This window comes from Pseudomonas sp. SHLD1, from assembly GCF_028640935.1.
GTDB classification, from domain to species: Bacteria; Pseudomonadota; Gammaproteobacteria; order Pseudomonadales; family Pseudomonadaceae; genus Chryseomonas; species Chryseomonas aestiva.
The window spans coordinates 3,028-46,340 of the sequence record NZ_JAQZAD010000033.1 but is presented as its reverse complement, the minus strand read 5'-3'; the positions used below and the strand labels follow the sequence as shown (position 1 = coordinate 46,340).

45 protein-coding genes and 1 rRNA gene are annotated in these 43,313 nt (G+C 66.7%); 19 read left to right on the top strand and 27 right to left on the bottom strand.

Annotated elements, in window-relative coordinates; genetic code table 11:
• The 3 genes from PVZ77_RS23240 to PVZ77_RS23230 all read left to right on the top strand — a co-directional run.
• Positions 1-1,287, top strand: a 1,287-nt coding sequence (locus tag PVZ77_RS23240; RefSeq protein ID WP_273829824.1) for a methyl-accepting chemotaxis protein, incomplete at its 5' end; no start/stop codon positions are given.
• Between the two features lie 84 nt (positions 1,288-1,371).
• Entirely contained in the window at positions 1,372-2,175 is an 804-nt protein-coding gene (locus tag PVZ77_RS23235; protein WP_187978527.1) for an SDR family oxidoreductase, read from the top strand.
• Positions 2,168-3,997, top strand: coding sequence for a glycoside hydrolase family 15 protein (locus PVZ77_RS23230; RefSeq protein WP_273809712.1), 1,830 nt, complete (start codon positions 2,168-2,170; stop codon positions 3,995-3,997). Before PVZ77_RS23235 ends, PVZ77_RS23230 begins: the two co-directional genes overlap by 8 nt.
• Before the next feature lie 448 nt (positions 3,998-4,445).
• Here PVZ77_RS23230 and PVZ77_RS23225 read toward each other — a convergent pair whose 3' ends face one another.
• The gene (locus PVZ77_RS23225) at positions 4,446-4,850 is read right to left on the bottom strand and encodes a response regulator (RefSeq protein ID WP_273809710.1); all 405 of its coding nucleotides are present in this window, start codon (positions 4,848-4,850) and stop codon (positions 4,446-4,448) included.
• 247 nt (positions 4,851-5,097) lie between these two features.
• Here PVZ77_RS23225 and betT point away from each other — a divergent pair, with 247 nt between their 5' ends.
• The gene (betT, locus tag PVZ77_RS23220; RefSeq protein WP_273809723.1) at positions 5,098-7,062 is read left to right on the top strand and encodes a choline BCCT transporter BetT; all 1,965 of its coding nucleotides are present in this window, start codon (positions 5,098-5,100) and stop codon (positions 7,060-7,062) included.
• A gap of 129 nt (positions 7,063-7,191) precedes the next feature.
• On the top strand, positions 7,192-8,262 hold the full coding sequence (locus tag PVZ77_RS23215; RefSeq protein ID WP_405046223.1) for an AbrB family transcriptional regulator: 1,071 nt from the start codon (positions 7,192-7,194) through the stop codon (positions 8,260-8,262).
• A gap of 21 nt (positions 8,263-8,283) precedes the next feature.
• On the opposite strand, the gene PVZ77_RS23210 is transcribed toward PVZ77_RS23215, so the two are convergent.
• On the bottom strand, positions 8,284-8,544 hold the full coding sequence (locus PVZ77_RS23210) for a hypothetical protein (RefSeq protein WP_133862885.1): 261 nt from the start codon (positions 8,542-8,544) through the stop codon (positions 8,284-8,286).
• Between the two features lie 205 nt (positions 8,545-8,749).
• On the opposite strand from PVZ77_RS23210, the gene PVZ77_RS23205 reads away from it, so the two are divergent.
• Positions 8,750-10,288, top strand: coding sequence for a GGDEF domain-containing protein (locus PVZ77_RS23205; RefSeq protein WP_273809708.1), 1,539 nt, complete (start codon positions 8,750-8,752; stop codon positions 10,286-10,288).
• A 28-nt stretch (positions 10,289-10,316) separates the two neighbouring features.
• Here the strand turns inward: PVZ77_RS23205 and PVZ77_RS23200 are convergent, their stop codons facing one another.
• Positions 10,317-11,336 carry a GGDEF domain-containing protein gene (locus tag PVZ77_RS23200; RefSeq protein WP_273809706.1) on the bottom strand — a complete coding sequence of 340 codons (1,020 nt, stop codon included), beginning with the start codon at positions 11,334-11,336 and terminating at the stop codon, positions 10,317-10,319.
• 340 nt (positions 11,337-11,676) lie between these two features.
• On the opposite strand from PVZ77_RS23200, the gene PVZ77_RS23195 reads away from it, so the two are divergent.
• Together PVZ77_RS23195 and PVZ77_RS23190 are read left to right on the top strand one after the other, a co-directional pair.
• A complete protein-coding gene (locus PVZ77_RS23195; RefSeq protein WP_273809718.1) occupies positions 11,677-12,489 on the top strand; it encodes an HDOD domain-containing protein in 813 nt (270 codons plus the stop codon).
• 124 nt (positions 12,490-12,613) lie between these two features.
• The gene (locus PVZ77_RS23190) at positions 12,614-12,886 is read left to right on the top strand and encodes a hypothetical protein (RefSeq protein ID WP_133862881.1); all 273 of its coding nucleotides are present in this window, start codon (positions 12,614-12,616) and stop codon (positions 12,884-12,886) included.
• Positions 12,887-12,952: 66 nt separating this feature from the next.
• On the opposite strand, the gene PVZ77_RS23185 is transcribed toward PVZ77_RS23190, so the two are convergent.
• On the bottom strand, positions 12,953-13,207 hold the full coding sequence (locus PVZ77_RS23185; RefSeq protein WP_273809705.1) for a hypothetical protein: 255 nt from the start codon (positions 13,205-13,207) through the stop codon (positions 12,953-12,955).
• 152 nt (positions 13,208-13,359) lie between these two features.
• Between PVZ77_RS23185 and PVZ77_RS23180 the strand changes: the two genes are divergently transcribed.
• Entirely contained in the window at positions 13,360-14,127 is a 768-nt protein-coding gene (locus PVZ77_RS23180) for a hypothetical protein (RefSeq protein WP_273809704.1), read from the top strand.
• A gap of 4 nt (positions 14,128-14,131) precedes the next feature.
• Here the strand turns inward: PVZ77_RS23180 and PVZ77_RS23175 are convergent, their stop codons facing one another.
• Positions 14,132-14,905 (bottom strand): SIR2 family NAD-dependent protein deacylase, encoded by a 774-nt coding sequence (locus tag PVZ77_RS23175; protein ID WP_273809702.1) that lies wholly within the window; start codon positions 14,903-14,905, stop codon positions 14,132-14,134.
• A 196-nt stretch (positions 14,906-15,101) separates the two neighbouring features.
• Here PVZ77_RS23175 and PVZ77_RS23170 point away from each other — a divergent pair, with 196 nt between their 5' ends.
• A complete protein-coding gene (locus PVZ77_RS23170; protein ID WP_273809699.1) occupies positions 15,102-17,030 on the top strand; it encodes an AAA family ATPase in 1,929 nt (642 codons plus the stop codon).
• A 71-nt stretch (positions 17,031-17,101) separates the two neighbouring features.
• Here PVZ77_RS23170 and PVZ77_RS23165 read toward each other — a convergent pair whose 3' ends face one another.
• Both PVZ77_RS23165 and PVZ77_RS23160 read right to left on the bottom strand, forming a co-directional pair.
• Positions 17,102-18,400 (bottom strand): flavohemoglobin expression-modulating QEGLA motif protein, encoded by a 1,299-nt coding sequence (locus PVZ77_RS23165; protein WP_273809697.1) that lies wholly within the window; start codon positions 18,398-18,400, stop codon positions 17,102-17,104.
• A gap of 90 nt (positions 18,401-18,490) precedes the next feature.
• On the bottom strand, positions 18,491-18,916 hold the full coding sequence (locus PVZ77_RS23160; RefSeq protein ID WP_133862875.1) for a VOC family protein: 426 nt from the start codon (positions 18,914-18,916) through the stop codon (positions 18,491-18,493).
• A 138-nt stretch (positions 18,917-19,054) separates the two neighbouring features.
• On the opposite strand from PVZ77_RS23160, the gene PVZ77_RS23155 reads away from it, so the two are divergent.
• Complete coding sequence (locus PVZ77_RS23155) at positions 19,055-19,921, top strand: LysR family transcriptional regulator (protein ID WP_273809693.1); 867 nt, start codon at positions 19,055-19,057, stop codon at positions 19,919-19,921.
• A 128-nt stretch (positions 19,922-20,049) separates the two neighbouring features.
• On the opposite strand, the gene PVZ77_RS23150 is transcribed toward PVZ77_RS23155, so the two are convergent.
• Positions 20,050-21,660: an inorganic phosphate transporter gene (locus tag PVZ77_RS23150; protein WP_273809691.1), complete on the bottom strand. Its 1,611-nt coding sequence runs from the start codon at positions 21,658-21,660 to the stop codon at positions 20,050-20,052.
• Between the two features lie 153 nt (positions 21,661-21,813).
• Here PVZ77_RS23150 and PVZ77_RS23145 point away from each other — a divergent pair, with 153 nt between their 5' ends.
• Positions 21,814-22,458, top strand: a complete 645-nt coding sequence (locus tag PVZ77_RS23145) for a hypothetical protein (protein ID WP_273809689.1) — start codon at positions 21,814-21,816, stop codon at positions 22,456-22,458.
• On the opposite strand, the gene zapE is transcribed toward PVZ77_RS23145, so the two are convergent.
• The 3 genes from zapE to PVZ77_RS23130 form a co-directional block, all read right to left on the bottom strand.
• The gene (zapE, locus tag PVZ77_RS23140) at positions 22,455-23,504 is read right to left on the bottom strand and encodes a cell division protein ZapE (RefSeq protein WP_273809687.1); all 1,050 of its coding nucleotides are present in this window, start codon (positions 23,502-23,504) and stop codon (positions 22,455-22,457) included. The genes PVZ77_RS23145 and zapE overlap by 4 nt on opposite strands.
• A gap of 86 nt (positions 23,505-23,590) precedes the next feature.
• A complete protein-coding gene (locus PVZ77_RS23135; RefSeq protein ID WP_273809686.1) occupies positions 23,591-23,977 on the bottom strand; it encodes an MAPEG family protein in 387 nt (128 codons plus the stop codon).
• Positions 23,978-24,045: 68 nt separating this feature from the next.
• Positions 24,046-25,218 (bottom strand): multidrug effflux MFS transporter, encoded by a 1,173-nt coding sequence (locus PVZ77_RS23130; protein WP_273809685.1) that lies wholly within the window; start codon positions 25,216-25,218, stop codon positions 24,046-24,048.
• A 112-nt stretch (positions 25,219-25,330) separates the two neighbouring features.
• Here PVZ77_RS23130 and PVZ77_RS23125 point away from each other — a divergent pair, with 112 nt between their 5' ends.
• Positions 25,331-25,960 (top strand): TetR family transcriptional regulator, encoded by a 630-nt coding sequence (locus tag PVZ77_RS23125; RefSeq protein ID WP_273809684.1) that lies wholly within the window; start codon positions 25,331-25,333, stop codon positions 25,958-25,960.
• Here PVZ77_RS23125 and PVZ77_RS23120 read toward each other — a convergent pair.
• Positions 25,942-26,136, bottom strand: coding sequence for a cation transporter (locus PVZ77_RS23120; protein ID WP_273809683.1), 195 nt, complete (start codon positions 26,134-26,136; stop codon positions 25,942-25,944). The two genes, PVZ77_RS23125 and PVZ77_RS23120, sit on opposite strands and share 19 nt — an antisense overlap.
• A 111-nt stretch (positions 26,137-26,247) precedes the next feature.
• Between PVZ77_RS23120 and PVZ77_RS23115 the strand changes: the two genes are divergently transcribed.
• The 4 genes from PVZ77_RS23115 to PVZ77_RS23100 all read left to right on the top strand — a co-directional run bounded on the left by PVZ77_RS23115 (position 26,248) and on the right by PVZ77_RS23100 (position 30,575).
• On the top strand, positions 26,248-28,632 hold the full coding sequence (locus PVZ77_RS23115) for a heavy metal translocating P-type ATPase (RefSeq protein WP_273809682.1): 2,385 nt from the start codon (positions 26,248-26,250) through the stop codon (positions 28,630-28,632).
• Entirely contained in the window at positions 28,629-29,015 is a 387-nt protein-coding gene (cueR, locus tag PVZ77_RS23110; protein ID WP_271654026.1) for a Cu(I)-responsive transcriptional regulator, read from the top strand. The genes PVZ77_RS23115 and cueR overlap by 4 nt, the downstream gene beginning before the upstream one ends.
• A gap of 59 nt (positions 29,016-29,074) precedes the next feature.
• Complete coding sequence (locus tag PVZ77_RS23105) at positions 29,075-29,314, top strand: hypothetical protein (RefSeq protein WP_273809680.1); 240 nt, start codon at positions 29,075-29,077, stop codon at positions 29,312-29,314.
• Between the two features lie 67 nt (positions 29,315-29,381).
• The gene (locus PVZ77_RS23100; RefSeq protein ID WP_273809679.1) at positions 29,382-30,575 is read left to right on the top strand and encodes a class I SAM-dependent rRNA methyltransferase; all 1,194 of its coding nucleotides are present in this window, start codon (positions 29,382-29,384) and stop codon (positions 30,573-30,575) included.
• Between the two features lie 54 nt (positions 30,576-30,629).
• Here the strand turns inward: PVZ77_RS23100 and PVZ77_RS23095 are convergent, their stop codons facing one another.
• From PVZ77_RS23095 to PVZ77_RS23055, 9 genes are all read right to left on the bottom strand, one after another.
• On the bottom strand, positions 30,630-31,031 hold the full coding sequence (locus tag PVZ77_RS23095) for a Rho termination factor N-terminal domain-containing protein (protein ID WP_273809678.1): 402 nt from the start codon (positions 31,029-31,031) through the stop codon (positions 30,630-30,632).
• 13 nt (positions 31,032-31,044) lie between these two features.
• A complete protein-coding gene (locus PVZ77_RS23090; RefSeq protein WP_042138265.1) occupies positions 31,045-31,266 on the bottom strand; it encodes a YgdI/YgdR family lipoprotein in 222 nt (73 codons plus the stop codon).
• Positions 31,263-31,499, bottom strand: a complete 237-nt coding sequence (locus PVZ77_RS23085; protein WP_133862860.1) for a hypothetical protein — start codon at positions 31,497-31,499, stop codon at positions 31,263-31,265. Before PVZ77_RS23085 ends, PVZ77_RS23090 begins: the two co-directional genes overlap by 4 nt.
• Positions 31,500-31,637: 138 nt before the next feature.
• Complete coding sequence (locus tag PVZ77_RS23080; protein WP_273809673.1) at positions 31,638-33,686, bottom strand: AsmA family protein; 2,049 nt, start codon at positions 33,684-33,686, stop codon at positions 31,638-31,640.
• Between the two features lie 67 nt (positions 33,687-33,753).
• Positions 33,754-34,887, bottom strand: coding sequence for an MFS transporter (locus PVZ77_RS23075; RefSeq protein ID WP_273809671.1), 1,134 nt, complete (start codon positions 34,885-34,887; stop codon positions 33,754-33,756).
• Entirely contained in the window at positions 34,884-35,684 is an 801-nt protein-coding gene (locus tag PVZ77_RS23070) for a DeoR/GlpR family DNA-binding transcription regulator (RefSeq protein ID WP_273809669.1), read from the bottom strand. The genes PVZ77_RS23075 and PVZ77_RS23070 overlap by 4 nt, the downstream gene beginning before the upstream one ends.
• A gap of 56 nt (positions 35,685-35,740) precedes the next feature.
• A complete protein-coding gene (locus tag PVZ77_RS23065; RefSeq protein ID WP_273809667.1) occupies positions 35,741-36,631 on the bottom strand; it encodes an EamA family transporter in 891 nt (296 codons plus the stop codon).
• Between the two features lie 143 nt (positions 36,632-36,774).
• Positions 36,775-37,161 carry a DUF3140 domain-containing protein gene (locus tag PVZ77_RS23060; protein WP_273809665.1) on the bottom strand — a complete coding sequence of 129 codons (387 nt, stop codon included), beginning with the start codon at positions 37,159-37,161 and terminating at the stop codon, positions 36,775-36,777.
• Entirely contained in the window at positions 37,158-37,676 is a 519-nt protein-coding gene (locus PVZ77_RS23055; RefSeq protein WP_273809663.1) for a hypothetical protein, read from the bottom strand. Before PVZ77_RS23055 ends, PVZ77_RS23060 begins: the two co-directional genes overlap by 4 nt.
• 123 nt (positions 37,677-37,799) lie before the next feature.
• On the opposite strand from PVZ77_RS23055, the gene PVZ77_RS23050 reads away from it, so the two are divergent.
• Together PVZ77_RS23050 and PVZ77_RS23045 are read left to right on the top strand one after the other, a co-directional pair.
• On the top strand, positions 37,800-38,735 hold the full coding sequence (locus PVZ77_RS23050; RefSeq protein ID WP_273809662.1) for an alpha/beta hydrolase: 936 nt from the start codon (positions 37,800-37,802) through the stop codon (positions 38,733-38,735).
• Between the two features lie 120 nt (positions 38,736-38,855).
• Positions 38,856-39,320 (top strand): hypothetical protein, encoded by a 465-nt coding sequence (locus PVZ77_RS23045; protein WP_273809660.1) that lies wholly within the window; start codon positions 38,856-38,858, stop codon positions 39,318-39,320.
• Positions 39,321-39,362: 42 nt separating this feature from the next.
• Here PVZ77_RS23045 and PVZ77_RS23040 read toward each other — a convergent pair whose 3' ends face one another.
• The 6 genes from PVZ77_RS23040 to rrf form a co-directional block, all read right to left on the bottom strand.
• Positions 39,363-40,655, bottom strand: a complete 1,293-nt coding sequence (locus PVZ77_RS23040) for an MFS transporter (protein ID WP_273809659.1) — start codon at positions 40,653-40,655, stop codon at positions 39,363-39,365.
• A 98-nt stretch (positions 40,656-40,753) separates the two neighbouring features.
• Complete coding sequence (locus PVZ77_RS23035) at positions 40,754-41,212, bottom strand: DUF3301 domain-containing protein (protein WP_273809658.1); 459 nt, start codon at positions 41,210-41,212, stop codon at positions 40,754-40,756.
• Positions 41,213-41,240: 28 nt separating this feature from the next.
• On the bottom strand, positions 41,241-41,420 hold the full coding sequence (locus PVZ77_RS23030) for a hypothetical protein (RefSeq protein ID WP_037006863.1): 180 nt from the start codon (positions 41,418-41,420) through the stop codon (positions 41,241-41,243).
• Entirely contained in the window at positions 41,417-42,169 is a 753-nt protein-coding gene (locus tag PVZ77_RS23025; RefSeq protein WP_273809655.1) for a type III pantothenate kinase, read from the bottom strand. Before PVZ77_RS23025 ends, PVZ77_RS23030 begins: the two co-directional genes overlap by 4 nt.
• Positions 42,159-43,103 (bottom strand): bifunctional biotin--[acetyl-CoA-carboxylase] ligase/biotin operon repressor BirA, encoded by a 945-nt coding sequence (gene birA, locus PVZ77_RS23020; protein WP_273809654.1) that lies wholly within the window; start codon positions 43,101-43,103, stop codon positions 42,159-42,161. Before birA ends, PVZ77_RS23025 begins: the two co-directional genes overlap by 11 nt.
• Before the next feature lie 83 nt (positions 43,104-43,186).
• A 5S ribosomal RNA gene (rrf, locus tag PVZ77_RS23015) occupies positions 43,187-43,302 on the bottom strand.
• Between the last annotated feature and the right edge of the window lie 11 nt (positions 43,303-43,313).

Sequence of the window (43,313 nt, the reverse complement as noted above, 5' to 3'; positions counted from 1 at the left end):
ATCAAGGACATCGAAGGCACCGCCCTGCCGCTGACCGATCGCCTGCTGCAACTGCGCCAGGCCGGTGATCTGGAAGGCGCCCGGGTGTTCCTGCTGGAGCGCGTCTCGCCGGCCTATGTCGAGTGGCTCAAGCGCATCAATGCGCTCATCGATCACGAGGAAGCCATCGCCAGCGGCCATCTGGCCGAGGTCCGCGGCATCGCCGGAGGCTTCCGCTGGCTGATGCTGGTGACCTGCGCCCTCGCCCTGCTGCTGAGCGTGACCGTCTCCATCCTGATCATCCGCCAGATGGGCGCGACCCTGGGCGGCGAACCCCACGCCGTGGCCGCCGCCATCCGCCGCCTGGCCGAGGGCCGGCTGGACGAACGCCCCGCCACCCGTCATCCGGACAGCGTGATGGGCACCCTGGGCAGCGCCACCGCGCACCTGGGCGAGACCATCGTCCAGGTACGCCATACCGCCAGCTCGGTCGCGGCGGCAGCAGCCCAGCTGCAAGGTACCGCCCAGACCAACCAGCGCCACACCGATGTGCAGTCCAACCAGGCCCAGCACATGGCGGCGGCCGTCACCGAACTGGCCGCCACCATTGGCGAGGTCGCCGGTTACGCGGCCCAGGCCGCCCAGGCCACCGGCAATGCCAGTGCCCAGGTGGACACCGGCAACCGGCTGGTCGCCAGCTCCGGCCAGGCCATCGGTCAGCTGGTACAGGCCCTGGAGCAGGCCAGCGTCACCGTGCAGCAGGTCTCCAGCGACAGCGCCAGCATCGAGAACATCGTCGCCGTCATCAACGGCATCGCCGAGCAGACCAACCTGCTGGCGCTGAATGCCGCCATCGAGGCCGCCCGCGCCGGAGAGCAGGGCCGCGGTTTCGCCGTGGTGGCCGATGAGGTCCGCAACCTGGCGACCCGTACCCAGGAATCGACCCGCGAGATCCGCGGCATGATCGCCACCCTGCAGGAAGGCGCTGGACGCGCCGCGGCGCAGATGGAAGAGAGTCGCGGCCAGGCCCACGAGACCGCCGAGCTGACCCAGCGCGCCGTCGCGGCCCTGGCAGCCATCCAGGCGGACGTCGGCTCGGTGAACGCCATGAATGCGCAGATCGCCACCGCCGCGGCGCAACAGACCGCCGTGGCCGAAGAGGTCAACGAAAACATCAATCGCATCCACGCGGCCACCCTGGAAACCGCCAGTGGGTCGCAGCAGATCGCCGGGGCCAGTCGTCAGCTGGCGGAGCTGGCCGAAGACCTGGAACGACGCATGAGCCTGTTCCGCACCACCCGTGCCTGAACATCCGGCAACGCTCGCGGGCTGAACCTAGACGCGAGCGCAACGGTCAGCAGTCAGACACCTTTTCCGCGCAGGAGTCTGGACATGCAGCTATCCCTCAACGGCCAGGTCGCCCTGGTCACCGGCGGCAGCTCCGGGATCGGCGCCGCCGTCGCCGAAGCCCTGGGCAAGGCCGGTGCCGCCGTCGCCATCAACTACCATTCCCACGCCGAACCTGCCGAAGAACTGGCCAGGCGCATCCAGGACGCCGGAGGCCGCGCCATCGCCGTGGGCGGTGACGTCGGCGACGAGGACGCGGTCAAGGCCCTGTTCGAGCGTACCCTGGAAGCCTTCGGCCGACTGGACATCCTGGTCGCCAACTCCGGTCTGCAAAAGGACGCGGCGGTGGCCGACATGTCGCTCAAGGACTGGAACACGGTGATCAACACCAACCTCACCGGCCAGTTTCTCTGCGCCCAGGCGGCGATCCGCCAGTTCCGCAAGCAGGGCCGCGACGAGAACATCTCGCGCGCCCTGGGCAAGATCATCCACATGAGCTCGGTGCACGAGGTCATTCCCTGGGCCGGGCACGTCAACTACGCCGCGTCCAAGGGTGGGGTCAATCTGCTGATGCGCAGCCTGGCCCAGGAGGTCGCCGCCGAAGGCATCCGTGTCAACAGCATCGCCCCGGGCGCCATCGCTACCGCCATCAACGAAGAGGTGACCGGTGACGAGGCCAAGGCCCGCGAATTGCTCAGGCTGATCCCCTACAAGCGCGTCGGCCATGTCGACGACGTGGGCAACGCGGCGGTCTTTCTCGCCAGCGACCTGGCCGACTACATCGTCGGCACCACCCTGTTCGTCGACGGCGGCATGTGCCTCTATCCGGGATTCGAAGACAATGGCTGATTCCTCCTCCGTGCACGCCCGCCGCAGTATCGGCGCCCACGGTGTCATCGGCGACCTGCGCACCTGCGCCCTGGTCGCCACCGACGGCACCATCGATCACTTCTGCTGGCCGAACCTGGACAGCCCCTCGGTGTTCGCCGCCCTGCTCGATTCGGAAAAGGCCGGCTACTTCAGCCTGGCCCCGGTCTGGGAAGACGCCCGCGAGCAGCAGCTCTACCTGCCGGACACCAACATCCTGCAGACCCGCTGGCTGTCGGCGGAAGGGGTCGCCGAGGTCACCGACCTGATGCCGGTGTGCAGCAGCGAGGACACCCAGCCACGTATCGTCCGCCGCGTGCAGGTGGTGGCCGGCCGCTGCCGCTTCCGCCTGGTCTGCGCGCCGGCCCACGACTACGCCCGGGCCGAGACCCGCGCCCGCCTGGTGGACGGCGGCGCCCTGTTCGAGGCCGCTGGCCAGCCGACCCTGCGCCTGGCGTCAAGCGTCACCCTGCGGGTGGACGGCAACGCGGCATCGGCCGAGTTCGAACTGGAACAGGGTGAGCAACTGGATTTCGTCTTTGGCTGCAAGGAAGACGACAAGGTCGTCGCCGGCCAGAGCGATCTCTGCTTCGAGGACACCCTCTCCTACTGGACCTCCTGGGCCGCCAAGAGTCATTACCAGGGGCGCTGGCGCGAGATGGTCACCCGCTCGGCCCTGGCGCTGAAGCTGCTGACCTCCTGCAAGCACGGCTCCATCGCCGCGGCCGCCACCTTCAGCCTGCCGGAAGCCCTGGGCGGCGAGCGCAACTGGGACTATCGCGCCTCCTGGATCCGCGACGCCTCCTTTACCGTCTACGCCTTCATGCGCCTGGGCTACACCCAGGAAGCCAAGGATTTCACCCACTGGGTGGGCCAGTGCGTGGAAAACAGCCACAACGCCCCGGAAAAGCTGCAGATCATGTATCGCCTGGACGGCGGCCTGGACCTGCCCGAGGAAACCCTCGACCACCTTGCAGGCTATGCGAACTCCAGTCCGGTGCGCATCGGCAACGAGGCCTACAAGCAGGTCCAGCTGGACATCTACGGCGAGCTGATGGACGCCATCTACCTGTCCAACAAGTATGGCGAAGCCATCTCCCACCATGGCTGGAAGGACGTGGTGCGGATGATCGACCACGTCTGCGAGCACTGGAACCAGCCCGATGCCGGCATCTGGGAGATGCGCGGCGATCCCGAGCACTTCCTGCACTCACGGCTGATGTGCTGGGTGGCCATCGACCGTGCCATGCGGCTGTCGGTCAAGCGCTCGCTGCCGATGCCCTATGAACGCTGGTACGCCGCTCGTGCCGCCATCCAGGAAGACATCTGGGACAACTTCTGGAACGCCGAGCTGGGTCACTTCACCTCGACCCGCCACGGCAAGAGCCTGGACGCCGCCCTGCTGCTGATGCCGCTGGTGCGCTTCGTCAGCGCCACCGACCCCATGTGGCTATCCACGCTCGACGCCATCAAGGCCAACCTGGCCTACGACGGCATGATCCGCCGCTACAACCCGGTCGACACCCCGGCGGACAACCTCAAGGGTGAAGAAGGCGCCTTTGTCGCCTGCTCCTTCTGGTACGTCGAATGCCTGGCCCGCGCCGGTCGCGTCGACGAAGCCCACCTGGAGTTCGAAAAGCTGCTGGGCTACGCCAACCCCTTGGGCCTCTATGCCGAGGAACTGGACAAGCGCGGCTATCCCCTCGGCAACCTGCCCCAGGCCCTGTCGCACCTGGCTCTGATCAGCACCGCCTTCTTCCTGGATCGCAAGCTGAGCGGCAAGGACCCGCAGTGGCAGCCGTAGGGCGAACCGATGCGGCCATGGCGGTCCTCGATGCGGCCGCCCCTGCGGGGGCCAGCCCGATAGCTGATCGCGATCTTGCTGGAGCTGATGAAGCTGGCACAGCCCCTTTGCCCTCTGGGAGAGGGTTGGGTGAGGGCACAGCGCGGTACGTAGCTACCAGTGGAAAAGGCTGCGCTGTTTTCCACGCTACGGTGCCACCCGTGACGAGACGCGCCAGTGAGCGTGACGTTGGATTACGGACTTGCCGGAAGGAATGGAGTCGAGCCCTGCTCGTAGAGCCCCCTCTCCCCTTGGGTGAGGGTTGGGGTGAGGGACCGCAGCCGCAAGGTCACCATTGAGTCATTCAGGGTTTACACCGAGCAGTCTGCATGGCTGCAATCGCGGCCATGGGCCGCTCCTACACGGCAACCTAGACCAGTGATGGCGACGCCGCCGGGCAGCAAGCCCTTCACGCCACCCGACTCTGCCCCAGCACCTCGTTGACGCAATTGGCCATGTCGTCGATATGCCAGGGCTTGGGCATGAAGCGGGTGCGGCCGGCACCGCGGGGGACTGTCAGGCGATCGCCGGAGGTGAGAATCACCGGGATGTGCGGCCAGCGCTGAGCGACCAATTGGGCCAGGGCCTCGCCATCCAGGCGTCCCGGCATGCGTACGTCGGTGAAGAGCACGTCGATGCAGGCACCGTTCTGTTCCAGATAGCTCAGCGCCGCATCGGCGGTCGACACGGCCACCACCTGGAGGTCCACCAGAGATTCCAGGGCCTCGGTGGCCAATTCCCGCAGCAAGGGTTCGTCCTCTACCAGAAGCAGTAGTGGACGATAGGAGCCGTAGGGAGAAGATGCCTGAGTCATACCCAACAGACTTTGCCAAGAGGTCACGGTTCTGACCATTCGGCCCCGGCTCGACCAAAGTCGACCATCGGCATAAGCAAGCCCTCTAAGCGGCAACTTTCAACGCCTCGCTGACTCGAAGCGTTCACCTCGGGGGCCTCCTGTGGTATTCTTTTTTAATCGAACGATCAATTAAAAAAGCATTCTTCCCTTTGGCAGTTCGCAAGGAGTCCTCATGAGTGCGACGCCCTCATCCGGCACCGTAAAGCTGAATCCCCCCGCCTTCTATTGCGCGGCCGCAGTGATCCTGCTGTTTTCCGTGGTGGTCATCGGCCGTCCCGAGCAGGCCGGCGCCTGGCTGCTGCAGGCCCAGACCTGGGCCGCCAATACGGTCGGCTGGTACTACCTGCTGGCCATGTCGCTCTATCTGGTGTTCGTGGTGGTCACCGCGCTGTCCGGCTACGGCAAGATCAAGCTCGGTGCCGACCACGACCAACCCGAGTTCAGCTATCTGTCCTGGGCCGGCATGCTGTTCGCCGCGGGCATCAGCATCACCCTGTTCTTCTTCTGCGTATCCGAACCCCTGACCCACTTCGCCCAGCCGCCGGCCGGCGAAGGCGGCAATCCGGCGGCCGCGCGCCAGGCCATGCAGATCCTCTTCCTGCACTGGGGCCTGCACGGCTGGGGCGTGTTCGCCCTGGTGGCCATGGCCCTGGCCTATTTCGCCTATCGCCACAACCTGCCGCTGGCGCTGCGTTCGGCGCTCTATCCGCTGATCGGCAAGCGCATCAACGGACCTATCGGCCACGCCGTGGACGCCTTCGGCATCATCGCCACCATCTTCGGCCTCGGCGCCGACCTGGGCTTCGGGGTGCTGCACCTCAATGCCGGTCTCGACTACCTGTTCGGCATCAGCCACAGCCACTGGGTGCAACTGATCCTCATCGTGCTGATGATGGGCGCGGCGATCGCCGTGGCCGTCTCCGGCGTCGACAAGGGCGTGCGCATCATGTCCGACATCAACATGGTGCTGGCCGTCGCCCTGCTGCTGTTCGTGCTGTTCGCCGGTCCGACCCAGCACCTGCTCAACACCCTGATCCAGAACATCGGCGACTATCTCGCCGCGTTGCCGGGCAAGAGCTTCGATCTCTATGCCTATGACGAGCCGTCCGACTGGCTGGGCGGCTGGACGGTGTTCTACTGGGCCTGGTGGATCGCCTGGGCTCCCTTCGTCGGGCTGTTCATCGCGCGCATCTCGCGCGGTCGCACCATCCGCGAATTCGTCTTCGGCGTGCTGTTCATCCCGCTGGGCTTCACCCTGGCCTGGCTGTCGATCTTCGGCAACAGCGCCCTGGAGCTGGTCCTCGGCCAGGGCATGACCGGACTGGCGCAGACCGCGCTCACCGATCCGGCCATGGTCTTCTATCAGGTGCTGGAAACCTATCCGGCCAGCCGCGTGGTGATCAGCGTCGCCGTGCTGGTGAGCTTCGTGTTCTTCGTCACCTCGGCCGATTCCGGCACCGTGGTGCTCTCGACCCTGTCGTCCACCGGCGGCGAGGCCGACGAAGACGGGCCCAAGTGGTTGCGGGTGTTCTGGGGCGCGGCAGTGGCGCTGGTCACGGGCGGCCTGCTGTTCGCCGGCAGCATGGACGCACTCAAATCCGCGGTGGTGCTGACGTCGCTCCCCTTCTCGGTGGTGGTGCTGCTGATGATGTGGGGCCTGCACAAGGCGCTGCACCTGGAATCCCAGCGCCAGCGGGCGCGGCTGCACTCGCTCGCGCCGGTGGCGACCAACGGCAAGGCCCGCCATGGCGGCTGGCGCCAGCGACTGTCCCAGGCGGTGTACTTCCCCTCGCGGGACGAGGTCTATCGCTTCATGGACAGTACCGTGCGCCCGGCCATGGAAGAGATGGTCGAGGTCTCGCGGGAGAAGGGCCTGGTGGTGGAGACCCAGTTCGACGCCACCAATGCCAACCTGCAACTCATCATCGGCCATGGCGAGGAGCATCCCTTCATCTACCAGGTGATCATGCAGGGCTACTTCACGCCCTCCTTCGCCCGCGCCGGCATCGGCGGCCTGCACCTGAAGAACCGCCGCTACTACCGCGCCGAGGTGCACCTCACCGAAGGCAGCCAGGACTACGACCTGGTGGGCTACAACCGCGAGCAGATCCTCAACGACATGCTCGACCAGTACGAACGCCATTTGCAGTTCCTGCACCTGGTGCGCTAGCCAACGGTTTTTTCAGCGACTGAAAGGCCATTGAAAGCGGCAAAGGCCGTATAATCGTCTCCAGGGTCGGCCCCGTGCCGGCCCCGGGGTCGGTACGCCGCGCCGGTCCCCCGCCGTCCGGAGACCGCCTTGCCCACCCTGCCTGCCACCTCGCCCTATCCACCCCTGCTGCAATGGCTGGCCCTGATCCTCTGTTCCGCCCTGGTCGGAGGCGGACTCAGCTGGCTGCAGGTACCCGCGGCACTTTTTCTCGGCCCCATGCTGGTGGCCATCGCCTTTGGCGTCTGCGGTGCCTCCATCCGCCTGCCACGGCGGCTGTTCCAGACCGGCCAGGGCGTGGTGGGCTGCCTGATCGCCCACGCCATGACCGCCGCGGTGCTGCTCACGGTCGCCGAGCACTGGCCGGTGATGCTGCTGGCCACCGCCCTGACCGTGCTGCTCAGCCTGCTCACCGGCGCCCTGCTGGTGCGCTTCGGTGGCCTGCCCGGCAGTACCGCCGCCTGGGGCACCACGCCTGGCGCTGCGGCCGCCATGGTGGCCATGGCCGAGGAATACGGCGCCGATCCACGCATCGTCGCCACCATGCAATATGTCCGGGTGGTCTGCGTGGTGCTGATCAGTGCGCTGGTGGGCCGGTTGCTGGGCGCCGAAGGCAGCGGCACCGGACATCAGGCGACGGTGGTCAGCCTGGACGGCCACTTCGCCTTCAACCTGGCGCTGACCCTGGCGGTGGCCCTCGCCGGCAGTTGGCTGGGCGGCCGGCTGTTTCCTGCCGGTGCCCTGCTGCTGCCGATCGCCCTGGGCACGCTGCTGCAACTCAACGGCTGGCTGGACATCACCCTGCCCCATCTGCTGCTCGCGGCGGCCTACGGCGCCATGGGCTGCTATGTCGGCCTGAGGTTCGACCGGGCCACGGTCGCCTATGTCTGGCGCGCCCTGCCCAAGATGATCTTCGCCTCGCTGCTGCTGATCGCGCTCTGTGCCCTCTCGGCGCTGCTGATGGCGAAGCTGATGCACGTGGACTTTCTTACCGCCTACCTGGCGACCAGTCCGGGCGGACTGGATTCCATGGCCATCATCGCGGTGGATGCCCATGCCGATGTCGGCCTGGTGCTGGCCATGCAGGCGTTGCGCCTGATCGGCGTGGTGCTGACCGGGCCGCTACTGGCCCGGCAACTGGTCAAGCTGGCCCCCACCTAGCACGGGCTGAGGGCCGGGCCGTCAGGCCGAGCGGCGGCGCTCGACCTGGGCGGTGATGTTGTAGCCCTCGGCGGCATGGCCACGCACCACGACCCGGGCGTCCGGATAGAACCCCTTGAGACGCTGCTCGAAGAGAAAGTAGATTTCCGCACCGACCCGGATCTCCGCGGGATCGGTCAGGGTCAGGGAAAAGTTGCGCACGGGATCGGCGGCATGCTGCGGCTCGTTCTCCTCGATGCGCTGCATGGCGTCTTCGACGATCTGTTCGGCGATCTGCGACATCTTTGACCTCCCGGTCGGGCAGTTGGCTGGGCGCCATCCCATGGACAGCTATATCGCTAGTGACCACGGCTGGGCCACGAGGATTCGTACGCTCTGCAAGATTCCGACGAAACTGTAGACTTGTCTGACTTTTATCCCCGTGTAGTGGCCTGAATCGCCCGGCTCGCGGTCTCCTGCACACCGAGGACGAGGAAGCTCTCCCGCCATGGTCGACGCCGACGATACTCCCCTCCCGCCGCGCAACCCGGCCACCCAGCGCCGGGCGCTATGGCTGCTGGTCTGTGCCGTCGCGGTGATCCTGGCGCTGGAGTCCTGGCAGGTATGGCGCAACTACCAGAACGCCTTCGCCAGCGCGCGCAGCGACGTCGGCAACATCGCCCTGGCGGCGGCGCAGCATGCCGACGACGCCATCAAGGAAGCGGATTCGCTGCTGGTCAGCATCCGCGACCGCCTGGAGGATCAACCCCTCGATCAACTGGACCGCTCCCGCGTGCATCGCCTGCTGGCGCGCCAGGCCGCCCTCCTGCCGCAACTGCACGGGCTGTTCATCTACGGTCGCGAGGGCGAATGGCGGGTGACCGACAAGAGCAGCGAGCCACCCCGGGCCAACAATGCCGATCGCGAGTATTTCCAGTTTCACCGCCAGCACGCCGCCGACGTGCTGCACGTCGGCACGGTGATCGAGAGTCGCAGCACCCACGAGTTGATCATCCCGATATCACGCCGGCTGGAGGACCGCGACGGTCGCTTCGCCGGTGTCCTGCTGGCCACCATCCGCCTGCAGTACTTCGTCGACTACTACGAGCGCTTCAAACTGGACGCCCGCGGCGCCATTACCCTGGCGCAGGACGATGGCACGCTGATGGTCCGCCGGCCCTATGTGCCCGAGCACGTCGGCACCCCGCTGGCCAGCAGCGCGCTGTTTCGCCAGTATGTGACCCAGGCCCCCAGCGGTACCGCCCTGGTGCGCGCCATGCTCGACGGCCGTGAACGCCTCTATGCCTTCCAGCATCTGGAAGGCTATCCGCTGGTGGCGCTGGCTGGTATCTCCCGGAGCGACATCCTCGCCAGCTGGCGCCAGGACATGCTGAGGTCGGTGACGGTGGTCGGCCTCATCATCGCCGGCATGCTGGTCTTCGGCTTCAGCCTGCTGCGCGAGATCCGCGCCGGCGAACGCAGCGCCGTGGCCCTGCGCCAGGCCCATGACGAGCTGCACCTGCTGACGCTCAAGGACAGCCTGACCGGGCTGGGCAATCGTCGGCAGTTCGACAACCTGCTGCCGGTGGAGCTGGCCCGGGCGCAACGCAATGCCCAGTCGCTCAGCCTGCTGATGATCGACATCGATCACTTCAAGGCCTACAACGACCACTATGGCCATCCCGCGGGCGATCGCTGCCTGCAAGCGGTGGCCGGCGTGGTGGCCTCGGCGGCGCGCCGCCCGGGCGACCTGGCGGCGCGCTACGGTGGCGAAGAGATGGTCCTGCTGCTGCCCAACTGCGACGAAAGCGGCGCCCAGCGCGTGGCCGCCACGGTCCAGGAGCGCCTGCAGGCGCTGGAGGTGGCCCATGCCACCAGTCCCTTCGGCCGCATCACCGTCAGTCTCGGCATCGCCGTCCAGCCGCCCGGCCAGAGCCCGCCGCCCCAGCCCGCCGACCTGCTGGCCAGCGCCGATGCCGCGCTCTACCGCGCCAAGCACCTGGGCCGCAATCGCACCCATCCGCTGCTGGAAGATCAGGCGCCCTAGGCGTGGCCCGGGCACCCTGCGGACGGGCCTAGCCGCAGATCATGCCACCGCGGTAGTGCACCCGGTCCTTGCCGGCGCGCTTGGCCTGATAGAGCTCGCCATCGGCCTGCTTGAGCAGCTCCGAGGGCTGATAGCCCGGGGCGAGGCGCGCCACCCCGGCGCTGAAGGAAAAGCAGCTGCCGGTGCAGGTGTTGCTGCGGATATCGTCCAGCAGCGCCTGCAGTCGCTGCGCCAGCTGGCGCTCGTCCTCGGACTGCAGTAGCACGCCGAATTCCTCGCCACCCAGGCGCCCGAAGCGTCCACCCGGGAAATGCCTGCCCAGGGTAACGGCCATCTCCTTGAGCACCTGGTCCCCCACGTCGTGGCCGAAGCGGTCATTGATCCGCTTGAAGTCGTCGATGTCGAGCATGACGAAATACCAGGACGGCGATCCTTCTCGGCAGACCTGCTCCATGTCCAGCATCAGTGCGCGTCGGTTGCTGATCCCGGTGAGGGCATCGGTTTCCGCCTGCAGTCGATAGCGTTCCTTGAGCTCCAGGGTGCTGGCGACGATGCGTACGAAGGTGGCATTGAGCAGCAGCCCCAGTGCCAGGCTGGCCCCCAGCATGACCACGAACAGCGGCAGGGCCGCCGCGGTGATGGTGTCCAGTTCGCCATAGAACAGCAGCAACCAGACCGCCGCGGCGGCGATGCCGTAGTCGAGCACATGGGAAAACAGAATGGTCGAGCCGAGGATGATGACGATGGCCATGGGAATCATCCAGGCATGGCCGGCCTCGCCCATGCTGAGGATCTGGAACCGAAAGGCCAGGGCCTCGAACAGCACGAACACCAGGGCGAACAGCCGCCAGACGGCGAAACGCCGGGCGGTGGTCATGGCCAGGCAGGAGCCGATCATGCCGGCAAAGGCCAGCCAGCCCCAGGCCGGTACCCCGGCGGTCAGGAAAGGGTTGACCAGCACGCTGATCAACCAGCCCAGGATGCCGGTGCTCTGCGCCAGCACATTGGGCAACTGCAGCATCTGGCGAATGTGAGTCTGATAAGTCATTGCACAACTCGAACGCCAAATTTAGTGGCCAACTGATATCACTGGATGCTATCTCATTCGTGGCCCGTCGTCGGCGGAAAGCGGACTCGAGCAAGACAATAGACGTCTGGTCATCGCTTCGCCCATCACTGGACCGCATAGGACCACGGCCGCGCACGGATCGAGCCAACGGACGGCGGCGAAATGACGCCACCGGTCAGCTCGTCCTGCAACCCGCGGCGCCCGGCCCGCTAAGCTCTTCGCTGCGAATTCTCGGCTAGGCTTGGCAGTGCCCAGGCCGTCGTTCATGCTTTCAACGACTTATCAGCTCCCACCTTCGGTATAGAACAAACCAGGCGCCATCATGGAAATCGATGCTCTGTTCGATCACCTGCATACCCTTCCCAGCATTCCCAAGGTGGCTCAGGAGCTGATCCAGCAGTTCGACGATCCCGACAGCAGCATCGAAGACGTCGCCCGCAACCTGGCGCTGGATCCGGTGCTCTCGGCCAAGGTCCTGCGCCTGGCCAACTCGGTGCGTTTTCGCGGCGTGCGACCGTCCACCAGCATCGAAGGCGCCGCCATCCGCCTGGGCTTCGACGCCCTGCGCACCCTGGTGCTGGCCTCGGCGGTGACCGCGGCCTTCCGCCACAACCCCAGCTTCGATCCGCGGGATTTCTGGCAGCACAGCTTCGATGTGGCCAGCATCTGCCGCGTCCTCGCCCGCCAGGCCGGTGCCGATCCCGAGACCGCCTTCACCTGCGGCATGCTGCACAGCATCGGCGAGTTGCTGATCAGGACCGCGGCGCCCGACATCGCCGTGCGCATCGACGCCGAGCAGCGCGCCCCGGTGCCCGCCGACCAGGCCATCGGCTTCGGCTATCCGGAGGTGGGTGCCGAGCTGGCCCGCCGCTGGCAGCTGCCGGTGGTGATCCAGCATGCCATCGCCTACCAGCTGCATCCCCAGGATGCGCCCGAGGATTCCGCTGCGGCGCGCATGGTCGCCCAGGCGCGCCTGATTTCCTTTGTCCTGCGGCGTCACGGCGGCATCAACGACCACGCCAAGGCGGCGCTGGCCAATCCGCTGCTGGAAGGCGTGGATCTGGAGCTTCTGCTAGGTGAACTGCCCGAGGTGATTGAGGCGGACAAGGCCTTTGGCACCCTGATCAACTGACCGGCCGTCTCCTGCACAGGCAGCGCCACCGCCTGCATCACAAATCTGCCAGCCGGTCGTGGCAAAAGTCGAACGGGTACCTCAAGAATCGGTCAAAGCGTTATAGCTGACAGGAGTGATTGCGATGGCCGAGCCGCTGAAGTTCACGGATGCGAACACCATTATCAAGGGCGCTTTTCAACCGATGCTGTGCGCCATGACCGCCCAGGATCAGGCGACCTTCAACGTCGAGGTCTATGCGCCCAACGGCACGGCGCTCCTGCAACGCCGCATCGCCCGGGTCGATCTGCTGGACAACTCCCTGCTGGAAGCCTTCATCTGCGACAGTCGCGCCCGTATCGAGCGGGCCACCCATGAGCGACTCGACTGGCAGGTCCGCTACACCCGCGCCTGCTGAGGCTTTTCCGCCGTCACAGGCTGCGATCAAAAAAAGGCGCCTCGAGAGGCGCCTTTTGCTTGACCATCAATCGTTGAGCACGCGTTTCTGCTGGCTGCCCTGGGCCTTGGTGGCAGGCGTCTTGTCGGCCTTCTTCTGGGTGGACGGGGCGGCGGTGGAGGTGTCGTCCGCACTGTCTCTGTTGCTGGTGTTGGAGCTGCCCGGCGCACCGATGCCGTTGCCGGTCACCCCGGCGTCGTTGTTGCTGTTGGCAGCCAGGCTGGGACCGGCCACCAGGGCCAGGGCAGCGCTCAGGGCAAGGATCAGCGGGGTCTTACGCATCTTGGTGTCCTCCGGCCGCGAAAGGAAGGGTGTCGCGGGCTGCACCCTGGCTGATTAGGCCAAAGGCCGGGCCAAGCGTTCCCACCTTCCTATAGACTAACGGCCATCTCGCCGTACCCCGACAGGTGCGGCCGTCGCGTTCAGGAGTTGCCGTGAAGCACCGTTACCTCATCGTCGATCGCACCGCGCTCGATACCCCCGCGCTGTTCGACTATCTGGCGGAGGCGCCGCAGCACCGGGTCATCGTTTCCGGCGGCACCGCCGAGCAACTGTTCGCGGCGGAGCTCTGGCCGCGCCTGCGCGAACGCCTGGCACCCCATGCCGAGCGCTTCTTCTTCGCCGATTCCAGCGGGCCGCTGCTGCAGGCCGAGTTGGAGGGCCGCAAGCCCGGTCTGCTGGACCGCGAACTGACCCTGGCCTTCAAGCAGGCGGTGACCGCTGACGCCGAGGATGATCGCGTCCTGGTCCGCATTCGCCGCGAATTGCTCGATACCGACGACGATTACCAGGCCAACCGCCGAATCTTCCTCAACAGCCTGCTCGGCCAGATGCGCCGGGCCCTGCCGGCGGGTGCGGTGACCGCCGGCAACTGGCAGGACGCCGTCCGCCAGGCCATCGCCGCCGCCCAGCAGGGCCTGGCCAAGGGTTTCGCGCCGGGATTGGCCGATGCGCCCTTCAAGATCTTTCTCAAGGCCTATCCGCTGGCAGCACGCTATGTCACCCAGCTCGCCGTGCTGCTGATCACCGCCGGGCGCCAGGACAACGACGTCCTCATCGACCGCTTCGTCGCCCAGGATCCGGCGCTGGTCGCCACCCTGTTCGACGGTCTGCTGACCGAGGACGACGACCAGCGGCAGGCCTATACCGCCCTCAAGCGCACCCTGGATGCCCTGGGGACCGGCGGCCAGGCGCTGCATTGAAGGGCTAGAGGCGCTCCAGCAGCGCTGGCAGGATTGCCCCGGCTGCGCCCAGCAGCTGCCAGTCATCGTTGAAATCCGCCGCCAGCCGCGGATCGACGCGCACCACCGTGGCGCCCTGCTGGCGCGCCACCCCTGGCAGACTGGCTGCCGGCTGCACCAGCCCCGAGGTGCCGACAACCAGGCAGAGGTCACAACGCTCGGCCAGGGTCCAGGCGCTGGCCAGGGCCTCTTCCGGTAGCGCCTCGCCGAACCAGACCACACCAGGCCGGGCCAGACCGCCACAGAAGGCACAACGTGGTGGCGCCACCCGCTGATCCTCGGCTTCCGGTAACGCCGGCGCGGCCAAGGGCCGCGCACACGCGAAGCAGCGCGGCGCGTGCAGGCTGCCGTGCAGGTGGATGACCGCGCGACTGCCCGCGCGCTCGTGCAGGTCGTCGACATTCTGGGTAACCAGGCGCAACCGCCCATGCCTCCGGCCCCACTCCGCCAGGGCCAGGTGCGCGGGATTGGGCTGGGCCGCCAGTGCCTGGGCACGGCGCCACTCGTACCAGCTCCAGACCCGGACCGGGTCCTCGACGAAGGCTTCGGCCGTAGCCAGTTGCGCCGGATCGAAGCGCGCCCAGAGCCCGGTCAGGGCCTCGCGAAAGGTGGCGATGCCGCTTTCCGCCGACACTCCGGCACCGGTCAGGACCAGCACCTCGTCGGCCTGGCGCAGGCGTTCGAGCAGCACTGGCGGCAACGCGGCGAGACCGTCGCGGCAGTCGATGGGATTGGGCATGGATGCGTTGGCTCCTGACATCTGCGGCAAAACAACAGGGGCTTGCGGACCGCGAAAAAGACCGAAAGTGTGACCCTACTCGACGGATGGTGAGTCCACTCATCGTTTTCCGGGGAACTGAGGTTCACCCTTTTCGCCACAGGCCGATAATCCGGGAGTCCGCGTCCGATGTCGCTCCTACCCTAACGGTATGTGAATGAAGAAGTCCGTCGTTTCCAAATATCCGCGCCTGCTCGTCGCCGGCGCCCTGGCCCTCGTCACCGTCCTCAGCCTGGCCAGCTGGCTGTGGCTCACGCCCGGCACGCCGGCGCCTACCGCCACCGCCATGCTCGCCAGCGTGCAGCAGGCTCCCGAACACTGGACCCAACAGCCACGTGATCTCTCCGTGCTGCTGGGCGATCTGCGCGCCAAGGCCATCACCGGCGCCGTGATCGGTGATCACACCCTCTACATAGACACCCGTCGCGGCGAGCACTACGCCGTGGCCGACAATGGCGGGCGCATCGCCGATCGCCTGCTGGCCGACTACGCCACCCAGGCCGAACCGCTGTTCCCGGTGGCCACCTGGAGCGAATCCGGGCAGCGTCATCCCTGGCTCGACGCCCTGCTGATCAACCTGCCGGGCTACCTGCTCCTGCTGTTGCTGGCCATCCCCCTGGCCCTGAGATTCGCCAGCCCCTTCAAGCTGCATCGCAAGGGCACCGGCATCTCCTTCAAGGACGTGGTCGGCGCCGCCGAAGCCAAGCGGGCGCTGGAAGACGTCACCACCTGCCTGCGCAATCCCAAGGCCTTCGCCGCCCTGGGTGCCCGTCCGCCCAAGGGCGTGCTGCTGACCGGCGAGCCCGGCACCGGCAAGACCCAGCTGGCCAAGGCCCTGGCCACCGAGTGCAACGCCCACTTCATCCAGGTGACCGGCAGTGACTTCTCCTCGATGTTCTTCGGGGTCGGCATCCAGAAGGTCAAGTCGCTGTTCCGCACCGCGCGCAAGAAGGCGCCCTGCATCATCTTCATCGACGAGATCGACGGCATCGGGCGCCGCGCCGAGCAGTCGCGCTCCAGCGACGCCGAGGCCAACCGCATCATCAACCAGTTCCTCGCCGAGCTGGACGGCTTCGACGGCACCAGCGGCGTGCTGGTGCTGGGCGCCACCAACTTCGCCGACTCCCTGGATCCGGCGCTGCGCCGAGAAGGTCGCTTCGACCGCACCATCGCCGTGCCGCTGCCGAGTCTGGAAGACCGCCGTGCGCTGTTCGAACTCTATGCCGGCAAGCTGCCCTGCGAAGGCGAGCTGGATCTGGCCGCCCTCTCCCGCGGCACCGTAGGTCTGACCCCGGCGGCCATCGCCTACATCAGCAACCACGCCGCCCTGCTGGCCGCTCGCGAGAACGCCAGCGCCGTGACCATGGCGCACTTCGTCGAGGCCATCGAGACCTGCCGCATCGGCGAGCAACCGGTCGGCGTCACCCCGCTGGGTTCGGCCGAGCGTACCCGCATCGCCGTGCACGAAGCCGGTCATGCCCTGGTCGCCGCGGTGCTCAACGTCGGTCGGGTGGAAAAGGTCACCCTGCTGCCGCGTGGCCAAGCCCTGGGCGTGACCCTGATCACCCCCACCGAAGACAAGCGACTGCACCTGAAATCGGAACTCGAAGGCCGCATCCAGATGCTGCTGGCCGGTCGTTGCGCCGAGCAGCTGTACTTCAACGAGGTCTCCTCGGGTGCCGCCCAGGATCTGCAGGAAGCCTCCAAGCTGGCGCTGTCCATGGTCGCCTCCCTGGGCATGGGTCCGAGCGGTTCGCTGCTCAGCCTGCAGGCCCTGCGCGACGCCGGCATCGACTTCGACGCCGCGCCCAGCATCGCCGCCGCCGATCAGCTGCTGCACAGCCTGGATCACCGCTGCCTGGCGCTGATCACCGAGCTCAAGCCGGCGCTGGACGACATCACCGACCAGCTGCTGCGCGACGAGACCATCCCCGGCAGCGCGGTGGCCGAGGCCATCGCCCGCGCCAGCGGCCTGGAAGCCTGCGGCGCCCTCAATCGCGCCCTGGCCTTCGTGCCGGAGCGTTCGGCTGATTCGCGCGCGGGTGACAGCGAGCCGAGCATCGCGGCGGCCTTCAAGGGCGAGTGATGTTGGCGACGCCTTGAAAGAAAAAGCCCCGGTCCGCCGGGGCTTTTTCATGTCCGCGCCGGCAGGGATGCTCAGAGGATGTTGGCGTAATCCGCCTCGATCCGATCCAGACTCAGGTGGTTGAGGAAGTTGGAGAAGCACATCCAGGCCGCCAGGGCGTTGAGGTCCTGGAATTGCGCCGGCAGGTACTTGGGCGGTACCACCACGCCCTCGTCCACCAGCTGGCGCAGGATGCGCATGTCTTCCAGGGTGGTCTTGCCGCAGAACAGCAGTGGGATCTGCTCCAGCTTGCCCTTGCGCACCGCCAGCTGGATGTAGTTGTAGATCAGGATGAAGCCCTTGAGATAGGACAGGTCCTTGGTGAAGGGCAGCCCCGTCGGCGTCGAGCCGCGAAACACCCGGCTGGCGTTCTGGTAGCCCGACTCCAGGTCGTAGCCCTGCTCCTGGAAGAAGCGGAACACCTCGAGGAAATCGGCGCCGTCCTCGGCCAGGTGGATGGCACGGGTGCGATTGGTCAGCTTGCGCAGCCGGGTCGGATAGGAGGCGAAGGCGATCACCTCCATGAGGATCGCCAGGCCTTCCTGGGTCACGGTGGACGACGGCGGGCCCTTGGCGAGGAAGGTGCAGATCGGCTGGTTCTGGCCATTGAGGGTGGTGCCGACGTGCACCAGGCCCTCGTGGACCTCCAGCGCACGGACGTCGCGCTCGTTGAACAAAGCGTCGGCGCGCACCTTGATGTAGTCGGCGCCGGCCGCGGCATCGGCGACGATGCCATCGGATTCGAACACCCGGATGGTGCCCTCCGTCTCACCGAACACCCGATTGAGGCGCGCCTGCAGGATGGGTACGGCGTCCTTGGCGGTGAGGGTCTTGGGTTCGTCCTCCAGGGCGCCGCGATGGGCGATGTTGTCCAGGTAGCTGGACATCATCATGCCCAGGTCGGCCAGGGTCGGATCGCCGGCATGGAAGGCGTCCGAGGCGGCGCCATAGAGTTCCTGGGAGATCAGGCCGAAATCCGGGGTGCCGCGCGCCTGCAGCATGCGGATCACCATGCGGTACTCGCGGCACATGCGCCTCATGATCTGGCCGACCGGATTGAACTGGCCGAGCTGGCGGGTGACCTCGCGCTCGATGCTCTGGAATTCGCCCTTGAGCGCATCGCCGTCGAAACCCAGCGGGCGCCCCTCGTAGAAGGCACGATCCACCGCCGGCAGGCGCTGGCCCTTGCCCTCCAGGAAGCCCTGGCGCACCCCGTCGTCCCACTTCACCGCATCGAGGATGCGGATCGGCGCCTGGGCCGCGACGATGCGATCGGACAGCTGGCGAATGGTCTGATGATAGGGATCGAGAAAGGGCTGGCGGGCATTCATGACGGCAACCGGGCGACGGGCAAGGCTGCAAGGATGGCCGCTGCCGCGTCTTTTGCCTAGGTTGCGCGACATCAGAGCTGCCGAGTCGCCCTATTTGGCGAACAGCTGGCTCATGTCCTTGAAGGCCTTGAACTCCAGGGCGTTGCCGCAGGGGTCGAAGAGAAACATGGTGGCCTGCTCGCCGACCTGGCCCTGGAAGCGGATATAGGGCTCGATGACGAACCGGGTTTCCCGGGCGCGCAGACGCTCGGCCAGGGCTTCCCATTCGTCCCAGCCCAGCACGATGCCGAAGTGCGGTACCGGCACGTTGTGCCCGTCCACGGCGTTGGTATGGGCCTCGTCCTGGGACGCAGTCTTGGGGTGTTCGTGGATCACCAGCTGATGGCCATAGAAGTCGAAGTCGACCCAGTGGTCGCTGGAGCGGCCTTCGGCGAGGCCGAAGACGTCACCGTAGAAGTGCCGGGCGGCGGCCAGGTCGTAGACGGGGATGGCAAGGTGGAAGGGCGACAAGGCCATGGCGGGACATCCTGTGGAGGGAGAATGCAGCCATTCTCACCCCAGGTTTTCCTGCGTATAAAGCGCATTTTCCTGCCCCCGAGCGACAAAAATTTTGTGGCTCGCTACAGTAGCTCTCTCTGACTTCGGGCCACCACCATGCTTCGCGAACTCAAGACCCTGCTCGCCGTGGCCCGTCATGGCAGCTTTGCCGCGGCCGGGCTGCACGTGGGCCTCACGCCCTCGGCGGTGAGCGCCCAGATCCGCACCCTAGAACAGCACCTGGGCGTGAGTTTGTTCGACCGCAATGGCCGCAGCGCCCTGCTCAATGCCGCCGGTCGTCGCGCCCTGCCATTGGCCGAGGAGATCCTCGCCACCTATGCGCGCATGGCCGGCGCCGGTGACGAGATCCAGGGCGAATTGCGCATTGGCGCCATCGCCAGCGTCCAGACCGGCCTGTTGCCCGGCACCCTGGTACGACTGCGCCAGCAGGCGCCACGCCTGGAGCCACGCCTGGTGCCCGGCGTCTCGCTGGCCCTGCTCAGCCAGGTGGATGCCGGCGATCTGGATCTGGCCATCCTGATCCGCCCGCCCTTCGAGCTGCCCAAGGAGTTGCACGCCACCACCCTGCTGCAGGAACCCTTCGTGCTGATCGCGCCGCCGGGGCTGGCCGGCGACGATCCGCGCCGGCTGCTGGAGACCCAGCCCTTCATCCGCTACGACCGCCACTCCTTTGGCGGACGGCGGGTCAGCGCCTTTCTGCGCGAGCAGCGGCTGGCGGTGCGCCAGGTGCTCGAACTCGACGAACTCGATGCCATCGTCAAGATGGTCGAGCACGGCCTGGGCGTGGCCCTGGTGCCCTGCGCCGGCCTCTGGCTGGAACACTCCCGGGTACGACGGCTGTCCCTCGGTGCCCTCACCTTTCACCGCGAACTGCAGGTCATCACCCGGCACGCCGGACGCGACCTGCCGGCGGTGGCGCTGTTTCGCCACTGCCTGACCGAGGCCGTGTCAGAGCCTGGTTAAAATCTCGCGAGCTAGAGACAAACAAGGCGAAAATGGCTGAGGAAGCGGAGTTTACGAGTGGTAAATGAGCATTCCGAAGCCATTTTCAACACAGTTTGGCCGACGCGCAGCAGATTTTGAACAGGCTCTTAGAACAGGTGCACCAGCAGCCAGTAGAGTGAAGCGGACAGCGCCATGGCCACCGGCAGGGTGAGCACCCAGGCCAGCAGCAGATTGCGCACCGTCGCCCACTGCAGCCCGGAACCGTTGGCGGCCATGGTGCCGGCCACCCCGGACGACAGCACATGGGTGGTGGAAACCGGCAGGCCGAAGGCGTCCGCCGCGCCGATGGTGCCCATGGCCACCAGCTCCGCCGAGGCGCCCTGGGCATAGGTCAGATGGGTCTTGCCGATGCGTTCGCCGACGGTGACGACGATGCGCCGCCAGCCGACCAGGGTCCCCAGCCCCAGGGCGATGGCCACCGCCACCTTGACCCACAGCGGGATGAAGCGGGTGGCCTGGTCGATCTGCCGCTTGAACTCCTTGAGATCCTCCTGCGCCTTGGGCGCCAGCCCCGGCAGGTGCTCCTTTTCCAGCAGGCGGATGGATTCCGAAGCCAGGTACATGGCGTTGCGCACGTTGGGCATGCTCTGCGCCGGCACGTTGTTGAGCGCGCCGTACTGGCGCACCTCGCGGGCGATGTCATCGGTGATGGCCGCCAGCGCGGGTAGCACCTCGGGGTTGCTCTGCCGCTTGCGCACGAATTCCAACAGCACCCCGTGGGGATCGGCCGGTGCCGCCTGGGGCGCCGCCTGGCGCAGGCCGCTGGCGGTGACCTCGGCGACGGCGGCGAAGGCTGGCGTGGCCGTGGCCGGCACAGCTCGGTTGAGCGCATAGGCGGTCGGCAGGGCACCGACCAGGATCAGCATGATCAGCCCCATGCCCTTCTGGCCATCGTTGGAGCCATGGGCGAAGGACACCCCGGTGCAAGTCAGGATCAGCAGGCCGCGGATCCACGGCGGCGGCGGCTCGGCGCTCTTCGGTTCCTGATAGAGCGTCTGGTCGCGCACGATACGCTTGAGCAGCACCAGCAGCAGCGCCGCGCAGACGAAGCCGATCAGCGGCGAGAACAGCAGCGCATAGCCGACCTTGGCCACCTGGCCCCAGTCCACGCCACTGCTGCCATCCAGGCCGCCCAGCCAGGCATGCATCAGCCCGACGCCGATGATGGAGCCGATCAGGGTATGGGAGGAGGACGCCGGCAAGCCCAGCCACCAGGTGCCGAGATTCCAGATGATGGCGGCGATCAGCAGGGCGAAGATCATGGCAAAGCCCTTGCCTGCGCCCATTTCCACTACCAGGTCCACCGGCAGCAGGGCGATGACGCTGAAGGCCACCGCGCCGCTGGAGAACAGTACCCCGAGGAAGTTGCAGAAGCCGGACCAGAGCACCGCCGCATTGGGCGGCAGCGAGTGGGTATAGATGACCGTGGCCACGGCGTTGGCGGTGTCGTGGAAGCCATTGACGAATTCGAAGCCGAGGGCGATCACCAGCGCCAGTGCCAGGCCGGCGAAGGGCAGCCAGGTGGTGGGCGGGGACTGGGCATCGCTGACATCGTTGTGGATACCGCCGAGGGTTACCGCCAGACCGGTCAGCAGCAGCACGATGAACAGCACGATCCGCAGCGGACCGGGCTTGCGCGAACTGTGCAGGGGATGGGACAGCGGCGACAGGGAGGCGACTGGACTGGACGAAGGCATGGGGCAAACTCCGACACGGGATCTGCCTACCCTGCGCCGGCCACATGACGCTTTTACGTCAGCGAGGTAGCCAGACGACGGATGACCGTCGCGGAGCTTTTTCCACGGCGTTGCTGGCCTGCTAGGCTGGGCCTTTGCCCAAGGATCGTGTCGATGCACCCACGCTGGCTGCTCTGCCCTGCCCTGCTGCTGTCCCTCGTCACCGGCGCCCTGGCCGCCGCGGGGCCTTCACCGCGCAGCTGCGCCCAGGAAATCGGGCAGCGGCCGGCCCAGGCCCTGGCCACCACCTGCCGAGCGCTCTCCCCCGCCACGCGACCGCCCTGCAACGCCGCCAACAGCTGCGCGCTGATGCAGGACGAGATCGCCCGCAGCTGCGCGCTGTTCGGCGATGGCGAGGCGGCCAAGGAACCCGGTTGCGGTCCGCTGCCCAGCAGCGCCGAGGCGGCGGCGGCGGTGGTCCAGCGTTACTACCGGGCGCTGGATGCCCGGGACTACGGCACCGCCTGGCAGCTATGGGGCAGCGACGGCCAGCCCGGCAACAGCTACGAGAAATTCCGCCAGGGCTATGCCAGGACTCGCAGCGTCCAGGTGACCCTCGGTCAACCTGGCCCAGTCGAGGGCGCGGCCGGTTCGAGCCATGTCAGCATCCCGGTGACGGTGAAGGCGCGCCTCGCCGACGGGACCCGCCAGACCTTCAGCGGCCGCTATCAGTTACGCCGGGTCAACGATGTCGACGGTGCCTCGGCCGAGCAGCGCCGCTGGCACCTGGACAGTGCGAAGCTGAAAGCCGAGCGCTAGTCCGGCCCGATCTGCCGCAGCTGCGATAGCCGGCTGCGCGTCCGCGACATGTCGGCGATCTCGCTGTCAGCCAGGGTCTCGTCGAGGGGCGCGGTGCTGACCAGGAACAGCGCCAGCCGGCGGTCGTAGAGCACATCCACCAGATTGATGAAGCGCTGGCGGGCGGCGGGGCTGGCGTCGCGCAGCGGCGGTACGGCATCGAGCAGCCAGCGCTGCCAGGTTTCGCTCAGGGTCAGGTAGTCGAGGACCGCGGTGGGGCCTTCGCAGAGATCGGCAAAGCTGAACTGCAGCAGGCCCTCCGCGGCGCTGATGGCGGGCAGGCTGCGATGGCCTACCGGCACCTCGATCCTGGTCTGCGCCAGCGGCGGCAGCCCCAGCGCCTGGCGCTGTTCCGGGCTGCCCGGCCAGAGATAGGCACCGATACCGAAGGGATCGGGCTCGGCAGGACTGGCGCCGCGATAGTCCTGGGGGCCGGCCACCGAGAGGATGTCCATGCGCGTCTCGATCAGCCGGATCGCCGGCAGGAAGCGCTCGTGATAGAGCGGATTGGGCAGCAGTCCCTCCGGCGGATAGTTGGAGGTGGTGATCAGCACCACGCCGCGGCTGAACAGGGCCTTAAACAGCCGGGTGATGAGCATGGCGTCGCCGATGTCATGCACATGGAATTCGTCGAAGCAGAGCAGTCGACAGCCGGCGAGCAGTTCGTCCAGGCTGGCGGCCAAGGCATCGCCACCGGGCGGCTGGCGAAACATCCGCTCGTGCAATTCGCGAAAGAAGGCATGGAAGTGCACCCGGCGCTTCTCGGCGAAAGGCAGCGCGGCGAAGAAACCGTCCAGCAGAAAGCTCTTGCCGCGCCCTACCGGGCCCCAGAGATAGAGGCTGCGCGGCGCCTGGCGCCGGAACAGGCGCGGGCGCAGGAGTTCGTCGGCGAGCTGGGCAAAACGGTCGATGGCGGCCTGTTGCGCTGCATCCAGGGTATAGCCGCGGCCCTGGGCGAGTTCGGCGAAGTGCCCCAGCACCTGCTGGGCGGGCGAAGGAGACATCATGCAGGCGGCCAGCCGAGAAAGACAGGGCGCTAATGAAGCTACAGCCGTCGCNTCGCTGCCGGTCAAGACCGGCAGCGACGTTGCACTCAGGCCGCGGCGATGAACAGGCAGAGGCAGCAAAATATCCCGCCGACCCAGGCCAGCGAACGCCGGGTGGCGTGGTCACGAATGTACAGCCAGGTATACGCAATGCGGCTCAGCAGGAAGAGGAAGGCCCAGAAGTTGATGGTGCCCTGGTCGGCGCCACCGGTGACGTGGGCGACGATCACCGCCGCGGCGAACAGCGGATTGATCTCGAAGGCATTCTGCTGGGCGGCGTTGGCCCGCGCCCGGGCACCCTCCAGCTTGCCGAGAAAGCCGCGCGGATCCCGATTGTCCTCGGGCGTGAAGCCGCTGCCCTTGAACTTAGCGTAGTAGGCCGCGCCATAGGGCACGAGGTAGACGAGGAAGATGCACCAGTAGGCGAAGGTCATGTCGGCGTCCCTGGAAGGATGAAGGTTCGCCTATCTGACCTGCCCCGCCGGGAAAAATCCACTCCGCCTCAGACGGCTGTGGCTCTGTGGGTCCAGCGCGCCATCAGCGCGGTCGCCACCGCGCAGAGCGCCAGCACCGCGCACATGGGCACCACGGTGCCGTTGTGCAGGGCACCCACGCTGCTGGAGGCCAGCGCCGCCAGGATGAATTGCAGGCTGCCCATCAGCGCCGAGGCACTGCCGGCATTGGCGCCCTGCCCGGCCAGGGCGCAGGCCGAGGCATTGGGCACGATGCCGCCAAGCAGGGCGATGGCGCAGAACAGCGGGATCATCAGCACCGGCAGCGCCTTGGGCTGGAAGGCGCCGACCAGCAGCAGGACCAGTCCCGCCGCGGCATAGGCCACCACCGCGCGCCGCAGCCAGAAGGCCGGTCCCTGGCGGACCACCAGACGGGCATTGAGTTGTCCGAGCAGGATGAAGCCGGCGGCGTTGAGGCCGAATACCCAGCCGTAGTGCTCGGGTTTGACGCCATAGAGCTCGATCAGCACGAAGGGCGAACCGGAGATGTAGGCGAACATCCCGGCCATGGCGATGCCGCCGGTGAGGGTGTGGCCGATGAAGGTGCGATCGCGCAGCAGCCGCAGGTAGTTGCGCAAGGCCCCCCGCAGCGGCGGCCGCGGATGGTGCGCCGGCAGGGATTCGGGCAGCCAGAGCGCCACCGCGGTGCCGCAGGCGGCGGCGAACAGCGCCAGGCTGACGAAGATCGCCTGCCAGCCAAAGGTGCTGAGCAGCAGACTGCCGGCGAAGGGCGCGATGATGGGCGCGATCCCGGTCACCAGCATGATCTGCGAAAAGGCCCGCGCCGCAGCCATCGGTTCGCAGAGATCGCGCACCACGGCCCGCGCGATCACCATGCCGGCGCAACCGCCCAGGGCCTGGACGAAGCGCGCGGCGATCAGCCAGGGCAGGCTGGGCGCCAGGGCACAGCCCAGCGAGGCCAGGCAGAACAGGCCGATGCCGATCAGCAGCGGCAGGCGGCGGCCGAAGCGGTCCGCCAGGGGGCCATAGAACAGCTGGCCGCTGGCGAGACCGGCGAAATACACCGCCAGACTCAGCTGCACGTGTTCGATGTCGGTGGCGAACGACCGGGCCAGCGAGGGGAAGCTGGGCAGGTACATGTCGATGGCGAAGGGAGCGAAGGCCGAGAGGGCCCCGAGAATCAACAGTAAGCGAAAGGTCATGAAGCCTGATCCGATGGAAGCGGAAGTGTCACGCAGTTACATACAATCATGTTTGTAAAAGCGGCGAGGCGCGCTAGACTGCGTGGCAGACCCACTGCCAGTCAGATCGCCCATGCGTCGTACGAAAGAAGAAGCCGAACAGACCCGCCAAGCCATTCTCGATGCGGCGGAAGCCCTGTTCCTGACCAATGGCGTGGCGCGTACCAGCTTGGAAATGATCGCTCGCGAATGCGGCGTTACCCGGGGGGCAGTGTACTGGCATTTCCAGAACAAGGCCCACCTGTTCCACGAAATGCTTAGCCAGATAAGGATCCCGGCCGACGAACTGACCGAGCGCCTGCGCGTCGACGGCGAGGAGGACAGCCTGCAGCGGCTGTTCAAGCTGTGCATCGAAGGCATGGCAAAATTCACCCAGCCCGGCCGGGAGCAGCGGGTGATGACCATCATGTTGCACCGCTGCGAGTTCACCGAGGAGCTGCGCGAGGCCGAGGAGCGCGATCTGCAGTTCCTGCGGCAGTTCATCCGCATCACCGACGCCCTCTTCACCGCCCAGGCGCATCGCCTGCAGCCGGGCGTGACGCCGCAGCTGGCCAGTCGGATGCTGCACAGCCTGTTTCTCGGCACCCTCTCGGACCTGCTACGCGACGAACAGACCTTCGCCCCGCTGCTGGCCGCCGATCAGGTGTTCACCACCTTCTTCCGCGCCATCGTGCGCGACTGGGTTCAATCGGCGACGGTATAGCCCGCCTGCTCGATGGCCGCGCGAAAGGGCGCAGCCACCTCGGCGCTGTCGATGCGCACCTCGCCCGCCTGCAGATCAACCTCCACCCGCGCGCGGTTGTCCACCTTGAGCACCGCGGATTCGATGGCGCTCACGCAGTGGGCGCAACTCATTCCAATCACCTTGATGACATGCATGGTCTGCTCCTGTCGGTCTTGACCTCTTTCTCCTGACGCCAGCGCCAGGCTCGGGTTCCAGTGTTGACCTTGACCCGAGGTCAAGGTCAACACTGAGCTCAGGAGGTGCCCATGCACGAATTCGAACTCTCCATCAGTGGCATGACCTGCGCGGCCTGCGCCGGTCGGGTCGAGCGCGCCCTGCAGAAGGTCCCGGCGGTCAGCGCGGCCGGCGTCAACCTGGCCAGCGAAAAGGCCCGCGTCAGCGCGCCGGTCGACGCGGCGCCCGCGCTGGCCGAAGCCATCACCGCCGCCGGCTACCGGGTGGCCGAGACCGAGCACGACCTGGCGCTGTCCGGCATGAGCTGCGCCAACTGCGCGGGGCGGATCGAAAAGGTCCTGCGTGCCGTGCCCGGGGTGCTGGCCGCCGAGGTCAACCTGGCCAGCGAAAGAGCCCGGGTGACAACCCTGGCCGCGGTCGAGACGCCAGCGCTGATCGCCGCGGTGGAAGCCGCCGGCTACGGCGCCCAGGATCGCCGCGCCGAAGACGAGCGTTCAATCCCCGCGCGTCAGGGCGTGCCCTGGGAACGTCTTGAGCTGGCCCTGGCGCTGCTGCTGGCCGCGCCGCTGGTCCTGCCCATGCTGCTGGCGCCCTTCGGCTGGCACCTGATGCCGCCCGCCTGGCTGCAATTCCTGCTGACGACGCCGGTGCAGTTCCTGGTCGGCGCGCGCTTCTATCGCGGCGCCTGGCATGCCCTGCGCGCACGCAGCGGCAACATGGATGTGCTGGTCGCCCTGGGCACCAGCGCCGCCTTTGGCCTGAGTCTCTATCTCTGGCTGGTCAAGGGCAGCCCGCACCTCTATTTCGAGACGGCGGCCATGGTCATCGCCCTGGTGCGCCTGGGCAAATACCTGGAGACCCGCGCCAAGCGCCGCACCGGCGCGGCCCTGCGCGCCCTGGAGGCCCTGCGCCCGGAAAGCGCCCGGCGCCTCGACGCGGACGGCGAGGAAGAAGAGGTCGCCCTGAATCGCCTGCGCCTGGGCGATCGCCTGCAGCTGCGTCCAGGCGAACGCATCCCGGCCGACGGCCGCATCCTGCAGGGTGAAAGCCAGGTGGACGAAGCCCTGCTCACCGGCGAAAGCCGCCCGGTCGCCAAGGGTCCCGGCGACGAGGTGGTGGGGGGCGCCATCAACGGCGAGGGCAATCTGCAGATCGAGGTCACCGCCCTGGGTGGCGAGACGGTGCTGGCCGGCATCATCCGCCTGGTGGAAGACGCCCAGGCCACCAAGGCACCCATCCAGCAGCGGGTGGATCGCATCAGCCGGGTATTCGTCCCGGTGGTGGCGGCCCTGGCCCTGGTCACCCTGCTCGGCTGGCTGCTGAGCGGCCACGCCCTGGAGCCCAGTCTGCTCGCCGCCGTGGCGGTACTGGTCATCGCCTGCCCCTGCGCCCTCGGGCTGGCCACCCCCGCCGCCCTCATGGCCGGCACCGGGGTGGCGGCGCGCCACGGCATCCTGATCAAGGACGCCGAAACCCTTGAACGCGCCCAGGGCATCACCACCGTGGTCTTCGACAAGACCGGCACCCTGACCGCCGGCCAGTTGCGCCTGCGCCAGCAGGCCACGGCACCCGGCATCGAGGAAGCCGAATTGCTGAGCCTGGCCGGCAGTCTGCAACGCGGCAGCGAGCATCCCCTGGCCGCGGCGGTCCTGCTGGCCTGTCGTGACCGCGGCCTGGACACCCCACCCGCCCGGGACGTGCGCGCCCTGCCCGGCCGTGGCCTCCAGGGTATTTGGCAGGAGCGCTCCCTGCTGCTGGGCAATGCGCGGCTCCTGGCCGAACGACAGCTGGACGCCGGCCCCCTGGCCGACGCCGCCCGCGCCTGGGAAGACCAGGGCCTCACGCTGTCCTGGCTGCTGGAGACCGGTGCCCCGGCGCGGGTGCTGGGGCTGCTGGCCTTTGGCGACGAGATCCGTCCGGGCGCCGCCCAGGCCATCGCCCAGTTGCGCGCGGATGGCATCGACAGCTGGCTGCTGACCGGTGACAACCGCGGCAGTGCCCGCCAGGTGGCTACCGCCCTGGGCATCAAGCACTGGGAGGCCGAGGTGTTGCCTGCCGACAAGGCCGCCGTGGTGGCCCGGCTGCAGGCGACCCGGGGCGGCGTCGCCATGGTCGGCGACGGCCTCAACGACGCCCCGGCGCTGGCCGCCGCCGAACTGGGCATCGCCATGGGTTCGGGCACTGCCGCCGCTCGCCATGCGGCCGGTATCACCCTGCTGCAGGAGGACCCGCGCCAGGTGGTGGCGGCACTGGACATCGCCCGGCGCACCCAGCGCAAGATCCGCCAGAATCTGTTCTGGGCCTTCGTCTACAATGTCATCGGCCTGCCGCTGGCCGCCCTGGGTCTGCTCGATCCGGTCTATGCCGGCGCCGCCATGGCCTTTTCCAGCGTCAGTGTCCTGGCCAATGCCCTGCTGCTCGGCCGCTGGCGCCCGTCTGGAGATCTCCTGTCATGAATATCGGTCAGGCCGCCAAGGCCAGCGGGCTTACCGCCAAGATGCTGCGCTACTACGAGCGCATCGGCCTGCTGGCACCCGCCGGGCGTACCGACAGCGGCTATCGCCAGTACGGTGCCGAAGATCTGCGGGTGCTGGCCTTCGTCCGCCGCTCGCGGGAGCTGGGCTTCAGCCTGGAGGAGATCCGTCAGTTGCTCAGTCTCTGGCAGGACCGGCAGCGTGCCAGTGCCGACGTCAAGGCGCTGGCCAAGCGGCACATCGCCGAGCTGGACCAGAAGATCGCCGAACTGACCCGCCTGCGCAGCACCCTGGGCGAGCTGGTGTCCTGCTGCCATGGCGACGCCAGCCCCGACTGCCCGATCCTCGATAGCCTGGGCGGCTGACGCAACCGCTGTCGCCCAGCGGGGTCCATCGCTTATCCCCCCGCTACCGAGGTACCTCCATGCAGACCCTGCACCGCTACCAGATCCGCTATCGCCTCAATGGCGAGTCCCTCACCCATGAGCTGGAGAGCTTCGAGCCGGTCACCGAAGAGGAAGCCGTGCTGCAGTTGCTGATCAAGCACGTCGAGGAACCCCAGGTGGTGGTCGATGCGCCCTGGGAACGCCATGCCCAGCCGAGCATCGCCCGTCGCGCCCAGGAAGCCGGGCTGAGCGACATCGAGGTCAGCCAGCGGGACTGACGGCCGGCCCAGGCAGGTGGCTTTGCGCTATAATTCCGCGCTTTTGTCCCCTTCGTTGGAGTGATTCATGACCCTGCCTCGCCTGCGCCTCAAAGCCAATGCCGACCGCCGTCTGCGCGCCGGGCACCTCTGGGTGTACAGCAACGAGGTGGACGTCGTCGCCACCCCGCTCACCGCCTTCGAACCGGGCGACCAGGCCATCCTGGAAACCACCAGCGGCAAGCCGCTGGGCCTGGTGGCGCTGTCGCCCAACAACCTGATCTGCGCCCGCCTGTTCTCCCGCGACACCGGCTACCTGCTGGACAAGTCGCTGCTGGTGCATCGCTTCAAGGTCGCCCTGAGCCTGCGCGAGCGGCTGTTCGGCAGCCACTGCTATCGCCTGGTCTACGGCGATGCGGATTTCCTGCCCGGCCTGGTGGTGGATCGCTTCAACGACATCCTGGTGGTGCAGATCGCCTCCGCGACCATGGAGCGCCAGCGCGACGCCATCCTCGCCGCCCTGCTGCAGGTGTTCAAGCCCCAGGGCGTGCTGTGGAAGAACGACGGCAGCGCCCGCACGGCCGAGGGTCTTTCCAGCTACGTGGAAGTGGCCTACGGCGAGGTCCCCGACTGGGTGGCGCTGGAAGAGAACGGCGTGCGCTTCGAGGCCCCGGTGCGCGAAGGCCAGAAGACCGGCTGGTTCTATGACCACCGCCTGAACCGTGCGCGCCTGGCGCCCTATGTCGAAGGCAAGCGGGTCCTCGACCTGTTCAGCTATATCGGCGGCTGGGGCGTGCAGGCCGCGGCCTTTGGCGCCAGCGAGGTCATGTGCGTGGACGCCTCGGGCTTCGCCCTCGACGGCGTGGAGCGCAACGCCACCCTCAACGGCCTGGCGGAAAAGCTGGTGTGCGTCGAAGGCGATGTCTTCGAGGCGCTCAAGGAACTCAAGGCCGGCGAAGAGAAATTCGACGTCATCGTGGCCGACCCGCCGGCCTTCATCAAGAAGCGCAAGGACCTGAAGAACGGCGAGGCCGCCTACCGCCGCCTCAACGAACAGGCCATGCGGCTGCTGAACAAGGATGGCATCCTGGTCAGCGCCTCCTGTTCCATGCACCTGCCCGAAGACGACCTGCAGAACATCCTGCTCGGCAGCGCCCGCCATCTGGATCGCAACCTGCAGATCCTCGAACGCGGTGCCCAGGGCCCGGATCATCCGGTGCACCCGGCCATTCCGGAAACCCGCTACATCAAGAGCTTCACCTGCCGTCTGCTACCCAGCTAAACTCCAGGCAAAGAAAAGCCGGACAGTGTCCGGCTTTTTTGTGTCTTTGCCGCCTCAGCTCAGGGCACGAATCAACTCGTCTTTCTTCATTCGCGACCGACCGCGAACGTTCTGCTCGGCCGCTTTCTTGACCAGCTCATCGCGCGTCATGTCACTGAGCGAGGTGCTGCCAGTGCGCGAACGCCGTGCCGCAGCGTGCCCGCCGTTGGGCGACCGGCCGTGCTTGGTCGCCACCGCACGCCGGGCGGAATCCTTGCGATCCGCGCTCTTGGCGGTACCGCTCTTGGTCTTGCCGGAGCCACTCTTTTCGCCACCGCCGGACTGCTTGTTCACCGTCGCCCAGGCCCGCGCCTCGGCTTCATCCTTGGAGACGCCTTTTTTCTCGTAGCTCTCCTCGATGTGCTCGGCCTTGCGTTCCTGCTTGTCGCTGTACGTGGATTTGTCGCCGCGGGGCATGGCAGTCTCCTGGCTAGTCTTCCGCCTTGATGGTGGCCACGTCGGCTGCCTTCACCCGCACATGACGACCCGCCACATCGGTGAATTCATAGAAGCCGTCGGCCGTCTTGGTATTGGGCCTATCTTCGGTGATGTACTGGGTACCGTCCTGCAGGGTCACCACCGTCTCGGTGGAACAGGCCGTCAGTCCCAGCAGGGTCAGGGCCAGCAGTCCACCACTCAATAGGCGCTTCATGGGGCTTCCGGTGCGACGCGATGGATGGAGACATCGTGCAGCGCCACCAGCGCTTGTCCGGACTCGATGTCGGCAAGGTGAAAGCGCTCGTCGTTGATCGCATCCAGGTGCCGGCAGGCCAGTTCGCGGACCACGTCGGTGATGGGTACGTCCAGGTTGCTGATACGGTCGGTATAGCTTTCGCCCAGCAATTTGTAGTGGATTTCGTAGTGGCTATCGGTGTCGTCACGCATGAGGGGTCTCCGCGAAAAGGCTGCCCGACTCGGGTTATTTCTATAGAGCCTGGGCAACCAGAGCGGTTCTTTTCCACCCGTCAGACGCCGCCGAACGGTCGTCTGTCAAGTACCGGGAACCGGCTCTGGCGCAAGAGTTCAACGCCCTGAGCGCATCTGCTGCAACAGGGCGCTGCACTGGGCGCCCTGCTCGTTGCTGGGCGCCACCAGTGCCAGCAGACCGGCGGCCGGCGCTGCGAAGGTGGCCAGCAGTGCTGCCGCCGCACCGCGGGCCGCCAATGGCAATGCCTTGACCCCCGGCGAGGGACTCTTCAGGGTACCGCGCACATAGAGCGGCGAGCGCAGCGAGAAGATGCGCAGGCCCTTGCTGTGGGGATCGACGGTGAGATCCAGGCGCTCGCTCGCCAGGTTGACGGTGCCGGTGATGTTGATCAGGGCGTTCTCGGTGTCGAGCACGAAGACCTGAGGCTGCACCAGGCCCTTCTTGAAGTCGAGATCGGCGACCGCACAGTTGATCTCCACCTCGTCGTCGCCGAACAGCCGATCGACCAGGTAGTTGCCGACATTGAGTCCGGCCAGCTCCATCAGGCTGCGGCTGATACGGCCGTCGTTCATCAGCAGCTTGAGTTCGCCGTTGCTGGTGCCGAGCAGCGCCGCCACGGAATTGCCGGTGCCACTCAGGGTGGCGTCGCCATTGAGCTCGCCCATGCTGCGCTTCATGGTCTCCACGGTGGGGAACAGCTGATTCAGCTTGACCCGGCGCACGTGCAGATCGACCCGCCCCTGCAGCGGCGTCTTGTCGCCTTCCAGGCGCACCGTGGTGTTCAGATCGCCCCCGGCCACGCCGAAACGCAAGGGGTCGAGCAGCAGCACACCATCGGTCAGGCGCACATGGGTATTCAGATCGGTGATCGGCAGCTGCGCGTTCTGCACGATGCGCTTGCCGGTGAAGCGTACGTCGGCATCCATGGCGCGCCAGCGATCGGTGCGGAATTCGGAGACCGGCAGCGCCTTGTCCGCCGGCTGCTGGCTGGTCTCGCCCTTGGCCGCCTGCTGCTCCTTGGTATCGGCGCCGATCAGCGGTGCCAGGTCCTCGAACAGCAACTGATCGGAACGCAGGGTGCCACTGAGCTTGGGTCGCGGCTTGCCACCGGTGAACAGCACCTCGCCATGCAGATCGCTCTTGCCGACCCGGCCATTGAAGTCCTCATAGCTGAAGCGCGCGCCCGCCGGATCGTTGAGCTTGACCGTGAGATGGCCATCGGTGGCATAGGGCGCCGTCTCCGGCAGGGTGACCCCGGTCAGCGGATAGAGCTGCGCCAGGCTCTTGCCTTCCAGCACCAGGTGCAGATCCAGAGCGCCCAGGCGCCGCGGATCGGTCAGGGTGCCAAAGACCTGGACACGGGTCTCGCCCGCCCGGGCATCGAGCTGGATGGGGAAAGGCGCATCGGCGTCCTGCAGCGCCAGCAGCCCGCCGATCTGGCCACGGCCACTGACCGGCACCTGCTTGTAGCTGCCGTCCACCGCCAGGGCGAACTGGAAGGGCTGGGTCTGCTTGACGTTGGAGCGCTGGCGCGAGGTGCCCTGCTTGCCCACCAGATCGGCATAGGCGATGGGCGCGTCCAGGGAAGTGATCCGCGCGCGCAGCCGGGTCGCGGTCTGGGCATCGTCGACGCCGACCTGGCCGGCGTCGAAGCCGATGGTGCCGATGTCGACGGTCCAGGCCGAAGGCTCGGCCTTGGGGTCCTTCTCGGCGGTCTCGAAGGTCCAGCTGTTGCGGCCATCGGCGAGTCGCTGGGCATTGACCACGGGCCCGCTGAGGTCGATGCGCGGGATATAGATCTGCTTGGCCAGCAGGGCCAGCGGCGAGATCCGCAACTGCACTCGGTCGAGGTGGACGAAAGTCTTTTCCTTCGCCCAATCCGGGTTGCCCAGGGTCAGGTCTTCGGCGGCGATGTGCGGCCAGGGAATCCAGGCGCGCCAGCCGCCCTGATCCGGCTCGCGGTGCCAGACCACGCCCAGGTTGCCCTCGATGGCGAAGGGCCGGTGCAGGGCGCTCGACACCTGCTCGTTGATGGTCGGCTTGAGCCGATTCCAGTCGAAGGTGGCCAGCACCACCACCAGCAGGACGAACAGCAGCAGGATGATTCCCAGCAGCCAGGCGAGGATCTTGCGTGGGCGCGTCATGGCCGCCTCCTTGGATTTCCGTTCCCTCTTGGGTCTGCTCAGCGCAGCGGGGTTCCCTGGACAGCCATCATGCCTTGCGTTGGCGCAGGGCGAGCAGCGCCACCGCCACCCCGATCAGGGTCAACAGCAGCAGACTGCCACGCAGGCCGACCTGCCCCGCCACGGCGCCGATCAGCGGCGGGCCGAGCAGGAAACCGAGATAGCCGGCCGTGGCGGTCATGGCGATACCCGCAGCCGGCGTCTCGGCCACCTGGCCGGCGGCGCTGAAGGCCGCGGGCACCACATTGGACAGGCCCAGGCCGACCAGCGCGAAGCCGAGGATGGCGGTCCAGGGCGCCGGCAGGAGGACCGCCAGCGCCAGTCCCAGAGTCGCCAGCAGGGCACCGCCAACGATTACCTGGGGGCCGCCGAAGCGAGCGCGGATGCCGTCGCCGAACAGCCGGCCCAGCAGCATGGTCAGCGAAAAGGCCGCATAGCCCAGGGTGGCCACCACCGGACTCGCCCCGCCCACCTGGCCCAGGTAGACGGCGCTCCAGTCGGTCATGGCGCCCTCCAGCATCAGGCAGCCCAGGGCGATCAGTCCCAGCGCCAGGACCCGCCGATCCGGCAGCCGCAGGGCCTGACTCACCGGACTGCGATCGCCTTCGTCCAGGGCCAGGGCGGCGGGCAGCGCCAGCACCAGCGCCGCCAGGGCCGCAGTCAGCAGCACCGCCAGCGCCGAGGCGCCCAGGTGCAGCACCAGCGCCCCCAGGCCGGCGCCAAGAAATCCGCCCAGGCTGAAGGCGGCGTGGAAGGACGACATCAGCGGGCCGCTCCAGCGGCTTTCGACATCGCTGGCATGGGCGTTCATGGCCACGTCGATCAGCCCGTTGCAGGCGCCGAGCAGCAGTGCGCAGGGCAGCAGCCAGCCCAGGGACGGCGCCACCCCGGGCCAGCTCAGCACCAGCACGAAGGCCAGGATGCTCAGCCGGGTGAGGCGTCCGGTGCCGCCCAGGCGCGGCACCAGCACCCCGGCGAAGGGCATGGTCAGCAGGGCGCCCAGGGCGACCGCCAGCAGCACCAGACTGAGTTGGCCGTCGCCCAGCACCAGATCGCGCTTGAGTTCGGGAATGGCCGCCGCCCAGCCGCCGATCCCGCAACCGTTGGCGAGAAAGACGGTAAAGGTGGCGCGACGTTGGCGACGCAATACGGCAGCAGTCATGACGATCCTTGGGCGCGAGTCTGGCGATCGAGCGAATGCAGCTGCAGCCCGGCGTCACGATAGGGCTGCAGGCGCTCCTCGCTCAGCCCCGGTTCCAGCACCAGATGGTTCAGCTGATCGAGCCGGAGCACGTGATAGAAGGCCACGCTGTCGAGCTTCTCGGCGGTCACCGCGACGGCGACCTGGCTGCTCTGCTCGGCCACGGCCACCTTGAATTCGGCTTCTTCCAGGTCGAAGCCGGTCACGCCGGTTTCCACCGCCAGGGCGCAGGTCCCGAGAAAGGCCAGGTCGGCGCGCACGCCACGCAGGTCACGCAGGGCCCGGGCGCCCAGGCAGGCACCCGACTCCGGCGCGGCCAGGCCGCCGATCATCAGCACCCGGATCCCCGGGCGCTGCAGCAGCGCCGCGGCGATCACCGGTGCATTGGTGGCCACGGTCAGGTCGAGATCCATGGGTAGCGCCTGGGCGATGGCCAGATTGGTCGAGCCGGCGTCCAGCAGCAGCAATTGCCCCCGTTGCGCCAGCCTGGCCGCGGCTCGCCCGAGTGTCTGCTTGGCCGCATCGTCCTGAGCGATACGCGCCGGCAGCGCCTCCGGCGGCGTCAGCAGCGAGAGCGCCCCGCCGTACACCCGACGGCACAGGCCCTGGCGGGCCAGTTCGCGCAGGTCGCGACGCACGCTGTCTTCGGAAATGCCCCAGGTCGCGGCCAGTTCGGCCGACAGGACCCGGCCCTGTTCGCGCAACAGGGCCAGGATCGCGGCCTGGCGTTCTTCGGGAAGGTGGACGGCTGCGTTCATGCTGATACTCCAAGAGGACCAGCACATCATGCACAATCATTTACGACCGTGCAACATCACGCACTGGACGACGCCTTGCTCCGGGCATCCAGCCAGCGGCCACCAAAGACATTGATCAGCAGCCCGAGCATGACCGCCACGCCGCCCACTTCCTGCTGAGTGGTCATCTGCTCACCCAGCAGCACGGCGGCCGAGCTCAGCCCCACCACCGGCACCAGCAGCGAAAAGGGCGCTACCTGGCCGGCCGGATAACGCGACAGCAGCCGGCTCCAGATGCCGTAGCCAACCAGGGTAGCGATAAAGGCCAGGTAGACGATGGCAAAGACCGAGCCGCCCGACAGCGACGTCAGCGCCGTGGCGATCTGCTCGGGGCCTTCAAGCAGCAGCGACAGGATGAAGAAGGGGATGGGGGGGATCAGGCTGCCCCAGACCACCAGGCCGAGCATGTCCACCTTGCCGATCTTCTTGGTGACGATATTGCCCAGCCCCCACATGGCCGCCGCCGCCAGGGTCAGCAGGAAACCGGCCAGGGTCATGGTGACGCCATGTTCGGTGCCGATCAGCAGCAGGCCGAGCGCCGCCACCAGCAGCCCGACCAGACTCGCCCGCCGTACCTTTTCCCCGAGGAAGGTAGCGGCGAAGGCCAGGGTAAAGAAGGCCTGGGCCTGCAATACCAGCGAGGCCAGCCCAGCCGGCATGCCCACGTACATGGCCGAGAACAGAAAGGCGAACTGGCCCAGCGAAATGGTCAGGCCGTAGGCCAGCAGCAATCGCCAGGAGACCTGGGGGCGTCGCACGAAAAGGATGGCCGGAAAGGCCGCCAGGCAGAATCTCAGGGCGCCCAGCAGCATGGGCGGCACGCCATGCAGGCCGAGCTTGATGACCACGAAGTTCACCCCCCAGGCCAGGATGACGACCAGTGCCAGCAACAGATCCCGGGGTGCCATCGACAACTCCTTGAACACGTTCAGATAGATAGGCGGCTACCCTACTCCTTTGTGTCCGCGCTGCGGCGTCACAGTTGCCCACAAATTCGGCCAGTCACTCTCTGCAAAAGAAAAACCGCAGCCTGGGCTGCGGTTCGTCGGGATCAGGCACTGCGCTTGTCGCGCAGGGGGTCGTGGCCCCAGTTCATAAGCGACTTGCGCCAGCGCGAGTCTTCGATGTCGCCGTCCGGTCGCTGCTTGAGATGGCGATGCACATAGCCGATGACCTTGCGCATGGCCTTGTAGTCATCGTCTTCCAGTTCGGCCTGGCGCTTGCCCTTGAGCTCCAGGATACGCTCACCCATGGCATGGCCGACCGCCTTGCCATCGTTGGCCGCCGTGACCTTCTTGCCACCCTTGGTCATGCCCACGCCCTTGCTGGTGTCGCCACTGAGCCATTTGCGCAACTGGCTCGGGGTCATGTTGACCACCTGCTTGAACTCGCTGCGGACGTCTTTCTTGTCGTCATCGGCCGCCTTCTTGGTGCTCATTTTTCACCTGCCTTTTGCAACGCCTTGACCAGTTCGTCTTTCTTCATGCGCGAACGCCCCCGCACCTCGCGGCGCGCCGCTCGCTTCATCAGCTCGTCCTTGGTCAGGCCGGCTAGGCCCGACTCACGCGCCGCGGCCGTTTTGCGCGCCACATCGGCGGGTTGCTTGGAGTGCTGCTGGCCCCGTCGCGTGTCACGGCGCTTCTTGGCGGTGGTGCGCTGGTACTCTTCCTTGCTCAGGGAGTCCCGGGCCTTTTCCGGCAGATAGCGTTCGCTGGTCTCCTCGTACTTCTTGCCGGAGCGGGTGTCCCACTTCTCGTCGGTCCACTGCTGCAGATGATTGTCCTTGCCCTTGTCGCCCTGGTATTCGCCACCGCGCTTCTGGTACTCCTGGGAGGCCAGTTGCGCCTTGCGCGCCGACCACTGACCGGGCTTGCCGCCCTTGTCGCCCTCGGTAATCTCTTTCTTCACCTTTTCCCAGAGTTCGGGATCGCTCTTCTTGGCCGTCGCACTCATGGCTCACCTCGGATTGGGGGTCACTGCAGTCGCTGTCTCTAGGATGACTGTCCAACCGAAACGGGGGTTCGCGCCAGGCGACGAACGCCCCTACCCCGCGTCTTCCGGTATCCAGAGAAAGCCATGTCCCTCGCCACCCTGCTCCGCCGTCGCCTGATCCCGCTGCTCTTCGTCACCCTGCTGGTAGGGGTTGGGGTCCCCTATGGCTGCTCGGAATTGGCCTATCGCGAACGCCAGTGGGTCTTCAGCATCGAGCCCGGCAACGCCAGCTGGTTCACCGGCGTGCCGGAAGGCGTCCGCCAGTTCAATCTGCCGGTCCCCGACGGCCTGACCGGCACCGACTACCTGCACGCCTGGTGGTGGCCCGCCCGCCGTCCGGACGCCCCCACCCTGCTCTATCTGCATGGCACCCGCTGGAATCTCACCGCCCAGGTCCGGCGCATCGCCACCCTGCGGCAACTCGGCTATTCGGTACTGGCCATCGACTATCGCGGCTTTGGCGAAAGTCCTGGCGACGTGCCCTCCGAACGCAGCGTCTACCAGGACGCCCGTGTCGCCTGGAAGTACCTGCAGAGCCTGCAGCCCGATCCCCGCAAGAGATACATCTATGGCCACTCCTTGGGCGGCGCCGTCGCGGTGGACCTGGCCTGGCGCATCGCCCGCGACGGGGATCCCACGGGCGACTACCCCGCCGCGGCCGGCCTGATCATCGAATCCACCTTCACCACCCTGGCCGATGCCGCCTCGGCGGTAGTCGACACCCGCTTTCCCCTGCGCTGGCTGATGTCGGAGAAATTCGATTCCCTGGACAAGATCCCGGACATCCATATCCCGGTGCTCATCGTCCACGGTGGCGACGATCGCTATGTGCCTCCACGCTTCAGCGAGGCCCTCTATGCGGCGGCTCGGCCGCCCAAGCGTCTGCTGCTGATCCCCGGCGGGACCCACTCCAACAGCATGGTGATAGGCACGCGCGACTACGCCGCCGCCTTGCGCAAACTGTTCGGCGGCGCTCAACTGAGTGAAATGGAAAAGGGGCAATCATCGACGGGAAGCTAGAGACTTTCTGAAAGGCATCGACGGCGCTGATAGTCACTATCTGGCCAGTCTATTTTTTCTGGCCGGTCCTGCTCGGGATACTGAACGCACTCCAGCACAGTTTCCCCAGAGGACACCACCATGAACCTGCGTATCGCCTTCGGTTTCGCCCTGACCGCCCTGGCCCTGAACACCTTCGCCCAGGACTTCGCCTTCACCCCGAACGCTGCCACCCAGATCGCCGAGGAATCCGGCCAACGCCCACTGGGCCAGCTGATCAAGCAACAGCAGCAGCGCCTGCAGCAACGCACCCTGGCCGAAGAATCCAGCCTGCGGCCGCTGGGTGAGGTCATCAAGCAGCAGCAACGCCAGCTGCAGGAACGCCGGATCGCCGAGGAATCCAGCCTGCGCCCCCTGGGTCAGGTCATCGAAGACCAGCAGCAGCGTCTTGGTGACGATGCAGTGGCCGAGGAATCCGGCCAGCGCCCCATGGGTCGGCTGATCGACCGCCAGCAGCATCACCTGCAGAATGGCGCCCTGGCCGAAAATGGCTCGGCCCAGACCCTCGACCGCCTGATCAAGGCCGGCCAGACCCGTCAGGCCTGAGCCCTACCTGTCCCTTCCTGCCCGGCCTCGCGCCGGGCTCGCTCAATGGATCTTCTCGCTACCCGGCCCAATGCTGGCAGGGGCCTCCACCACCATCTCCTGCGGCACCTCGTCGATACGCGGATCCAGTGCCGCCGCCATCGGACTCACCGAATCCGGCATGGCCACATGATGCAGTGGTGCCGCGTCCAACCGGTGCTCGCCGCTGACGAAACGGGGCTGCACGAAGACGATCAGGATCAGCGCATAGGCCGAGGTCAGCACATAGAAGGTGCCGGGGCCGAAATGCTCCATGGCCGCGCCGGCCAGCAGTGGCCCGATGCAGGCACCGACGCCATAGGTGGTCAGCAGCATCGCCGACAACTCCACCCGCCGCTCGGGCTCGACGTGATCGTTGGCAAAGGCCGTGGCCAGCGGATAGAGGGTGAACAGCAGCATCCCCGAGACGAAGCCCGCGGCCAGCAGCCAGGGATAGGGCAAGCTGATCAGCCCCCACAGCGGTACCGCCGCCAGGCACAGCAGCACCGCATTGGCACGGATCAGCTTGCAGCGGTCAAGACGATCCGACAGCCAGCCCAGCGGCCACTGCGCGCAGAAACCCGCGACGATGCACAGCCCGACATAGAAGCTCGATTGCGCCGTATCCAGGCCACTGCGACTGGCGAATACCGGCGCCAGGCCATAGAAGCCCCCTACCAGCAGGCCCGCGGTAAAGATGGTCACCAGCGACTGGGGTACCCGCTGCCAGAAGAAACGGATTTCCAGCGGCGCCGCCACCAGCTTGGCCGGGTGCACCCGGCGGGTCATGGCCAGGGGAATCAGGCAGGAGGCGAAGCAGATGGCGACCAGCAGCAGCGGCTTGTAGTCGAGTTGCGGATGCCAGGCCAGCAGCGCCTGGCCGATCACCAGCCCCAGGTCCACCGCCACCATGTAGCCGGCGAATACCTTGCCGCGCTGGTGATTTTCCGCCTGCTCGTTGAGCCAGCTCTCGATCACCATGTACTGGTTCATCATCACCACGCCCATGACGAATCTCAGCGCGATCCAGACGTTCAGGTCATCGATCAGGGCGTGGATCAGCACGGTGACCGTCGCTGCGCCCGCGCAGGCCACATAGGAACGGATATGGCCGACACTGGCGATCAGCCGATGGCCGAACTTGCCACCGCAGACCAGTCCGAAATAGTAGGCCGCCATCAGGGCGCCGGTCCACAGGTCCCCCGCCCCCTCGCCGGTCAGTCTCAGACCGATATAGGTGGTGAAGAGGCCGGAGCCGGCCAACATCAGGAGAGTAGCGAAATAGAGCGCAGGAAAGGTAACGAGAGGGCTGAACATCAGGGATCACATGAAAAGAAGCGGAAAGCCAGAACGGACCAGCCGGGGCTGATCGTCGGGACTACGGAAGGAAAAGCATCCGGAGATAGCGCCGGAAATCACTCCGGCTCTTGGCGCCTGCTGGTCTCGGTACGCTGGCGCTGCCGCCACTGATCCAGATAGACCACCTGGCCGTGCTCGGGCTTGGCCTGATAGGCAGGCGCCGAAGCCACCACCGAATCCGCTGTTGGGCGTTCCACCTCGGGCACCACGAAGGGCGCGAACTCGACCTTGGCCAGCGTCTTGCCAAACAGAGCCAGAGAGGCATCGAGCCGCTCTTCGCCCGTCACGGTGAATTCGAAGGCGAACAACCGCGCCAGGCGCTTGCGCCCCTTGGCATCGGCCAGCCAGCGAAAGCGGGAAAAGGCCACGGCGCCATCGAGCAGCATGACCTTGCGGCGACGACACTCCTGCTCGGCCAGCACCAGCGCCCGTTCGCGAATGCCGTGGGCGTGCCAGAACCACAGGCCAATGCCGACTGCGCCCAGTAACAGGCAGAGATTACCTAGCGTCAGCATCTTCGCTCCTCATCGAAGGGTACCGCCGTCACTGACGCCGTGCAGCGTCACCAGATGCCGTCTCGTTCAACAGGCGAATGTTTTCACGCTCGCCTTTGTACAGCGCCAGAGGGGCGATTTCCTTACCCAGCAACGGCACCTGCTGTTGGTGCCATATGTAGTAGAAAACGTTCAGTACCACCAATAGCAGAAACAACCAACGCATCATTCGTTCTCGAGCGGACACGCCAAAGCCAATCCAGCAAACACCATATCGGGCACGATTCGCGCGCCCGGAACGACATGTTTGACCAGTTCCGCGTCACCCCCGGTCAGAAAGATCTCGCAACCTTCGGCGAACATCTCCTGAGCCAGTTCGTACTGGGTACGGACGAATCCCTTGAGCATGTACAGACACCCACGCTCCACGGCCTCGCTGGTCGTGCGTCCCGGCGCCTCGTAGCGTTCACCACTGGCCCAATGTGGATCGTAGCGGATCCGCCGGGTATGGGTCTGCAGTTCCCGACGCATCAACGGAATCCCCGGACAGATGAACCCTCCCTGGTGTTCGCCTTGGGCATCGACCAGATCGGCCGTGACCGCGGTGCCCAGGTCCAGGACCACGCAAGCCTTGCCCTCGGCCAGTTGCACCGCGGCCAGGATCACCAGCCAGCGATCCATGCCCAGGCGCTGATGATCACGATAGCCATTGCGCACGCCATTCCAGACCTCGACCGGAACGGCCTGGTGACAGGGAATGCCGAAGGTAGCGGTCAGCCGCTCCTTGAGCTGCTGGGTCTCTTCGTCACTGCGCACGCTGACCAGGCGACAAGCCGCCACGGGCGGTGTATCCGGCTGGGACAACGCAGCCACCAGGGCATCGTCGCTGTCGACGATGCCCGTAGCGGCCACTTCGGCGCCGGCGGCGAGCAGCCGCCACTTGATCAGGCTGTTACCGCAATCGAGTTCAAGAATCATGATCTAGGCTCAGGCTCAATTCGCCACCGCTGAAGGCCTGTGTCCGACCGTCTACATGCATGAGGATAGCCCCATCTTCGGCAACTCCTGCCACTGTGCCCTGAATACAGCGAACCCCCGAAGACAGGGTTACCGCTCGACCTTGCCAGCCATGATAACGCTCCCACTCGCCACGCAGGGCGGCGAATCCGACCTGGCGGTGAATCTGCCACAGGTTATCGATCTCGCGGAGCAGCAGGCTGGCAACCTGGTTGCGATCCTGCAGACCGCCCAGGGCTTCGGCCATGGAGATCCAGGGCTGATCGATGTTGTCGGCCAGACGCATGTTGACGTTGATACCGATGCCGATGATGGCCTGACAGACGTCCTGCGGATCACCCGACAATTCGATGAGGATGCCGGCCAGCTTGCGGCCACGCACCAGGATGTCGTTGGGCCACTTCAGGCAGGCGTCCTCGACGCCCAACTGTTGCAGCGTCCTGATGACCGCCAGGCCCATGGTCAGGCTCAGGGCCTGTAGCTTCTGGATCCCGCCCTGGCTGGACACCACGGCGGTGAGATAGAGATTCTTGCCATAGGGACTGACCCAGGCGCGCCCACGACGGCCACGGCCGGCCTGCTGATGCTCGGCCAGCAAGGCGAATGGAGGCAATTGCTGATGCAGACGCCGCTGCGCTTCGGCATTGGTGGAGTCGATGGAAGCCAGGACCGCTACCGGCCAGCCGCCCTCCCGGGCGATCCGCTCGGCATCGAGCAGCGACAGCGGCTCTTCCAGGCGGTAACCCCGGCCCGGCACCTTGAACACCTCGACGCCCAGGTCATCTTCCAGCGTCTTCAGCCGCTTCCAGATGGCACTTCTGGAGACGCCCAGGGCCTCACCAAGCTCGACGCCGGAATGAAATTTTCCATCACTCAGCAGTTTCAGCAACGGCATTCCCAGACTCCGTTCGACTTTCTTCCGCCCCAAAGACAACACCCCCGCCAGAGTGAACTGAGCGGGGGTGCTGGGTGTTAGGCGCTTGACGATGACCTACTCTCACATGGGGAAACCCCACACTACCATCGGCGATGCATCGTTTCACTTCTGAGTTCGGGAAGGGATCAGGTGGTTCCAATGCTCTATGTTCGTCAAGCAATTCGGTTG

Bases quoted from the DNA above. Each gene is read 5' to 3' on its own strand.
- PVZ77_RS23235 (WP_187978527.1), top strand. From the start codon at position 1,372: ATGCAGCTATCCCTCAACGGCCAGGTCGCCCTGGTCACCGGCGGCAGC.
- PVZ77_RS23230 (WP_273809712.1), top strand. From the start codon at position 2,168: ATGGCTGATTCCTCCTCCGTGCACGCCCGCCGCAGTATCGGCGCCCAC.
- PVZ77_RS23225 (WP_273809710.1), bottom strand. From the start codon at position 4,850: ATGACTCAGGCATCTTCTCCCTACGGCTCCTATCGTCCACTACTGCTT.
- PVZ77_RS23210 (WP_133862885.1), bottom strand. From the start codon at position 8,544: ATGTCGCAGATCGCCGAACAGATCGTCGAAGACGCCATGCAGCGCATC.
- PVZ77_RS23205 (WP_273809708.1), top strand. From the start codon at position 8,750: ATGGTCGACGCCGACGATACTCCCCTCCCGCCGCGCAACCCGGCCACC.
- PVZ77_RS23200 (WP_273809706.1), bottom strand. From the start codon at position 11,336: ATGACTTATCAGACTCACATTCGCCAGATGCTGCAGTTGCCCAATGTG.
- PVZ77_RS23190 (WP_133862881.1), top strand. From the start codon at position 12,614: ATGGCCGAGCCGCTGAAGTTCACGGATGCGAACACCATTATCAAGGGC.
- PVZ77_RS23185 (WP_273809705.1), bottom strand. From the start codon at position 13,207: ATGCGTAAGACCCCGCTGATCCTTGCCCTGAGCGCTGCCCTGGCCCTG.
- PVZ77_RS23175 (WP_273809702.1), bottom strand. From the start codon at position 14,905: ATGCCCAATCCCATCGACTGCCGCGACGGTCTCGCCGCGTTGCCGCCA.
- PVZ77_RS23170 (WP_273809699.1), top strand. From the start codon at position 15,102: ATGAAGAAGTCCGTCGTTTCCAAATATCCGCGCCTGCTCGTCGCCGGC.
- PVZ77_RS23165 (WP_273809697.1), bottom strand. From the start codon at position 18,400: ATGAATGCCCGCCAGCCCTTTCTCGATCCCTATCATCAGACCATTCGC.
- PVZ77_RS23160 (WP_133862875.1), bottom strand. From the start codon at position 18,916: ATGGCCTTGTCGCCCTTCCACCTTGCCATCCCCGTCTACGACCTGGCC.
- PVZ77_RS23155 (WP_273809693.1), top strand. From the start codon at position 19,055: ATGCTTCGCGAACTCAAGACCCTGCTCGCCGTGGCCCGTCATGGCAGC.
- PVZ77_RS23150 (WP_273809691.1), bottom strand. From the start codon at position 21,660: ATGCCTTCGTCCAGTCCAGTCGCCTCCCTGTCGCCGCTGTCCCATCCC.
- PVZ77_RS23145 (WP_273809689.1), top strand. From the start codon at position 21,814: ATGCACCCACGCTGGCTGCTCTGCCCTGCCCTGCTGCTGTCCCTCGTC.
- zapE (WP_273809687.1), bottom strand. From the start codon at position 23,504: ATGATGTCTCCTTCGCCCGCCCAGCAGGTGCTGGGGCACTTCGCCGAA.
- PVZ77_RS23135 (WP_273809686.1), bottom strand. From the start codon at position 23,977: ATGACCTTCGCCTACTGGTGCATCTTCCTCGTCTACCTCGTGCCCTAT.
- PVZ77_RS23130 (WP_273809685.1), bottom strand. From the start codon at position 25,218: ATGACCTTTCGCTTACTGTTGATTCTCGGGGCCCTCTCGGCCTTCGCT.
- PVZ77_RS23125 (WP_273809684.1), top strand. From the start codon at position 25,331: ATGCGTCGTACGAAAGAAGAAGCCGAACAGACCCGCCAAGCCATTCTC.
- PVZ77_RS23120 (WP_273809683.1), bottom strand. From the start codon at position 26,136: ATGCATGTCATCAAGGTGATTGGAATGAGTTGCGCCCACTGCGTGAGC.
- PVZ77_RS23115 (WP_273809682.1), top strand. From the start codon at position 26,248: ATGCACGAATTCGAACTCTCCATCAGTGGCATGACCTGCGCGGCCTGC.
- cueR (WP_271654026.1), top strand. From the start codon at position 28,629: ATGAATATCGGTCAGGCCGCCAAGGCCAGCGGGCTTACCGCCAAGATG.
- PVZ77_RS23105 (WP_273809680.1), top strand. From the start codon at position 29,075: ATGCAGACCCTGCACCGCTACCAGATCCGCTATCGCCTCAATGGCGAG.
- PVZ77_RS23100 (WP_273809679.1), top strand. From the start codon at position 29,382: ATGACCCTGCCTCGCCTGCGCCTCAAAGCCAATGCCGACCGCCGTCTG.
- PVZ77_RS23095 (WP_273809678.1), bottom strand. From the start codon at position 31,031: ATGCCCCGCGGCGACAAATCCACGTACAGCGACAAGCAGGAACGCAAG.
- PVZ77_RS23090 (WP_042138265.1), bottom strand. From the start codon at position 31,266: ATGAAGCGCCTATTGAGTGGTGGACTGCTGGCCCTGACCCTGCTGGGA.
- PVZ77_RS23085 (WP_133862860.1), bottom strand. From the start codon at position 31,499: ATGCGTGACGACACCGATAGCCACTACGAAATCCACTACAAATTGCTG.
- PVZ77_RS23080 (WP_273809673.1), bottom strand. From the start codon at position 33,686: ATGACGCGCCCACGCAAGATCCTCGCCTGGCTGCTGGGAATCATCCTG.
- PVZ77_RS23075 (WP_273809671.1), bottom strand. From the start codon at position 34,887: ATGACTGCTGCCGTATTGCGTCGCCAACGTCGCGCCACCTTTACCGTC.
- PVZ77_RS23070 (WP_273809669.1), bottom strand. From the start codon at position 35,684: ATGAACGCAGCCGTCCACCTTCCCGAAGAACGCCAGGCCGCGATCCTG.
- PVZ77_RS23065 (WP_273809667.1), bottom strand. From the start codon at position 36,631: ATGGCACCCCGGGATCTGTTGCTGGCACTGGTCGTCATCCTGGCCTGG.
- PVZ77_RS23060 (WP_273809665.1), bottom strand. From the start codon at position 37,161: ATGAGCACCAAGAAGGCGGCCGATGACGACAAGAAAGACGTCCGCAGC.
- PVZ77_RS23055 (WP_273809663.1), bottom strand. From the start codon at position 37,676: ATGAGTGCGACGGCCAAGAAGAGCGATCCCGAACTCTGGGAAAAGGTG.
- PVZ77_RS23050 (WP_273809662.1), top strand. From the start codon at position 37,800: ATGTCCCTCGCCACCCTGCTCCGCCGTCGCCTGATCCCGCTGCTCTTC.
- PVZ77_RS23045 (WP_273809660.1), top strand. From the start codon at position 38,856: ATGAACCTGCGTATCGCCTTCGGTTTCGCCCTGACCGCCCTGGCCCTG.
- PVZ77_RS23040 (WP_273809659.1), bottom strand. From the start codon at position 40,655: ATGTTCAGCCCTCTCGTTACCTTTCCTGCGCTCTATTTCGCTACTCTC.
- PVZ77_RS23035 (WP_273809658.1), bottom strand. From the start codon at position 41,212: ATGCTGACGCTAGGTAATCTCTGCCTGTTACTGGGCGCAGTCGGCATT.
- PVZ77_RS23030 (WP_037006863.1), bottom strand. From the start codon at position 41,420: ATGATGCGTTGGTTGTTTCTGCTATTGGTGGTACTGAACGTTTTCTAC.
- PVZ77_RS23025 (WP_273809655.1), bottom strand. From the start codon at position 42,169: ATGATTCTTGAACTCGATTGCGGTAACAGCCTGATCAAGTGGCGGCTG.
- birA (WP_273809654.1), bottom strand. From the start codon at position 43,103: ATGCCGTTGCTGAAACTGCTGAGTGATGGAAAATTTCATTCCGGCGTC.